This is a genomic window from Methanoculleus sediminis, assembly GCF_001017125.1.
Lineage (GTDB): Archaea > Halobacteriota > Methanomicrobia > Methanomicrobiales > Methanoculleaceae > Methanoculleus > Methanoculleus sediminis.
Window position 1 is genome coordinate 56,831 of record NZ_JXOJ01000003.1, and the last position, 54,919, is coordinate 111,749.

The 54,919-nt window shown below is 63.5% G+C and carries 61 protein-coding genes, 3 tRNA genes and 1 pseudogene (2 of these 65 cut by a window edge); 46 read left to right on the top strand and 19 right to left on the bottom strand.

Going from position 1 to position 54,919, the window contains the following annotated elements:
• From SZ63_RS07805 to SZ63_RS07820, 4 genes are all read right to left on the bottom strand, one after another.
• A protein-coding gene (locus tag SZ63_RS07805; RefSeq protein WP_048183962.1) for an alpha/beta fold hydrolase crosses the window boundary here: on the bottom strand, nt 1-144 show its start. It extends 828 nt beyond the left edge of the window; 144 of the gene's 972 nt are visible here — the first part of the coding sequence; its start codon is at nt 142-144; its stop codon lies off the left edge, out of view.
• Between the two features lie 31 nt (nt 145-175).
• Nucleotides 176-688 carry an SRPBCC family protein gene (locus SZ63_RS07810; protein ID WP_048183965.1) on the bottom strand — a complete coding sequence of 171 codons (513 nt, stop codon included), beginning with the start codon at nt 686-688 and terminating at the stop codon, nt 176-178.
• Nucleotides 689-859: 171 nt separating this feature from the next.
• Nucleotides 860-1,351 (bottom strand): SRPBCC family protein, encoded by a 492-nt coding sequence (locus tag SZ63_RS07815; RefSeq protein WP_048183968.1) that lies wholly within the window; start codon nt 1,349-1,351, stop codon nt 860-862.
• 185 nt (nt 1,352-1,536) lie between these two features.
• A complete protein-coding gene (locus tag SZ63_RS07820; RefSeq protein WP_048183971.1) occupies nt 1,537-2,496 on the bottom strand; it encodes a nucleoside recognition protein in 960 nt (319 codons plus the stop codon).
• Between the two features lie 395 nt (nt 2,497-2,891).
• On the opposite strand from SZ63_RS07820, the gene SZ63_RS13235 reads away from it, so the two are divergent.
• Nucleotides 2,892-3,020: a symporter small accessory protein gene (locus SZ63_RS13235; RefSeq protein WP_277619446.1), complete on the top strand. Its 129-nt coding sequence runs from the start codon at nt 2,892-2,894 to the stop codon at nt 3,018-3,020.
• A complete protein-coding gene (locus SZ63_RS07825; RefSeq protein ID WP_048183973.1) occupies nt 3,010-4,593 on the top strand; it encodes a sodium:solute symporter family protein in 1,584 nt (527 codons plus the stop codon). Before SZ63_RS13235 ends, SZ63_RS07825 begins: the two co-directional genes overlap by 11 nt.
• A 36-nt stretch (nt 4,594-4,629) precedes the next feature.
• On the opposite strand, the gene SZ63_RS07830 is transcribed toward SZ63_RS07825, so the two are convergent.
• The 3 genes from SZ63_RS07830 to SZ63_RS07840 form a co-directional block, all read right to left on the bottom strand.
• Nucleotides 4,630-5,367, bottom strand: a complete 738-nt coding sequence (locus SZ63_RS07830) for a flavodoxin family protein (RefSeq protein WP_052959103.1) — start codon at nt 5,365-5,367, stop codon at nt 4,630-4,632.
• Between the two features lie 66 nt (nt 5,368-5,433).
• Nucleotides 5,434-6,378 (bottom strand): PhzF family phenazine biosynthesis protein, encoded by a 945-nt coding sequence (locus SZ63_RS07835; protein WP_052959104.1) that lies wholly within the window; start codon nt 6,376-6,378, stop codon nt 5,434-5,436.
• A 109-nt stretch (nt 6,379-6,487) separates the two neighbouring features.
• Entirely contained in the window at nt 6,488-7,165 is a 678-nt protein-coding gene (locus SZ63_RS07840; RefSeq protein WP_048184215.1) for a hypothetical protein, read from the bottom strand.
• Between the two features lie 337 nt (nt 7,166-7,502).
• On the opposite strand from SZ63_RS07840, the gene SZ63_RS07845 reads away from it, so the two are divergent.
• The 4 genes from SZ63_RS07845 (at nt 7,503) to SZ63_RS12445 (ending at nt 13,498) form a co-directional block, all read left to right on the top strand.
• A complete protein-coding gene (locus tag SZ63_RS07845; RefSeq protein WP_048183975.1) occupies nt 7,503-9,329 on the top strand; it encodes a PAS domain-containing sensor histidine kinase in 1,827 nt (608 codons plus the stop codon).
• A gap of 134 nt (nt 9,330-9,463) precedes the next feature.
• The gene (locus SZ63_RS07850; protein ID WP_048183979.1) at nt 9,464-10,987 is read left to right on the top strand and encodes a transglutaminase-like domain-containing protein; all 1,524 of its coding nucleotides are present in this window, start codon (nt 9,464-9,466) and stop codon (nt 10,985-10,987) included.
• A gap of 245 nt (nt 10,988-11,232) precedes the next feature.
• Nucleotides 11,233-12,372 carry an alcohol dehydrogenase-like regulatory protein ErcA gene (ercA, locus tag SZ63_RS07855; RefSeq protein ID WP_048183982.1) on the top strand — a complete coding sequence of 380 codons (1,140 nt, stop codon included), beginning with the start codon at nt 11,233-11,235 and terminating at the stop codon, nt 12,370-12,372.
• On the top strand, nt 12,362-13,498 hold the full coding sequence (locus tag SZ63_RS12445) for a PAS domain S-box protein (protein ID WP_162199200.1): 1,137 nt from the start codon (nt 12,362-12,364) through the stop codon (nt 13,496-13,498). The genes ercA and SZ63_RS12445 overlap by 11 nt, the downstream gene beginning before the upstream one ends.
• A 126-nt stretch (nt 13,499-13,624) precedes the next feature.
• On the opposite strand, the gene SZ63_RS07865 is transcribed toward SZ63_RS12445, so the two are convergent.
• Together SZ63_RS07865 and hypD are read right to left on the bottom strand one after the other, a co-directional pair.
• Nucleotides 13,625-13,696 (bottom strand) — tRNA-Arg (locus SZ63_RS07865).
• Nucleotides 13,697-13,748: 52 nt separating this feature from the next.
• Nucleotides 13,749-14,780 carry a hydrogenase formation protein HypD gene (hypD, locus tag SZ63_RS07870; RefSeq protein ID WP_048183985.1) on the bottom strand — a complete coding sequence of 344 codons (1,032 nt, stop codon included), beginning with the start codon at nt 14,778-14,780 and terminating at the stop codon, nt 13,749-13,751.
• 46 nt (nt 14,781-14,826) lie between these two features.
• On the opposite strand from hypD, the gene SZ63_RS13240 reads away from it, so the two are divergent.
• On the top strand, nt 14,827-15,561 hold the full coding sequence (locus SZ63_RS13240) for a mechanosensitive ion channel domain-containing protein (RefSeq protein ID WP_268872784.1): 735 nt from the start codon (nt 14,827-14,829) through the stop codon (nt 15,559-15,561).
• Complete coding sequence (locus tag SZ63_RS13245) at nt 15,489-15,863, top strand: mechanosensitive ion channel family protein (protein WP_268872783.1); 375 nt, start codon at nt 15,489-15,491, stop codon at nt 15,861-15,863. The genes SZ63_RS13240 and SZ63_RS13245 overlap by 73 nt, the downstream gene beginning before the upstream one ends.
• On the opposite strand, the gene SZ63_RS07880 is transcribed toward SZ63_RS13245, so the two are convergent.
• Entirely contained in the window at nt 15,864-16,790 is a 927-nt protein-coding gene (locus tag SZ63_RS07880) for a radical SAM protein (RefSeq protein ID WP_048183988.1), read from the bottom strand.
• 144 nt (nt 16,791-16,934) lie between these two features.
• On the opposite strand from SZ63_RS07880, the gene SZ63_RS07885 reads away from it, so the two are divergent.
• The 6 genes from SZ63_RS07885 (at nt 16,935) to SZ63_RS07910 (ending at nt 21,713) form a co-directional block, all read left to right on the top strand.
• Nucleotides 16,935-17,666, top strand: a complete 732-nt coding sequence (locus SZ63_RS07885; protein ID WP_048183991.1) for a sugar phosphate isomerase/epimerase family protein — start codon at nt 16,935-16,937, stop codon at nt 17,664-17,666.
• An 80-nt stretch (nt 17,667-17,746) separates the two neighbouring features.
• Nucleotides 17,747-17,819: transfer RNA gene (locus tag SZ63_RS07890), tRNA-Thr, on the top strand.
• A 218-nt stretch (nt 17,820-18,037) separates the two neighbouring features.
• Nucleotides 18,038-18,454 (top strand): class I SAM-dependent methyltransferase, encoded by a 417-nt coding sequence (locus SZ63_RS07895; protein ID WP_048184221.1) that lies wholly within the window; start codon nt 18,038-18,040, stop codon nt 18,452-18,454.
• 162 nt (nt 18,455-18,616) lie between these two features.
• Nucleotides 18,617-19,300 carry a hypothetical protein gene (locus tag SZ63_RS07900; RefSeq protein WP_156168443.1) on the top strand — a complete coding sequence of 228 codons (684 nt, stop codon included), beginning with the start codon at nt 18,617-18,619 and terminating at the stop codon, nt 19,298-19,300.
• Between the two features lie 149 nt (nt 19,301-19,449).
• The gene (locus tag SZ63_RS07905) at nt 19,450-19,887 is read left to right on the top strand and encodes an FKBP-type peptidyl-prolyl cis-trans isomerase (RefSeq protein ID WP_048183997.1); all 438 of its coding nucleotides are present in this window, start codon (nt 19,450-19,452) and stop codon (nt 19,885-19,887) included.
• A 143-nt stretch (nt 19,888-20,030) separates the two neighbouring features.
• Entirely contained in the window at nt 20,031-21,713 is a 1,683-nt protein-coding gene (locus SZ63_RS07910; protein WP_048184000.1) for a bifunctional metallophosphatase/5'-nucleotidase, read from the top strand.
• Between the two features lie 139 nt (nt 21,714-21,852).
• Here the strand turns inward: SZ63_RS07910 and SZ63_RS07915 are convergent, their stop codons facing one another.
• Nucleotides 21,853-22,884 carry a methyltransferase domain-containing protein gene (locus SZ63_RS07915; RefSeq protein ID WP_052959106.1) on the bottom strand — a complete coding sequence of 344 codons (1,032 nt, stop codon included), beginning with the start codon at nt 22,882-22,884 and terminating at the stop codon, nt 21,853-21,855.
• Between the two features lie 151 nt (nt 22,885-23,035).
• Here SZ63_RS07915 and SZ63_RS07920 point away from each other — a divergent pair, with 151 nt between their 5' ends.
• On the top strand, nt 23,036-23,350 hold the full coding sequence (locus tag SZ63_RS07920; protein ID WP_048184003.1) for a ferritin family protein: 315 nt from the start codon (nt 23,036-23,038) through the stop codon (nt 23,348-23,350).
• A gap of 12 nt (nt 23,351-23,362) precedes the next feature.
• Here SZ63_RS07920 and SZ63_RS13070 read toward each other — a convergent pair whose 3' ends face one another.
• The gene (locus SZ63_RS13070; RefSeq protein ID WP_169746317.1) at nt 23,363-23,539 is read right to left on the bottom strand and encodes a hypothetical protein; all 177 of its coding nucleotides are present in this window, start codon (nt 23,537-23,539) and stop codon (nt 23,363-23,365) included.
• Nucleotides 23,540-23,571: 32 nt separating this feature from the next.
• Nucleotides 23,572-24,420: an SDR family NAD(P)-dependent oxidoreductase gene (locus tag SZ63_RS07930; protein ID WP_048184009.1), complete on the bottom strand. Its 849-nt coding sequence runs from the start codon at nt 24,418-24,420 to the stop codon at nt 23,572-23,574.
• Nucleotides 24,421-24,587: 167 nt separating this feature from the next.
• Between SZ63_RS07930 and SZ63_RS07935 the strand changes: the two genes are divergently transcribed.
• On the top strand, nt 24,588-26,426 hold the full coding sequence (locus SZ63_RS07935; protein ID WP_156168445.1) for an AMP-binding protein: 1,839 nt from the start codon (nt 24,588-24,590) through the stop codon (nt 26,424-26,426).
• A gap of 590 nt (nt 26,427-27,016) precedes the next feature.
• On the opposite strand, the gene hisH is transcribed toward SZ63_RS07935, so the two are convergent.
• Nucleotides 27,017-27,625: an imidazole glycerol phosphate synthase subunit HisH gene (gene hisH, locus SZ63_RS07940; protein WP_048184226.1), complete on the bottom strand. Its 609-nt coding sequence runs from the start codon at nt 27,623-27,625 to the stop codon at nt 27,017-27,019.
• Entirely contained in the window at nt 27,600-29,009 is a 1,410-nt protein-coding gene (locus SZ63_RS07945) for a phosphoadenosine phosphosulfate reductase domain-containing protein (RefSeq protein ID WP_048184013.1), read from the bottom strand. Before SZ63_RS07945 ends, hisH begins: the two co-directional genes overlap by 26 nt.
• Before the next feature lie 437 nt (nt 29,010-29,446).
• Here SZ63_RS07945 and SZ63_RS07950 point away from each other — a divergent pair, with 437 nt between their 5' ends.
• Complete coding sequence (locus SZ63_RS07950; RefSeq protein WP_156168447.1) at nt 29,447-29,743, top strand: hypothetical protein; 297 nt, start codon at nt 29,447-29,449, stop codon at nt 29,741-29,743.
• A 228-nt stretch (nt 29,744-29,971) separates the two neighbouring features.
• Here SZ63_RS07950 and SZ63_RS07955 read toward each other — a convergent pair whose 3' ends face one another.
• The gene (locus SZ63_RS07955; protein ID WP_052959107.1) at nt 29,972-31,204 is read right to left on the bottom strand and encodes a glycosyltransferase; all 1,233 of its coding nucleotides are present in this window, start codon (nt 31,202-31,204) and stop codon (nt 29,972-29,974) included.
• A 394-nt stretch (nt 31,205-31,598) separates the two neighbouring features.
• Here SZ63_RS07955 and SZ63_RS07960 point away from each other — a divergent pair, with 394 nt between their 5' ends.
• From SZ63_RS07960 to SZ63_RS07985, 6 genes are read left to right on the top strand one after another with little or no spacing between them, the layout of a single operon-like run.
• On the top strand, nt 31,599-32,771 hold the full coding sequence (locus SZ63_RS07960) for a carboxylate--amine ligase (protein ID WP_156168449.1): 1,173 nt from the start codon (nt 31,599-31,601) through the stop codon (nt 32,769-32,771).
• Between the two features lie 2 nt (nt 32,772-32,773).
• Nucleotides 32,774-33,793, top strand: a complete 1,020-nt coding sequence (locus SZ63_RS07965) for a polysaccharide deacetylase family protein (RefSeq protein ID WP_052959108.1) — start codon at nt 32,774-32,776, stop codon at nt 33,791-33,793.
• 39 nt (nt 33,794-33,832) lie between these two features.
• Nucleotides 33,833-34,822: a GDP-mannose 4,6-dehydratase gene (locus SZ63_RS07970; protein WP_048184021.1), complete on the top strand. Its 990-nt coding sequence runs from the start codon at nt 33,833-33,835 to the stop codon at nt 34,820-34,822.
• A 1-nt stretch (nt 34,823) separates the two neighbouring features.
• Nucleotides 34,824-35,540, top strand: a complete 717-nt coding sequence (locus SZ63_RS07975) for a sugar phosphate nucleotidyltransferase (protein ID WP_048184023.1) — start codon at nt 34,824-34,826, stop codon at nt 35,538-35,540.
• A gap of 1 nt (nt 35,541) precedes the next feature.
• On the top strand, nt 35,542-36,684 hold the full coding sequence (locus SZ63_RS07980) for a DegT/DnrJ/EryC1/StrS family aminotransferase (protein ID WP_048184025.1): 1,143 nt from the start codon (nt 35,542-35,544) through the stop codon (nt 36,682-36,684).
• A gap of 9 nt (nt 36,685-36,693) precedes the next feature.
• Nucleotides 36,694-37,347, top strand: coding sequence for a PHP domain-containing protein (locus SZ63_RS07985; protein ID WP_048184027.1), 654 nt, complete (start codon nt 36,694-36,696; stop codon nt 37,345-37,347).
• Here SZ63_RS07985 and SZ63_RS07990 read toward each other — a convergent pair.
• Both SZ63_RS07990 and SZ63_RS07995 read right to left on the bottom strand, forming a co-directional pair.
• Nucleotides 37,334-38,818, bottom strand: coding sequence for a flippase (locus SZ63_RS07990; RefSeq protein WP_156168451.1), 1,485 nt, complete (start codon nt 38,816-38,818; stop codon nt 37,334-37,336). The two genes, SZ63_RS07985 and SZ63_RS07990, sit on opposite strands and share 14 nt — an antisense overlap.
• 93 nt (nt 38,819-38,911) lie before the next feature.
• Complete coding sequence (locus SZ63_RS07995) at nt 38,912-40,423, bottom strand: TrkH family potassium uptake protein (RefSeq protein ID WP_052959109.1); 1,512 nt, start codon at nt 40,421-40,423, stop codon at nt 38,912-38,914.
• 351 nt (nt 40,424-40,774) lie between these two features.
• On the opposite strand from SZ63_RS07995, the gene SZ63_RS12450 reads away from it, so the two are divergent.
• From SZ63_RS12450 to SZ63_RS12740, 6 genes and pseudogenes are all read left to right on the top strand, one after another.
• Complete coding sequence (locus tag SZ63_RS12450) at nt 40,775-43,033, top strand: PAS domain-containing protein (RefSeq protein WP_162199201.1); 2,259 nt, start codon at nt 40,775-40,777, stop codon at nt 43,031-43,033.
• A gap of 312 nt (nt 43,034-43,345) precedes the next feature.
• A pseudogene (locus tag SZ63_RS08005) lies at nt 43,346-43,528 on the top strand (nucleotidyltransferase family protein); the annotation flags it as partial.
• Nucleotides 43,512-43,664 carry a HepT-like ribonuclease domain-containing protein gene (locus tag SZ63_RS12735; protein WP_241481288.1) on the top strand — a complete coding sequence of 51 codons (153 nt, stop codon included), beginning with the start codon at nt 43,512-43,514 and terminating at the stop codon, nt 43,662-43,664. The pseudogene SZ63_RS08005 and the gene SZ63_RS12735, both read left to right, overlap by 17 nt.
• A gap of 153 nt (nt 43,665-43,817) precedes the next feature.
• Nucleotides 43,818-44,015, top strand: coding sequence for a hypothetical protein (locus SZ63_RS08010; protein WP_048184030.1), 198 nt, complete (start codon nt 43,818-43,820; stop codon nt 44,013-44,015).
• Nucleotides 44,000-44,335 carry a type II toxin-antitoxin system PemK/MazF family toxin gene (locus SZ63_RS08015; RefSeq protein ID WP_048184032.1) on the top strand — a complete coding sequence of 112 codons (336 nt, stop codon included), beginning with the start codon at nt 44,000-44,002 and terminating at the stop codon, nt 44,333-44,335. Before SZ63_RS08010 ends, SZ63_RS08015 begins: the two co-directional genes overlap by 16 nt.
• 223 nt (nt 44,336-44,558) lie before the next feature.
• Nucleotides 44,559-44,723, top strand: coding sequence for a nucleotidyltransferase family protein (locus SZ63_RS12740; protein ID WP_241481296.1), 165 nt, complete (start codon nt 44,559-44,561; stop codon nt 44,721-44,723).
• A 296-nt stretch (nt 44,724-45,019) separates the two neighbouring features.
• Here SZ63_RS12740 and SZ63_RS08025 read toward each other — a convergent pair.
• Nucleotides 45,020-45,104: transfer RNA gene (locus tag SZ63_RS08025), tRNA-Leu, on the bottom strand.
• A 342-nt stretch (nt 45,105-45,446) separates the two neighbouring features.
• Here SZ63_RS08025 and SZ63_RS08030 point away from each other — a divergent pair.
• The 17 genes in view from SZ63_RS08030 to SZ63_RS08110 are tightly spaced (at most 6 nt apart) and all read left to right on the top strand, a layout consistent with a single transcriptional unit that may run on beyond the window.
• Nucleotides 45,447-45,932: a hypothetical protein gene (locus tag SZ63_RS08030; RefSeq protein WP_174435774.1), complete on the top strand. Its 486-nt coding sequence runs from the start codon at nt 45,447-45,449 to the stop codon at nt 45,930-45,932.
• Complete coding sequence (locus tag SZ63_RS08035; RefSeq protein ID WP_048184240.1) at nt 45,929-46,171, top strand: DUF2109 family protein; 243 nt, start codon at nt 45,929-45,931, stop codon at nt 46,169-46,171. Before SZ63_RS08030 ends, SZ63_RS08035 begins: the two co-directional genes overlap by 4 nt.
• Nucleotides 46,164-46,400 carry a DUF2108 domain-containing protein gene (locus SZ63_RS08040; RefSeq protein WP_082122711.1) on the top strand — a complete coding sequence of 79 codons (237 nt, stop codon included), beginning with the start codon at nt 46,164-46,166 and terminating at the stop codon, nt 46,398-46,400. Before SZ63_RS08035 ends, SZ63_RS08040 begins: the two co-directional genes overlap by 8 nt.
• Entirely contained in the window at nt 46,384-46,629 is a 246-nt protein-coding gene (locus SZ63_RS08045; RefSeq protein ID WP_048184037.1) for an EhaE family protein, read from the top strand. Before SZ63_RS08040 ends, SZ63_RS08045 begins: the two co-directional genes overlap by 17 nt.
• A complete protein-coding gene (locus SZ63_RS08050; RefSeq protein ID WP_048184039.1) occupies nt 46,626-47,090 on the top strand; it encodes a DUF2106 family protein in 465 nt (154 codons plus the stop codon). Before SZ63_RS08045 ends, SZ63_RS08050 begins: the two co-directional genes overlap by 4 nt.
• Nucleotides 47,090-47,692: an EhaG family protein gene (locus SZ63_RS08055; RefSeq protein ID WP_048184041.1), complete on the top strand. Its 603-nt coding sequence runs from the start codon at nt 47,090-47,092 to the stop codon at nt 47,690-47,692. Before SZ63_RS08050 ends, SZ63_RS08055 begins: the two co-directional genes overlap by 1 nt.
• A complete protein-coding gene (locus tag SZ63_RS08060) occupies nt 47,685-48,353 on the top strand; it encodes a membrane protein (protein ID WP_048184043.1) in 669 nt (222 codons plus the stop codon). The genes SZ63_RS08055 and SZ63_RS08060 overlap by 8 nt, the downstream gene beginning before the upstream one ends.
• Nucleotides 48,354-48,359: 6 nt before the next feature.
• On the top strand, nt 48,360-48,563 hold the full coding sequence (locus tag SZ63_RS08065; RefSeq protein ID WP_048184045.1) for a hypothetical protein: 204 nt from the start codon (nt 48,360-48,362) through the stop codon (nt 48,561-48,563).
• A gap of 1 nt (nt 48,564) precedes the next feature.
• On the top strand, nt 48,565-49,410 hold the full coding sequence (locus SZ63_RS08070) for a respiratory chain complex I subunit 1 family protein (RefSeq protein WP_048184047.1): 846 nt from the start codon (nt 48,565-48,567) through the stop codon (nt 49,408-49,410).
• On the top strand, nt 49,407-49,658 hold the full coding sequence (locus SZ63_RS08075) for a hypothetical protein (protein WP_048184050.1): 252 nt from the start codon (nt 49,407-49,409) through the stop codon (nt 49,656-49,658). The genes SZ63_RS08070 and SZ63_RS08075 overlap by 4 nt, the downstream gene beginning before the upstream one ends.
• Nucleotides 49,655-50,038 (top strand): DUF1959 family protein, encoded by a 384-nt coding sequence (locus SZ63_RS08080; RefSeq protein WP_048184052.1) that lies wholly within the window; start codon nt 49,655-49,657, stop codon nt 50,036-50,038. Before SZ63_RS08075 ends, SZ63_RS08080 begins: the two co-directional genes overlap by 4 nt.
• On the top strand, nt 50,035-50,490 hold the full coding sequence (locus tag SZ63_RS08085) for an NADH-quinone oxidoreductase subunit B family protein (protein ID WP_011844025.1): 456 nt from the start codon (nt 50,035-50,037) through the stop codon (nt 50,488-50,490). The genes SZ63_RS08080 and SZ63_RS08085 overlap by 4 nt, the downstream gene beginning before the upstream one ends.
• Nucleotides 50,487-51,575, top strand: coding sequence for a hydrogenase large subunit (locus SZ63_RS08090; protein ID WP_048184057.1), 1,089 nt, complete (start codon nt 50,487-50,489; stop codon nt 51,573-51,575). Before SZ63_RS08085 ends, SZ63_RS08090 begins: the two co-directional genes overlap by 4 nt.
• 4 nt (nt 51,576-51,579) lie before the next feature.
• Nucleotides 51,580-52,188: a 4Fe-4S dicluster domain-containing protein gene (locus SZ63_RS08095; protein ID WP_048184059.1), complete on the top strand. Its 609-nt coding sequence runs from the start codon at nt 51,580-51,582 to the stop codon at nt 52,186-52,188.
• On the top strand, nt 52,185-52,574 hold the full coding sequence (locus SZ63_RS08100) for a molybdopterin dinucleotide binding domain-containing protein (protein ID WP_048184062.1): 390 nt from the start codon (nt 52,185-52,187) through the stop codon (nt 52,572-52,574). The genes SZ63_RS08095 and SZ63_RS08100 overlap by 4 nt, the downstream gene beginning before the upstream one ends.
• Nucleotides 52,564-53,853: a formylmethanofuran dehydrogenase subunit B gene (locus SZ63_RS08105; protein WP_048184064.1), complete on the top strand. Its 1,290-nt coding sequence runs from the start codon at nt 52,564-52,566 to the stop codon at nt 53,851-53,853. Before SZ63_RS08100 ends, SZ63_RS08105 begins: the two co-directional genes overlap by 11 nt.
• Nucleotides 53,850-54,919: the 5' portion of a formylmethanofuran dehydrogenase subunit A gene (locus SZ63_RS08110; RefSeq protein WP_048184066.1), read on the top strand. The gene runs 631 nt beyond the window's last position; 1,070 of the gene's 1,701 nt are visible here — the first part of the coding sequence; its start codon is at nt 53,850-53,852; its stop codon lies off the right edge, out of view. The genes SZ63_RS08105 and SZ63_RS08110 overlap by 4 nt, the downstream gene beginning before the upstream one ends.

Below are 54,919 nucleotides of genomic sequence, written 5' to 3' on the forward strand. Positions count from 1 at the left end.
TCCGTAGTCCGTCCGGGCCACCCGGCTCCCCGACCTCTCGATACGTTCCCGGGCGGCACGCATAACGCTCCGGTAGCGCACCGCGACCGCCGCCCCCGCGACGGCGATACCGAGCAGGACGAGAACGATCAGGACGTCGGCCATGGGAATAACCGCTACCGGCCACGCCGGGTCTTCAGGCGCCGATGTTTCCCCTCGAACGTTCCTTCAGGACTTCTGCAAGCTTGTCGAGGGACTCGTTCCAACCGACTACGGCCATATCGCGGTCCTCGTCCGCCGGGACGCCGGGCTCCCGTATGGTCAGTTTTGTCCCGCCGTCGGCGTCCTCGAACGTCACCGTCGCCACCAGTTCCAGCGGCCAGTCCCCGGTCATCCCGTAGTACGAGGCCGGGACCACGTTGCCTTCCGCGTCCGAGAACGAGTCGGTGAAGACGAGCCGTTCCGCGGGGGCGATCTCGCGGTACTCACCCGTGCTCCAGAAATCCCGGCCTTCGGGCGATCGCATGCCAAACAGGTACCTGCCTCCCACGCGGAGGTCGATCCTGACGACCGGCTCGGTGAAGCCCTTCGCCCCCCACCAGCGCCTGACATACCCGGGCTCTGTCCATGCCTTCCAGACGAGTTCGCGCGGAGCGTCGAAGACGCGCTCGATGAGGATCTCCGGCCTGATCTGCTCTGCTTCTTCCATGGTTACTCACCCTGCAGGCGCCCCTATGACGGCCGGGTGGTTATTAACCCATCGGCGAATACCCCGGCGGGGTTGCCGGAGATCCCCTCCCCGGGCGGCCGCCCGGCAGCGGAGTCCTGCGGCAGGACCCCCGCGTGAAAATCCGTCTGGCTGAGACCGGCTGCTCCGCACTTATCGCGCCGGCGCCTCCTGTTTCAGCGACTGCAGGAGTCCGGCAAGGCGTTCCATGGGGTCGAGCATCTCTTCCTGCGATCCCGCCTCGAGCATCCCGTCGCGGTCCTCGACCGACTGGAAGATCAGGTGGTCGGTCAGCCTCGTCCTGCCGCCGCCGAGGTCTTCGAGCGTCTGCGTCTCGAGCAGGACGTGGCCCGGCATGGCCTCGTACTCGAAGGTGTCGACGATCCGTTCGGGCGTAACCTCGTGGTAGACGCCGTGGAAGGCATACTCGTTTCCTTCGGCATCGCGCTGGGTGACGCGCCACATCCCGCCGGGCCTCGCGTCCATCTTCTCGACCGTGGTCGTGACGCTCTCCGGCCCCCACCACTGCGATACCAGCTCCGGGTCCGTGCATGCCCTGAACACGAGGTCCCGCGGGGCATCGAACTCCCGCGAGATGACGACATCCTGTTTTCCCGCTTCAGCGGTGAGACTTGTTTCTGCCATTGTATCTCCCTCCGATGGTTCCCGGGCTTCATGCCTTCTTCATGAAAAATTTTCCCCTCACGGGTACGCCGGTGAAAACAACGACGAAGGCGGCAAAACCGGAATATCCGCCCGGGATGCGGCACTTCCGCGGTATGCCCCGGGTGCGGGCGGAGGCTCCCGTCCGGGGACGTGCCTCCTCTCTCTCACCAGAACCAGGCCAGCAGGAAGATCGCCGCCAGCAGGAGGCCGTCCTGGAGAACGACGGAGAGGATCATGATCCTGGCGCCCAGTTTCGGGCCGAAGATCGCGGCGTAGAACGACCCGAGCCATCGCAGGTAGGTGACGACGCTGGTGAGCAGGTTCGCCACGAGCAGCGTGATGACGATATCCCTGCCCGACAGCTCGCCCGCTGCGAGGAGGCCGGACGCGAGGCTTGCCGCGGCGACGTACGATCCGAACTTCGCGGCGACGATGGCGAGCCCTTCGGGGGGTATGGGGAAGAGCCGGCTTGCGCCCTCCAGGTACGCGGCGACGGCGTCGAAGACGCCCGCCTCGACCAGAAACGCCACGACGACGATCGTCGGGATCATGATGCCGAGGATACGGCGGAGGGTCTTCACGGTCGGCCCGAGAGAGGCTCGCACGGCCTCGCGAACGGGCGGGGTCGGCCCGGGAGGTTTCTCCGGCGGCCCGGACGCCGGAACCCCGGGAAGGAACACTCTCCCGGCCACCATGACGATCCCGGTCTTGAGAAACCCGATCCCCATCAGGATGCCGAAGTAGATCAGGCCGAAGACCCCGAGCAGCGGCACATAGACCGGGATGAGGTAGCGCCAGTGCATCACGACGGACGGAAAGGAGTTGATGAGCGCCGCGACGACGAGCTCGCTCCTCCCGATCATCCCCCTGTGGTGGTAGTCGACGAGCATCGCGTCCGCCGCCTGCGGCGAGACGAACGCCAGGAGAAAACTCGCTCCGCACTCCCGGGGGAGGTGAGAGAACGTCGTGACCGGGTAAGCGACGCTCGCGATCCGGTCGGTGATCCGGAGAGCAATCAGGATTTCGGCGATCAGGACGCCGGCGACGACGATCGGGACCGTCCGGACCAGGAGTTCGAACGAGAGGCCCAGTGCCGCTGAAACGATCTCCGCCGTGCCGTCCATGGTTCACCTCGCCTTACGGCTTTCGTCCAGAAACAACATCCGGTACGCCGTCCGTGCATATCACCGTTCTGGATGGCCGCGATGGGATCCTGCCGCTGCTGTTGTGGCCGGTATTGCAATCGGGGCTCTGTTATGGGAGAAACCCGGCAACGATGCGGTCTCCCACCGGTTGAGAGGGCAGAAAATCGGATGGTTTAAATACAATGGATCGAGAACGTGTTTAGGTACTCGATGATTGGCAACGATTTAGAGTCCTATCGCACGGCAGTGCAGAACTGTCCGAACGTGCAGTGCACGTTTGCGCAGAACGCATTCTTCTTTAGATAGGGAACCGGCCTTTTTGCTGAGTTCCCGTGTAATGTAACGGTTTTTCCGTTACCGCCAGGTGGTTTGTTATGTTCGGCATCACTGATCCCGCGATCTGGGTTGGGTATCTGCTTGCGCTCGTCTTTACGCTCGCATGCTTAGTGTACGGCCTCTTGAACTGGAACAACGGCGTGGAGGGAGAGCAGGATGGCAGTTGATACGGGGCTCTTCGTCGCGATGACGCTGGTATACCTCGTCCTCATCATCGGCCTCGGCTACCTCGGCTACCGCCGGACAAAAGAGAACGACGACTACATGGTCGCCGGGAGGAAGATCCATCCCGTGGTTCTCGCCCTCTCCTACGGCGCGACCTTCATCAGCACCTCCGCCATCGTCGGGTTCGGGGGGGTTGCGGCGCAGCTCGGCATGGGGATGATCTGGCTGACCGTTCTCAACATCGGGCTCGGGATCTTCATCGCGTTCGTCTTCTTCGGAAAACGGACGCGCCGGATCGGGCACAGACTCCGTGCCGTGACCTTCCCCGACCTGATGGGGAAGTGCTACGGGTCGCCGTTCATGCAGTATGCCGCGGGAATCGTCATCGTCCTCGGCATGCCGCTCTACACGGCGGCGATCCTGATCGGCGGCGCCCAGTTCATCACGAGCACGCTGCAGATCCCCTACACCACCGCGCTCCTCGGCTTCGCGGCGATCGTCGCCCTCTACGTGGTGCTCGGGGGGCTCATCGCCGTCATGTACACCGACGCGCTGCAGGGCGGGATCATGCTCGTCGGGATGACCATCCTCCTCGTGCTCACCTACGTCCAGCTCGGCGGGATCGTCGAGGCGCATACCGCCCTTGCCGGGATGTCCGCCCTCGTCCCGGAGGCGCTCGCCGCCGGGGGGATGACCGGGTGGGCGTCCATGCCGGCGTTCGGATCGTCCATCTGGCTCACGCTGGTGACGACGCTCGTTCTCGGGGTAGGCATCGGGGTGCTGGCGCAGCCCCAGCTGGTCGTCCGGTTCATGACCGTCAGGGACAGCCGGGCGCTGAACCGTGCGGTCCTCGTCGGCGGGCCGTTCATCCTGATGATGACCGGGGTCGCCTTCACGGTCGGGGCGCTCACGAACGTCTACTTCTACCGGGACCAGGGCGTGATCGCGCTCGCGGCGGCCACCGGCGGCAACGTCGACACGATCATACCGAACTTCATCAACGCGTCGATGCCGGACCTCTTCATCGTCATCTTCATGCTGGCGCTCCTTGCCGCAGCGATGTCCACGCTCAGTTCTCTCTTCCACACGATGGGAACGTCGCTCGGGTTCGACGTCATACGGCGCACCGGAACAGAGAGGGCGACGATGAGGCCGATCCGGCTGGCGACCGTCGCCATGATCGCCGTGAGCATCGTTCTCGCCTTCATCATGCCCGGCAGCATCATCGCCCGGGCGACGGCGATGTTCATGGGCCTCTGCGCATCGGCGTTCCTGCCGGCCTACGCCCACGCCATGTACAGCAGCAGGCCGTCGCTAAAGGCGGCAAAGATGAGTCTCGTCACCGGAACGGTCGCCTGGTTCGCGTGGACGGCCTTCGTCCACGTCAAGGAGTCGGCGGCGCTCGGGCTCTCCAACCTCCTCTTCGGGGTGCCGGCGGTTCTCTCCGCCCCGTGGCAGGACGTGGATCCGCTCGTCATCGCCCTCCCCCTCTCGACGGCCGCGCTGCTGGTCGGGTGGGTGCTCGATCGCCACGAGGTGACCGCGGATACGGAGGAGTCGGCCGGGGCGGCCTGAAGGCCCCATCCTGTTTTTCAAGACGTCCGTCGGGAATCAACCGGGAAGCCGCTTCCTCTTCTCCAGCACGTCCGCGAAACAGGAGCACTCGAGGTAGCCGGCCTGCGTCCAGTAATCGAGATCCCCTGCAAGGACGCCCTCTCCGGCAGCCTCGATCTTCTGCTTCATGATACCGAAGACCTCTTCCAGGTACTCGTCGGTGGTAACGGCACGCTCCCCCGTCACGTAGGAATAGATCGCATCGGCCAGAGCGCGGGCGTCGTTTCGTGCCCCGTCGGGGTCGTAGAGGTGCCCGGGAAGCGACCCGTACGACCCGAGCGTTCCGACGGTCTTGACCCCGAGCGAGGCCATCATCATTCCGAGGTAGTTCTGCACCTCGGGAAGGCCGCTCCCCGCCGTGGTCGCAACGGTCACGCCGGCTTTCCCGGCGAGCCGCATCGTGTGGAGCCAGGCCGGCAGGCGGTCGAAGAACGTCTTCATCTGGCCGGAGACGTTGATCGCATACACCGGCGACCCGAGGACGATGAACGAGGCGTTCTCCATCCGCTCTCTGAGCATCGCCATATCGTCGTGCTCATCCTGCGGGCAGAACCCTTTTGTCATGCACGTCCAGCAGCCCCTGCAGTAGCGCACGGCCGTCTCGGCAGGGGTGAATATCTCGCACCGGACTGCGTCGTCCTTCTCCGCCAGGCGGTCGAGCATCATCTTCGCCAGTGCGTACGTGTTGGAGCGGCTGCCGTGGGGACTGCCGATATACGCAAACACCGTTGGCATGCAGAAAAACTGCGGTTGATGGGATTTAATGCATGCGATTCGATCCGGTAGAGGCCGGCGGCAGGGTTATTCCGGTTGCCCGGGGCGAACTCCCGTAGAGAGGACATACTCCCCGTCGATCCGCACCTCTCCCCGCCCGCCGAACATGAGCCCCCCGTCGTCGGGGCGGAGCAGGCGGACGATGTTCGGGTTCTCCCGGTCCGGCCCCTGCTCGATGACGAGCGTCCGGTTTGTCCAGAGGTTCTCCCGGATGAGGAAGTTGCCGAGGGCGGCGTTCCCCGAACCGGTCGCCGGGTCTTCCAGGTACCCGAACGTCGGGGCGAAGACCCGGGTGTGCAGGTCGTGCCCCCGAAACGCCGTCTCGCGGGTGTAGACGACGACCACGTCGACGGCATGGGCAAGAGCGAACGCACGGAGCGTCGCGTAGTCGGGAGAGCACCGGATGCAGGCGTCGAGCGAGGCGAGGGGGACGAGCAGGGTTTCGAGGCCGGCGTTCACGACGCCGGGGGGTATCGCGGGATCGATCTCCCGGACGCCGAGTGCGAGGGCGGCAGCGGTCTCTGCGATGTTGGGGCATGCGCCGGAGAAGACCGGTTCGGGTGCCCGGATGTAGACCATGCCGTCCTCGCCCGTCCGGTTCAGGACGGTGACGACACCTCTGTTCGTCCGGAGGAGGAGGCTCTCCCGGCCGCGGAACCGGTCTTCGCTATGCACCACGTCGTCCATGATGGCTATCGTCGCGTGGCCGCAGAAGTCGACTTCCCGCTCGCAGGAGAAGTAGCGGATCGAGAGGTCGCACTCGCCCGGCGTCCCCTCGCGGAGAAAACCGACCTCCGAGACGAAACCCTTCAGTTCGCGGGCGATCCGCTGCATCTCGTGGTCGGCGATCTCCTCCCCGGGAGCAAGGCGGACGTATCCCGCGGGGTTTCCTGCCGATCCGGCTGCTGCAAAGGCGTCGATCTTCTTGAACCGGTAGCGTTTCATGACTCCACCCGCGTGTTCATCGAGCATCTGTCCTCCTCCGGAAGGGAAAGAATTTGTTATCTGTTCCGGCACGATGACGGCGGCAGAATGCTCCGCTGTAAGGACGACGGGTGGAAGTTCCGAAAAAAGAGTAGGGTTAGTTCTTTCTCCAGGTAACCAGCACCAGCCCGGCGATCAGCAGGGCGGCGCCGGCAAGGGCCGGCGAGAGGGGCGCCTGCTGCGTGGGGGGCGCGGTGTTCAGGTTCACGTGGAGGTCGACGGTCTCACCCTTGCCGGGGTACTGGTCGACGGCCGCCGTGTAGGGGAGATACCCTTCTTTGGTCACGGTGTAGGTCTTGTACGGGGTTCCGGTCACGTAGACCTGCACGGTGAGGACTCCCTGGCTGGTGGTGCCCTTGATCTCGTTGTCGAACTGGACGGTTGCCCCGTCAACGTTGACGTGGACGGCGTACCAGCCGACGTCGCCGCCGATCGGGGCGGGAGGCGCTGCGGGGTTCAGGGTCGCGTAGAGGTCGAAGACCTCTCCTTTGCCCGGAACCGAGGTTACGTCCCCGTAGTGGGTCGCGTATCCGTCCTTCTCGACACGGAACGTCTGGTAGGGTGCGCCGGTGGTGTAGACCGGGACATACAGCACGCCGGCCTCGATCGTGCCCTTGTATTCGTCGTCGAAGTAGACGTCGGCTCCATTCACGTTACAGTTGACCGCATACCATCCGTTGTCCCCGCCTACGGGCGGTTGAGCACTCGAAGGAAGGACAATGAGGAAGCAGGCGATGAGAGAAAAGACCAGAAGATTGCGTACAGTGCTCTGCATAAAAGCCTCCGCTTTCATTAGTAAATTCTCTTCTGATGGATATATCTTTCTCTATTTTATCGGCCGAATCGAGAATTAAAAGAGATTTACAAAAAATCCGGCGTCTCCCCGTTCAATCGCGGCCGTCCTCGCCGGGATCGCGCCCGTGTGCGTCCCTTCGGCAGGCTGTTCACCTCACGGCCGAACCGGGGCGGCAGGAGATCCGGAAAGCCCGAACGCATCCTTCAGGGATTTCCGAACCGGAAATCGTCCGGGGAAACACCGTATCGCTCCGGAGCGCGGTGACTTTTATCCGGGAGTAATTATAAAATCTGGCCCGCAAGGAGGAAGTCCCGCCATGGCACCACTGCCCGAGACCATCCGCATATTCATCGTCGGCATCCTGATCGGCGTGTCGGTCGTCCTGACCTACTACTTCCATGCGGTTCTCTCGGTAGGAGCGGTCTTCTCCCACTTCTTCTACATACCCATCATCCTCGCCGCCCTCTGGTGGGGGAGAAGGGGCATCAGCGTAGCCTTCTTCCTCGGCGGACTGGTCCTGATCAGCCACTTCCTCCTCAGGACCGACGTCGGAACCGTCAACGACTACGGGCGTGCGGTGATGTTCGTCGTGGTCGCATTGGTCATCGCCTGGCTCTCCGAACGGCTGAAGAGGCAGCAGAAGGACACCGAGCGGGAGCGCGACCGGGCGCAGGGCTACCTGGACGTGGCCGCCGTCCTGCTGGTCGTCGTCAATGCGGACCAGACCATCGGGCTCGTCAACCGCCGCGGCTGCGAGCTCCTGGGATACCGGGAGGACGAACTCATCGGGAGGAACTGGTTCGACGTGGCCATCCCGGAGCGCAACCGGGAGGATGCCCGGCGGGCATTCGCCCGTATGGTATCCGGGGTCGCCACCGCATCGCCGACGGAAGAGAACGTCATCGTGACGAAGAACGGCGACGAGCGCATCCTCATCTGGAAAGAGGCTGTCCTGCGGGGCACCAACGGCCGCATCACCGGGACCCTCGGGTCGGGGAAGGACATCACCGAACGGATCCGGGCACAGGAGGCGCTCCGGAACCGCGAGGCCCAGCTCCGCACGATCGTCGAGAACCTGAACGAAGGGCTGGGCGTCTTCGATCTCGACGGCAACCCGCTTCAGTGGAACCGTGCCGCAAGAGAGTTCTTCGGGCTGTTCGGCCTTGAGAACCCCCCCGGGAACGTGAGCGACTTCGACGATCTCTTCGAGTTTACAACGACGGACGGCACCGTCCTTCCGCCGGAAGAGTGGCCGCTCTCCCGCGTTCTGCGCGGGGAGCAGATCCGGGATGTGGAGGTGCGCACCCGGCGCATCGGAACCGACCTGGAGCGCGTATTCAACTACGGCGGCACCCTCGTTCGCGACGCGGGCGGCAGCCCGTTTATGGCGGTGGTCACGTTCACGGACATCACCGGCCGTAAAGGAGCTGAAGAGGCCCTCCTCTCGGCGAACGAGGTGGCGAACCTGTATCTCGACATCATGGTTCACGACATCAACAACGCCAACGCTATAGCGCTCGGGTACAGCGACATTCTCGCCGAAGACCTGGAAGGCACGAACCGGGGGATGATACAGAAGATCCGGTCGGCCGTCAGCCAGAGCATCGAGATCATCCAGAACGTCTCGACGATCCGGCGTCTTCGCTCGCCGACCCCGCCCCTGAAGCCCGTCGACCTCGACGCGGTGATCCGGGCCGAGATCCGGCAGCACCGCGAGACCGATATCCGGTACGACGGGAGACCGGTCACGGTCCTCGCAGACGACCTCCTCCCCGAGGTCTTCACGAACCTCGTCGGCAACAGCATCAAGTTCGGGGAGCCCGATGTCGTGATCGCGATCCGGGTCGAGGACCAGGACGGCGGGGTGCTGGTCTCGGTCGAGGACACGGGCCCCGGCATACCCGACGAGGTAAAGCCCACCCTCTTCTCGCGGTTCCGGAAGGGGAAGAGTTCGAAGAGCGGCAAGGGTCTCGGGCTTTACATCGTGCGGATGCTTGTCACCCGCTACGGGGGGAGCATCCGGGTGGAAGACCGTGTGCCGGGCGCTCCGGATGCGGGGGCGGCGTTCCGGTTCACGCTCAAAAAGGCGGCGCGGGAGGAGCCGGAGGCGCCGGCCATCCCGGAGGTCCCGCTGCCGGTGTAGGAGGGCTGTAGCGGCCATCCCGGCTTCCGGAATCTCCGAGCAACCTCCCGTAAAACACTAAAATTGCCGGAACTACCTGGAAAATGTTTTGAGAAAAGAAAAGATTTTTCTACAATTCGCATGTTCTCTCTTCTATGAGATCCACCGTGATCATTGTTTCCGCGGCTGTGTTCGCCCTTCTTTTCATCTTTGCGGCAGGATGCACTGCCGCAACGGAGGAAAAGACCGGTTCCGCCGCTCCGTCGCCGGCCGACGAGGCCTACGCCCGGGGGCTCGCCGAATATGGAGCCGCCAACTACCGGACAGCCGAGGAACGCTTCGCGGAGGCCTGTGCCCTCTATGCCGGTGCCGGTGATCCGGACAGGGCAAGAACCGCAAGGAATGCGATGTTCCGGGCGAACAGGACGTATGCGGAGTACACGTTCGACACTGCGGCCGCAGAGGCGGCGTTGCGGGAGAAGGTTCCCGGCATCACCGATGTCGCGATAACCGACTGGCTGGAGAACCGCGCGCAGAAGATCGTCTCGGAGAACGAGACGCTGTACTTCTACGACATTGCCGGCAACTACCTCTACGCGCACCCCGACGAGATGCAAAAACTGAATGGGGGGAATCTCGACTTCGACTACATCGCCCGGTACGCCTGGTCGGTGAACCGTTCGGAGAGCGGGCCGTACGTGAACCCGGTGCGCTACGAGGGCGTCGAGCGGCTCGAGATCCCGTTCGAGGCGCTTCCGTCGACAGGTATCTTAAAGATCTGGCTCCCGCTCCCGGTCGAGACGGATGCGCAGAGGAACGTCACCGTCACGAACCTCTCGTGCCCCGACTTCATCGTCGCCGGCCCGGTCACCACCGGCTCTATCGGCTACGTCTACTACGAGATCCCGGCCGGGGCGGTCAACGGGAACCTCGTCATCTCGGCGGATATCGCGTTCACCTCCTACGAGCAGGTCTTTGACGATATCGACCCGGAAAAGGTCGGGGAGTATAACACGAGCGATCCTGAATACCTGCTCTACACGAAGTCCGAGAGGAACATCGAACTCACGGACGCGGTCCGGGAGAAGGCGCAGGAGATCGTCGGCAACGAGACGAACCCGCACCTTCAGGCGCAGATGATCTACCGCCACATCATAAAGACCTATCCCTACAGCCACGTCCCGCACGGCTCGCTCGATGCCCGGGAGCCCAAGGCCGCCGAGTCGACCTACATGTTCGAGACCGGTCACGGCGACTGCGGCACCCAGAGCATGCTCTTTGCCGCGTTCTGCCGGTCGCTCGGGATCCCCGCCCGCGCCGTCGGCGGCTACCAGATGCTCCTCTCCGAGACGCCCGGCACCCACTTCTGGGCGGAATACTACCTGCCCGGCTACGGCTGGGTCCCGAACGACGTGACGGTCGCCGAGGTGGCCGACTGGGTCGCCATCCCCGAAGAGAAAGGAGCGGCGTTCAAGGACTACTACGCCGCGAACCTTGATCCCACACGTTTCGTCATCCAGAAGAACGTCGACGCCCCGATGGATCCGTCCCTCCCCGGCGATGCCGTCGTCTTCAGGGTCGTCCGGCAGTACCCGGCGATCGTCTGCGATACGGCAGAGGACGACCTGGATCTCGTCGGCATGGAGTGTTTCGGCATCAGCCTTGAAGCCGTAGCCTGATCCCGACCACCCTTTTTCCCGCAGGTCCGCCCGGGAAATGCGTTGCCATGCCGGCGGGAAAGGTGCCGCGGGTTCCTTATCAAACGTCTTTTTTGTGCCAAACTTAATGAATAAGATGGGAACAATACCTAAATATCGCAACGCACTCTTCAACCACGGCCGGTTCGCCAGGATATATCCCTGCGGTTCCGTTTTACTGACCGGAACTCTCCTATCGATTGCCGGACTTACCATCGTGCCGAACCATGATCCAGAGAAGCCAGCTCGACCTGAGAAAGTTCGTGGCTCCCGAATTTATCTGCGGATACGGGGCACTGCACCTTGCGGGGCGGTATGCCCGCAACTTCGGGATGAAGCAGGTGCTCCTCGTCACCGATCCTGGCGTCCGGGCCGCAGGCTGGGCGGGGGCCGTCGGGGAGAGCCTGGCCGAAGCGGGGGTGTCGTTCACCGTCTTCGATTCCATCTCTGCAAATCCCCGTTCCCGGCAGGTGATGGCGGGTACGGAAGCATACCTCGCCGAGGAGTGCAACGGCATCGTCGCCGTCGGAGGGGGCAGCCCGATGGACTGCGCCAAGGGGATCGGGATAGCGTCCTCCAGCATGCGCGATATCCTCACGTTCGAGGGCGTCGACCGGGTGCCGGTGCCTGCCCCGCCGCTCATCTGCATCCCGACGACCGCCGGAAGTTCCGCCGACGTCTCCCAGTTCGCCATCATCACGGACGAAGGGAGGAAGCGAAAGATCGCCATCGTTTCTAAAACGCTCGTCCCCGACATCTCTCTGCTCGATCCCGAACCCCTGACGACGATGCCGCGGGAACTGACCGCGGATACCGGCATGGACACCCTCAGCCACGCGATCGAGGCCTACGTCTCGAACGCCAGTTCCCCGATGACCGACGTGCATGCCCTCGAGGCGATGCGGCTCGCCGTGAGCGCACTGCCTGCGGCCATGGCCGAGCCGGAAGACCTGAACCTGCGGTTCTCGACCCTCCTTGCCAGCCTTCACGCCGGACTCGCGTTCTCGAACGCCAGCCTCGGGGCGGTCCACGCGATGGCGCACAGTCTCGGAGGGGCCTACGATCTTGCGCACGGACGGTGCAACGCGCTCCTCCTCGAGCACGTGATGGCGGCCAACTACGAGGCGGCATCCGACCGGTACGACCGGATCGGGGCGATCCTCGGGCAGGGACGGGCGACCCCGGCGGAGGGGGCGGCCGCGTTTCGGAAAACGCTCGGGATCACCGGGACCCTCGCCGGAGTCGGCGTCCGGGAGGATGCGCTCCCCGCCCTTGCGGCGGCGGCGCACGCCGATCCCTGCATGGTAACGAACCCGCGCAGCCTCGCCTGCGAAGACATTGAACGGATCTATGGGCATGCACTCTGAACCTCCCGGTGAGCGGGACGCGCTCCGCGAGAAGATCATCGGCCTCGGGGAGACGTCCCTGCACAAGAGTTACTATCCCGAACTGCAGAGACGGCTTGCGGAGCTCGAACGGTTCAGGGCGCTGCTCGACCAGACGCACGACGCGATATTCCTGATCCGTGCGGAAACCGGGAGACTTGCGGACGTCAACGCATCCGCAAAGGCGTATCTCGGCTACTCGAAGAAGGAGCTGCTCGCGATGCCGTTCACCGACCTGATCTCCCCGCAGCAGAAGGCCCGGTTTGTCGAATTCGTCCATAAGATCAGCGTTCTGCCGTCCGAGTCCCGGCAGACCTGGACCGCGCCGCTCGTATCGCGGAGTGGAACGGAGATCCCGATGGAGATCACCGTCCGTTCGGTCACCTTCGGCGGCGAGCAGTACGTCGTCGCGATTGCGCGGGACATCACCGAGCGGATCCGCATCGAACGGGAGATCAGGATAAAGGAGAGCGCTCTCGAATCGTCGACGAACGGCATCCTCATCGCCGATCTCACCGGGGCGGTCATGTATGCCAACCGGAGTTTTGCTGCGATGTTCGGCTACGAGCGGGAGGGCACGATCGCGGGGAGAAACCTGGAGGCGTTCTTTGCGGACCCCACCGTCGGGGAGAAGGTTACGGCCCATCTCCTCGACAACCCTGCGATCGTGCAGGAGACGGTCGGGCTGCGGAGCAACGGCTCTCCGTTTCACATCCAGATCTCGGGCAGCGTCGTCCAGAACGATGCCGGGCAGCCGCTCTGCATCATGCTGATCGTGATGGATATCACCGAACGCATCCTCACCGAGCAGATGAAGCGGGAGACCTACACCCAGCTCGGGAAGAACATCGAGCAGTTCGCTATCCTCGGGGACCATATCAGGAATCCCCTGCAGGTGATCGTCGGGTATGCGGAGATGATCGACGATCCGTTTGCAGCAAAGATCCTCGAGCAGTCGCGCCGGATTGACGACCTCGTCACCCGGCTCGACCGGGGATGGGTCGAGTCGGCGAACGTCAGACAGTTTCTGCGGCGGCACGGGGACGGTGCAAAGCCCCCCGGGGAGACGTTTTTCCGGTTTTCGAACCTGAAGGAAGAAGATCGCTGATGCACGGATTTTTAGTGTGCGCGGGTTCCGGCGATTTCGAAGGATACCGTCACCTTCCCGGTACACGAAGATATCCGCTGCGCTGCGACCATAAATTTGACGGGAATTGAGTTCGAAAAGATAAAACGCCCCGGCCGGGATTCGAACCCGGGTCGAAAGCTCCGGAGGCTTTCAGGATATCCACTACCCTACCGAGACTGCCATATTATGTTGTTGTGTAAGGTATAAAAGGCCAGCGGAGGGGGCGGGTTCACGCCCTCCGCGATTCGTAGAGATGCCAGATCTTGCAGGCTCCTTCGTGGCTGACCATGCAGGGGCCCACAGGGGTGCGCGGGGTGCAGACCTTCCCGAAGAGTTTGCAGTCGGACGGCCGGGCGATGCCGCGCAGCACCTTGTCGCAGATACAGGCGGAGTGCTTGTCCACGTGCCGGATCTCGATATCGTACTTCTTCTGCGCGTCGTAGCCCTCGAACTCCGGTTTCAGGCGGAGGCCGGAGGCCGGGATCACCGGGAATCCGCGCCACTCGACGTCATACGGCTCGAAGACCTCGTACATCAGGCGTTTCGCCTTGACGTTCCCTTCCCGGGTGACCACGCGCGGGTAGGCGTTCTCCACCCGGTGCGCCCCCTCGCGGACCTGCTGTACCGCCATCAGGAGACCGAGGAGGATATCCTCGGGCTCGAACCCCGCGACGACCTGCGGGACGGGGAACCGCTCGTACTCCTCGTAGCCCATCACCGCGCAGACGTGCCCCGGGAGGAGGAACCCGTCGAGCGACGCCTCCCCCTGGCCGAGGAGCCATGCCATCGCGGGCGGGACGAGCCGGTGGCACGAGAGGATAGAGAAGTTCTCCGGCGGGCGGGAGAGGATCGTGGCGGCGACCGTCGGTGCGGTCGTCTCGAACCCGACCGATATGAAGACGACCTCCCGGTCGGGTTCCCTCCGGGCGATCTCCGCCGCCTTGTGGATGCCCTGCACCACCCGGACGTCCCCGCCGCTCGACTCGAGCGATCCCTTCGTCCCGGGAACCCGCAGCAGGTCGCCGTAGGTGGCGATGGTGCAGTCGCGCTCCACCAGGTCGAGCGCAGCGTCGATCTCGCCCTGGGGCGTGATGCAGACCGGGCATCCCGGCCCCATCACGATCTTGAGCCGCTCGGGAAGGACGCTCCTGAGCCCGGCGCGGGCTATTGCCGCCTCGTGGGTGCCGCAGATGTGCATGAGCGTGATATCCCTGTCCACGAGAGCGTGAAGCGTATCCAGGATCTCCTTACCTACCGCCATGAATTATCACACTTATATTCCACTGACAGCACATATTAGTACCGGAATGAACAGCATCATGTACGGAAGCGCGGTCGTCCTCTGCGGAATCATCGCAGCGTTCATCGTTCACGAGGTCTTCCGGTGGCTGCAAAAGCGGGCCGACCTCACGGAATCAAAACTCGACGACATCGTGCTCTATTCGCTCGACAAACCCCTGGCCATTGCCATAATCGCGGGTTCCGTCTGGATCTCCGTAACGTTCATCATCGACCCCGCGGCCCTTCTCGGGGAGTACGCATGGCTCGTTTCGGAGAAATACTTCGCCGCGGCGGCGATACTCATCGCGGCGTGGGTGATCTCTTCGTTCATCTACAACTTCATCAACCTCTACGGCAGGTGGATGGCGTCGCAGACCGAGACCGACCTCGACGACCGGATCATCCGGGTGCTCGAGGTCTCGGCACGCTACATCATCTGGTTCATCGCCATCCTCATGGTGCTCCAGATGCTCGAGGTGAACATCACGCCGCTCGTCGCCGGTGCCGGGCTCGCCGGCCTGGCGGTGGCGCTCGCTGCCCAGGACATCGTCTCCAACTTCTTCGGGGGCGCGGTCATCCTGGTGGACAAGCCGTTCGCCGTCGGCGACCGGATCAAGATCGACGAGTTCCTCGGAGACGTGATCAGCATCGGCCCCGGAGCACCAGGATCAAGACGCTGGACTACCAGATGGTCACCCTTCCGAACTCGAAGGTATCGAGCAGCGTCATCGTCAACTACGCCCTGCCGGACGTCAAGTTGAAGATCAAGATCCCGATCTCGGCTGCCTACGGCAGCGATATCAAGCGCGTGAAAGAGATCCTCATCGATATCGGGTGCGAGGCCGCGGCACGGTCGGAGTACGTCCTCTCCGACCCTGCGCCGTCCGCCTACTTCCTCGAGTTCGGAGCATCGAGCCTGGACTTCATGCTCGTCCTCTGGGCAAAAGCCTTCAACCTGACCTGGGACGTCCAGGACTACGTGAACACACGCGTCTACGAGCGGTTTGCGGAAGAAGGGATCGAGATACCGTTCCCGCAGATGGACGTTCACCTGCGGGGCTGATCAGGTCGCCCGGTAAAATACCCCTCTTTTTTCCTGCACCGGCTCGATCTGCCCGCCGGACTCGAGAACCCTGAGGTGTTTCGCGACCTCGGCCGGTCTGATGCCGAGGAGTGCCGCGAGATCTGTGGGCGTGCAGGGCCTCCGCCGGATGGTCGCGAGGATCGTCTCTGCGACATCCTCGCTCTCCGGCGGCAGCGCTCTCTCCGTGCAGGCCGCCCCGATCACCTCCCCGCCGAGCATCGCTGCGATCCGCTCGAGCGCCCCGATGGAGGCCGGCCTCACCCGGATATCGGTGCCGGGGCGGTCGAGGGTGTTTATCTGGACGCGGTCGGGACGGATTGCCGCGACGGCTTCCTGGAGGAGCCGGAGTTCTTCCTCGGTGTCGTTGATGTCCGGGACAATGAAGATCTCGAGCCGGATCTCGCCGGGATACCCGGGGACGAATTCGAGCAGCCCCTCGAGCACCTGCTCTGCGGTTAGCCCCCGGCAGGGACGGTTGATCCTCAAGAAGACCTCCTCGGAGACGGCGTCGAGCGACGGCACCACGAGGTCCGCGGGCATGAGGGCGTTGCGGACATCCGGGTCGGTGAGGAGCGCGCTGTTGGTCAGCACCGCGACCCGGTAGCGGGGGTAGCGGTCTTTGATGAAGGAGATGATCTCGCCGATCCCGGTGTGAAGCGTCGGCTCCCCGGAACCGGCGAACGTGATGTAATCGAGATCCGGCCCTTTCGCGAGAAAATCGTCGAGTTCCGCGATGACCAGTTCGGTCGGGACGTACTCGCGCCGCTCGCAGGTAAGATCGGTCGTCCGCCCGCATTCGCAGTAGACGCAGTCGAAGGTGCAGGTCTTGTGCGGCACCAGGTCGATCCCGAGCGAGATGCCCAGCCGCCGGGAGGGGACCGGGCCGAAGAGGTGACGGTATGCCATGGGGTTGTCCGGAGTAGTATCCGGCGCGAGGACTCATCAGGATTTACCTCCCTGCAACGGCCCGGCCGGCAAACTTCACGGGTCGCGATCCACCGGGAGGTGCGTATTCCGAACCTATTTATCGTCCCGCCCGGAACATTCTGTATGTTCGGCGTCTCCACCTACTGCCTTCACCACGAGCCGCTCTCTCTCGCGCTTGAGAAACTTGCTCCCATCACCGATTGCGTGGAGGTGATGGACGACGGGCTGCACTACCTGAAGAGTGCGGAACCGCTCGAGAGTTATTCGTACCGGTATTTCATTCACGCGCCGGCCCGGGGGGTCAATATCGCAAGCCTCCTTGAGCCGATCCGCCGGGCGAGCGTCGAGGTTCTGACGCAGACCTTCGGCGTCGCCGCCGAGGCCGGGGCGGACGTGGTCATCCACCCGGGCTACTATGCGTGGAGCGAGGAGCGCGATCGGGCGACGGAGCGGTTCCGTCAGTCGCTCTCCGAGCTGACTCTGGCGGCCGAAGACCTCTCGGTCACGTTCTTTGTCGAGAACATGGGGAACTGGGAGTATTTCTTCCTGCGCACCTGCGACGATCTGCCGCTCATCGACGGGATCGGGCTCGCGCTCGACGTCGGCCACGCGAACCTGAACGGGTGCCTGGACTGTTTCCTCGCCCACCCGGCGGCGCACTTCCACCTGCACGACAACGACGGCACCGAGGACACGCATTCGCCGGTCGGGGACGGGACGATCGACTTTTCGGCCGTGATGAAGGCCGTGCGGCGGAGCGGTGCCGTCCCCATCGTCGAGGTGGAGACCTTCGAGGGGGTGACCGCCAGCATATCCGCGCTGGAGGGGATCGCCGCCGCCCAACCGGGCGAATAAGAGCGGTCCCGCCCGGTTTTTTCCCCGGTTTCGGCCGTAACCTTTTATAGGGTAAACCTCCAACATAATTGGTGCGTCACGCCTCAGTGGCTCAGCCGGTAGAGCGCGTCCTTGGTAAGGACGAGGTCGCGAGTTCGAATCTCGCCTGAGGCTTTCTGTTTTGGATTACTGCACTTATCGAAGGCCCGGCCATTGATATATCCCGTTCGTTATGCGCTGGTTCTCGTCTCATGCCGCGAACGTATAGAACCCGGTGCATATATGGTGTGACGCCGTATTGCTGTCTGCCGGCCGCTTTGATGAGATCCTCGACGTTGTCATGGAGTGGGCCGGCAGGACGATCTTGAGATGCTGCACAAGCGGTGGTTTACATGCCAGGGCTCGTCTCGGAAAAAATGGGTATTAAAGAAGGAATGAGGGCATTCTTCCTGGATGCGCCACCGGAGGCAGTGGCGGCAATGCATCTGCCCCCGCTTATTGTAGCCGACAAGCTGGAGGGTTCGTTCGACTATATACACTACTTCGTAAAAAGCCGGGCGGAACTTGATACGCACTTTGCGGAACTGAAAGCGCACCTCGCCCCCGGCGGCAGGTTATGGGTATCGTGGCCGAGGGGCGGACGGTTGGGCACGGATCTCGACATTAAATCGGTGATCGCAATCGGGTACAACCACGGACTGGTCGAGAGCGTCAACCTGCGTATCGACGACGTATGGACCGGACTTAAGTTCACCCGGCCCAGGCCCGGCAAGATCTATAAAAATAGGCACGGACGACTGCCCGATTAGCCGGCTCACTCCGTGCCTGTAATTATTGAGCGGTGCGACAGGGTCATGCCGCAGCCGGTACTGCCCGGATCCAGAGATGATATTTGTAGATAGCGGTTGAGCCGCCGTTGACTGCGATGCCCGTCCCGCCTCCCCAGCTCTGTCGAGCCATACCTTTATATTGTGACAATCCTCTGGGGTTCTAATTCCAGAACGCTGGAATTTGGGGGGATGGAAGTGAGAAAAATTGCGATTCTCGTAATTTTAATGTCGCTTCTCGTTGGCTGCGTGCCGGCCCAGGATGTGGCAACTCCGGAGACGCCAACAGTCACGGAAGAGACGGTGACGCCAACCACTGAAGAGACGGTGACGGCAGACACGGAAACGCCGGCTCCTTCTGAAGTTGGCGGTATAGACTGGTTGATGTTTCTCGTCCTGTTAGTTATCGGCACTCTGATCGTGTTTCCCTGGCTCGTCATAACCTACTCGAATATCCACATACGCAACAGGATCATGGCCGATATCCACGATGTCCAGAATGAGAAACTGAAGAAGGAATACTACGAGATGCTTCTCGCTCAGATTCCCGAGCGCAAAGGACTGTCCCGGTTCTCGCTGATGCTGGCGGTGACGTTGATCATCGGGACGGCCGTCCTGTACCTTGTCATTAAAGAGCCGGGGAGCGAACTGCTGGAGACTATCATCGGTGTCCTGACGGGTGCGCTTGCATCCATCATCGGGTTCTTCTTTGGAGGCCGTGCCGCGGAGAGCGCGAGTGAAGGGCCAAACCTGGAACTGGTGCAGGAAACCGCTAAAGAAACCGCCAAGAAGACCATCAAGGAAACTTCCGGGAAACCCGGTGGGTAAAACGGCGGGAGAGGCAGACCGTTCCGGGTAAGCGAGGTGGAACAGGGCTGCGGGGAGCTCGTCTGCGTGTAAGCCTTCCGGGAGCGGTGCCGGAGATTCACGGTATTCCCAATACTTAAACCACTGCCCGACAAACCGATCAGGCACCCATGGCACCCGCAACAGACGGCGACACCCTCCTCCTGCACTTCACCAGCACCCGCCCCGACGGCGAGATCTTCGAGGATACCCGCTCGGGCGAGCCGGTCCGGGCCACCCTCGGGGCGAACCGGATCAATCCCCTCTTTGAGGAGGCGCTGATCGGAAGAGAGCCGGGCGAGACGGTTACGGTGGCGCTGCCCCCGGAGAAGGCCTACGGGAAGTTTAATCGGAAGCTCGTGGTCACGGTGAAACGCACGAAACTGAAACTCGACCACGAACCGGTCGTCGGCGAGTTCGTCCACGTCGAGGTGCTGGGGAAGCCCTGCCTGGTGACCGTTCTCGACGTGGACGCAAAAAGGATCACCGTCGACGCCAACCATCCGCTCGCGGGAGAGACGATCACCTACACGATCACCATCGAGGCGATCCTCCCCCGGGACGGCTGAGCGGCCGCCCCGGAACAACCGGGATAGACCCCGCCGCGCCGGACCGGATGTTATCCCTTCCGGCGACATAAACGCCCTGTTCCTTCGTTTCCGCCCGGATCCATTCCGGCTGGTATTTATGCCGCCGGAAAAGACCTCTTTTCATGACAGCCGGTTCGTCCACAGGCGGCAGATCGCCCCGCCGGCAGGCGGTCGCCGGCTTACTGGTTCTCCTGATCGTCGTTGCTCCCATCGCACTCTCGGGCTGCTTCTCCCCGGACCCCGAACCGGTGCATGTTCGGATCCTCGCGGTCAACGACTTCCACGGGCAGCTCCCCGACGGGCAGAAACTCGACGGAGAACCGGCCGGGAGCGCGCCGGTGCTTGCGTCGTATCTCAAATGCGCGACGGCCGGTGCCGGCGGGGCGGCCACGTTCATCGCGCTCCCGGGAGACGTCGTCGGGGCGTCGCCGCCCGTGTCCGGGCTGCTGCTGGACGAACCCGCCGTGCTCTTCTTCAACGGCCTCGCGGACGGCTGCCCGGAGATGGTGATCGCGACCTTCGGCAACCACGAGTTCGACCGGGGCACGGACGAACTGCTGCGGATGGTCCGTGGCGGGAACGGCGCGGCGCCCCTCCCCCGCCCGGTAGACCCCTACCCTGGCGCGGCAGCGGAGTACGTCTCCTCGAACGTGGTCTGGAAGACGAACGGCACCCTCCTTGCCGCCCCCTACACCATCCGCGACGCCGGCGGTGCAAAGATCGCGTTCATCGGTGCCACGACGATCGAGACGCCCTCGATAGTGAAGGCGATCAACATCGAGGGAGTCGCCTTCGAGAACGAGACCGAGTCGATCAACCGCTACGTCCCGGAGATCCAGCAGCAGGGGGTGCACGCGATCGTCGTCCTCCTTCACGAGGGCGGCTCGCAGGATCCCTACGACGGCCCGACCCGGGAGGGGGAGAACGTCACCGGCAGGGTCGCCGCGATCGTCGCCGGCCTTGACGGAGACGTGGACGTCGTTCTCTCGGGCCACACCCATGCGTTCACCAACGCCTACCTGGAGAACTCCGGCGGGAACCGGGTGCTGACGACGCAGGCGTACAGTTACAGCAGAGCGTTTGCCGACATCGATATCGTCATCGACCCCCTCACCGGCGAGGTCGTCCACGCGTCGGCACGGATCGTCCCGGCATACGGAAACGCCACCACTCCCGACCCGGAGGCCCAATCACTGCTCGAGATCTGCGAGGAGGCGGTCGGGCCGATGACCGGCCGGATCATAACGACAGCATCTGCGGAGATCACGCGGCTGCAGACCGACGCCGGCGAATCCGCGCTCGGCAACCTCGTCGCCGACGGCCAGCGGGCGGCGATGGGAGCCGATATCGCGTTCGTCACCACCGGCTCGCTCCGGGCGGAGATAGCGAAGGGGAGCGTCACCTGGGGAGACCTTTATGCGGTGCAGCCGTTCTCTTCGACCGTCCTCTCGATGACCCTGACGGGAGAACAGGTCAGGGACGTGCTGGAACGGCAGTGGGAGGTTCCGGTACCGCCCCATAACCTCGCCGTATCCGGGCTGTCGTACACCTTCGACGAGAGAAAGCCTGCCGGCGATAGGATCGTCGAAGTCCGGGTGAACGGCACCCCGCTCGACCCGGACGGGAAGTACACGGCAGCGATGGTCGATTTCCTCGCGACCGGCGGCGACCGGTATACCGTCTTTCGGGAAGGCGCGGATATCGTCAACGGCCCGGTCGACGTCGATGCGCTGGTCGCGTATATGGAGTCCCTTCCGGACCCGGCGGACGTGAAGCCGGATGGAAGGATCGCAAAAGTCGCGTGAAGACCGGGAACCCGGACCATTTCACCCTCTCTTCCGGTGCCGGCCTGATAGTTGTGAAACGGCGGCGGCTCTTCTTTCGGATGCCGGCCCCGTTCTTGTTCCCCCGGATCGTCGTGCCGTGCGCAGCCGGCTGCGGACGTTATTCGACCGATATCGACCATGTCTCCCTTCTGGTAGGGACGTCCATTGTAAACTTGAACGAGATAGTCTCGCCTTGAGCATAGCGTTTCCTCGCGGTTCTGAAGAACGGGTGGTCCCAGTGAGTACGCGGAGATAAGGGGGACGTATCGAAATTGATCTCATCGTCAAATATCACCCTGAAATAGAGGCACAGGCCGTCCATCGAGCCGGATCGGACTACTTTCTTCGATATCTCTATAGATTTGGGAATTTCGCCCGGATCGTGCATCGTGTTCAGGTCGAAGGACAGGATCGGCTCCGGCTCGCAGAGAAGATAATCGACGGATGAATGCTCGATCTTAAGTTTGGGCGGCCGCGAGTGATCGTTATACTCGCTGCAATCCCTCAGGCAGTTGAAATCTATGCCGTATATGTTGTTCTCCCACAGGTGGGGAATCCTGTATTCCTCCTTTAAGCAGATCGGTTCGAGGAAGAGTTCGAATTTACCGGGTAGAATTCTTCCCGTGTTTTTGAGTATCCGTTTTTTGAGATCTAAAATATTCTCTATCATATTTTCGTCGACAAGGTTGGAACCCATCTGTTCGTGAAGAATGACGTCCACCTTTTCATCCGGCTCGAAAAAGCGGCTGTTTTGCGGCAAGAACACCACGTTGTTTATGCCGTTGCCGTCGGCAATTTTTTGAGCGACCGCTATCATAAATTCGGAATGGTCAACGGCATAAATCTTCTTCGGATTTTTCTGTGCCGCGAAGAACGAGAGAACTCCGGTTCCCGTTCCCAGATCGACAACGATGTCGTCCGGGTTAATATGGCGGTTGATGGCATCGTAGTACCTTTTCATCCGCACGGTATCTGCAATCATCATCTCGTGGCACGAGACGTCCTCGAACGTTCCCCTGTTTTCGATGTCGTAGAGCAATGTTCGGCCGAACTCCCTGGATTGAAGTAGATCCACGGCAGTTCTGCGAAGTACTGTCGTCATGTGAAGCATGAAGCTCAAAGGCCGCAGGATCAGAGGCCGCACTACCATGCTGCCACATGCCTGTTTCTAACGTATAATATTTTTCCGCATTCGTTCCTGAATGCGGACAGGCCCGTTCCTACAGTCATGGACCCCCGGCAGCAACCGGCCCAACCTATAAATAACGCCTCTCCCCATGACCCCCCGGAGGTCATCCGAGATGCCCGAATTTGCACAACCGTTCTCCGGGAACCGCATGGAGCGCAAACTGGACCGGGGAGAACTCATCAGGACGATCCGGTTCTCGATCGCCGCCGAGTACGAGGCGATCCAGTTCTACAACCAGATCGCCGAGTCGACCGACGAACCGCTGGTCCGGAAGGTGATGCGCGATATCGCGGACGAGGAGAAAGAGCATGCGGGAGAGTTCCTGCGGCTTCTCCGGGAGATCGAGCCCGCCGAAGAAGAGTTCTACCAGCACGGCTACGAAGAAGTCGAGGAGATGATCGAGGAGTTGAAGAAAGGCGGGAAGTGATTGCCCTTCCCGTCACCTGATCCTGCAGGACTCGTCGTAGGATTTCTTGCAGTCGGGGCAGAGCGTCCGCGCCTTCTCGAGGTCCGGGTAGTTCTCTTCGGTGATCTCGTCGCAGGCCGCCCCGCAGATCTCGCACCAGTATTCCTTTGTCTCTGCTTTCTCTTCGCCTTTCAGCTCGCGTCTGGTCATGCTGATCTCCCTCCGGGCGGTGCCGTTCCACCTCATCGTGCATATGCTTTCGGGTCGGCCCACCGCACCGCCCCGGTGAGACCGCTTCCCATCTCCCAGAACCGTTCCTGGACTTCCGGGTCGGCGGCGAGGGACGACGGCTGGGTCCACCGGGTCTCCTCGAAGTAGCCGCCGTTCACCGTCCCGGCTTCGGGAGAGGTTGCGAGATACGTCTCCACCTCCGCCCCCTGCTCCGGCGGGGCGCCTTCGTTCCCGCCGTGGATGTAGGCCCGGAGGAGCTTCGTGTCGATCACCCCCGGGTGGAGGCTGTTTGCCGTCACTCCCGTCCCCTCGAGGGGCCGGGCGAGCCGGGCGGTGAAGGCGATGAGCCCTACCTTCGATATGGCGTAGGCCTCGTAGGGCTCATACCTCGAAAAGCCCGGGAGGTTTCCCCATTCGATCGACCCCACGCTCCTGTGGGCGATCGACGCGACGTTGACGATCCGTGCCGGAGCGCTTCTCTCAAGGAGCGGGAGGAGCTCGTGGGTGAGAAGGACCTGTGCAAGGAAGTTCACGGCGAACGTCATCTCGATCCCGCCGGGTGCAACCTCCCGCTCCGGCATGAAGACCCCGGCGTTGTTGACGAGGACGTCGAGCCGGTCGTACGTCTCGCCGATCTCCTCCGCAAGGCCCCTGACCTGCTCCTGCACCGAAAAGTCGGCGATGAAGAGATCGAGCCGGTCGGAGCCGGTGGCCGCCTCCAGTTCCGCGAGGACCTTTCGGCCCTTCCCGGAATCTCTGCCGTGGAGCAGCACGCGGTGGCCCTGCCGGGAGAGCGCGTGTGCGGTCGCTTTTCCGATACCGTCCGTCGAGCCCGTGACGAGGATGGTCTGCTCCGCCATAATGCGGCCCGGGTGTATATTCTCTCTATATGAACGTGGCGGTGCGCAAGATCGGTGCGCTCCACGGCACGTGCCCTGCGGTGGTGCACCGAAAGATGGCCTGTTTCCCTGGTGGCGGTGCGGGAAGAATCAAAAAGGTGATATGCTGCACCACAAACCTGTACTATATGGTGCGATACTCGGTCACGATGGATGACGACCTCGTGAAAGCGATCGACAGGATACGCGAATACCGGGGCATGTCCCGGTCGGAATGGCTCAACGACCTCTGCACGAAGTATCTGGACGGTGCATCCGCGAAAGGCGTGCAGACCGCGGTTCCTGCGGGGATACAGCCTGCAAACGTCCGGGAGCCGAACATGACCGATTACGAGGCCGCCTGTGCCAACTTCATGATCGACGTCCCCGAACAGTTCAACTTCGGTTACGACGTGATCGACCGGTGGGCCGAGACCGACCGGAACAAACTGGCGATGATCTGGGTCGACCAGGAGGGAAACGAGAGAAAGTACACCTTCCGCGACCTGCGGTATCTCTCCAACGGTGCCGCGAACATCCTCCTCAAGTACGGCATCAAGAAGGGCGACCGGGTCATGCTGATGCTCCCGCGGATCCCGGAATGGTGGATCTTTGTTGTCGCGCTCATCAAACTCGGCGCGGTCTTCTGCCCCTGCCCGACGATGCTGACGCCGAAGGACATCAAATACCGCGTGCAGGCCGGGAAGTTCCGGATGATCATCACGAACTTGGAGAACGCCGAGAAGGTCGACGAGGTCGCCGATGCCTGCCCGCTGCTCGACACCCTCTTCCTGGCGGACGGGGAGCGGGAGGGCTGGGCGAGTTACCCGCACGAGCTCGAGTACCCTGCACCGGTATCGCACCACAAGGTCAGCATGCCGGTCGCGAAGAAGACGAGATCGACCGACCCGATGATGATCTACTTCACCTCGGGCACCACCGGCGAGGCCAAGATGGTGCTGCACAACCAGAGTTACCCGCTCGGGCACATCATCACCGCCTCGCTCTGGCAGGACGTTACGGAGAACGACCTGCACCTGACGTTCTCCGATACCGGATGGGCGAAGTGCGCCTGGGGCAAGATATTCGGCCAGTGGATCGCGGGAGCCTGCATCTTCGTCTACGATATCCGGGGGAAGTTCGGCGCGACCGAGCTCCTTCCGCTGATCGAGAAGTACGAAGTGACCACGTTCTGCGCACCGCCGACGGTCTACCGGATGCTGATCCTCGCCGACCTCGACAAGTTCGACTTCCGCGATCTGCGGCACTGCTGCAGCGCCGGGGAGCCGCTCAACCCCGAGGTGATCCGCGTCTGGGAGGACGGCACCGGGCAGCCCATCTACGAAGGCTACGGCCAGACGGAGACGGTCTGCTGTATCGCCACGTTCCCCTGCATGCAGCATAAGCCCGGCTCCATGGGAAAACCCGCGCCGGGCTGGCAGATCGAGCTCCACGACGACGACGGCAACCTGGCCGGCCCCGGTGAAGAAGGGCGGATCGCGGTCAAACTCGATCCCCGGCCCGTCGGGCTCTTCGTGGAGTACCTTGACAACCCCGAGGCGAACCGGGAGTCGTTCCAGAACGGCTACTACTACACCGGCGACAAGGCACGCATGGACGAGGACGGCTACTACTGGTTCATCGGAAGGAGCGACGACGTCATCAAGTCGTCCGGCTACCGGATCGGGCCGTTCGAGGTCGAGAGCGCCCTGATGGAGCACCCGGCCGTCCAGGAATCGGCGGTCGTCGGGTCACCCGACCTGATCCGCGGGATGGTCGTCAAGGCCTTCATCGTCTTAAAGGCCGGCTACCAGCCGTCCGAATCGCTGGTCAAGGAGCTCCAGGCCCACGTCCGGAACACCACCGCTCCGTACAAGTACCCGCGGCTGATCGAGTTCGTCCAGGAACTCCCGAAGACGATATCCGGCAAGATCCAGAGGAACGTCCTGCGGGACCAGGAACTGCGGATGAGCAACAACGGGAACTGAACCGCCCGTTCACTTTTTTACCTGGGCGATGCCCACAAAAATTGAGGCACGGCTTTCCCTTTGATATCGCCATGACTGCCCCCGCCCCGAGGGGCGGGGGAGGAGCGCGAAGCGCGGGTGGGGTGGGGGTTAGAAGTGTCCTTTTGTGCAGAGACAGGGGAGGGGGAGACCCCCGCCCCGCGTGGCGATAGCCACCACGGTCACGGTCCACTGCACGGTGTTTGCTCCTCGTTCGGGCCGTTTTGTCTGTTGCACTCCAGAAACTCGTATCGCACCTCGCGGCGCCCGAACTCTCTTGAGGCGATCCTAAGCGTAAATCTGATAACCATCAACCCCGCCGCGACCTCGTGCACCAAAAAAGAATACCGCCCTCATCGGCGGCAAAAAACCGGCGGCCCGCTCGAAGAACGAAGTTCTTTTCGAACTCCGTTCCTGGCGGAACGTCGCAACTCGAAAACGCTTCGCGTTTTCTCAAGCTCCTTCCCTTCGCACCTGCGGTGCTCGTGCTCCCGCCCCGCACCTGACGGTGCTCCAGCTCCGTTCCGTTGGAACGTCGCACCCTTCGGCCGGTCGCGCTCGGGAAGTCGCCTTCAACAAACCCGCTCGATAAAGTTCTCAAGGATCTTCAGCCCCACCGCACCGCTCTTTTCCGGGTGGAACTGGACGCCGTAGGTGAGCCCGTTATTGACCGCCGAGGCGAAGGGGCGGATGTAGGTGGTGCTCGCGATGGTGTTCGCCGGTGCGGCAGCCGCGTAGTAGGAGTGGACGAAGTAGACGTACTCCTCCTCGTGGAGCCCGTCAAAGAGCGGGGTTCCGGGGTCGATATGGATGGTGTTCCACCCCATGTGGGGGACCTTCTCCCCGGCGGCCGGGACGAACCGCTTTACGTCGCCCGGCACGAGGCCGAGGCCCCGGTGGATCCCGTGCTCTTCGCTTCTGTCCATGAGCATCTGCATCCCGAGGCAGATCCCGAGGAGCGGCGTCTCGTTCGCGGCGGCAAGAACGGTATCCGCGAGTCCGCCGAGCATCTCCATCCCGTCCCGGAACGCCCCCACCCCCGGGAGGACGATCCCGTCGGCGGACGCTATCGCCTCCGGGTCGGCCGTGATCGCCGGTGCCGCTCCCGCCCGCTCGAGGCCCCGCAGCACGCTTCGCAGGTTGCCGAGGCCGTAATCAATTATAACTATCTTCTTCTTCATCCGCATCTCCCCGTTTCCGCCACAGTCCGCGCTCGATCCAGTCTTCGGGGAGGCCGCACCTCTCCTGCCACCGGGCGAGCCTCCCGTCCCACGCCTTGAGGAGTTCGGGGTGGGATTCCCCGATGATTGCAAACGTCGCAAGGTCGCTTGAAGGGCACATGAAACACCCGATACGGTCGAGCCCCCGCCCGTAGAGGGGGTTGTAGGGCGCCTTCTCGCGGAAGATGTAGAGCCAGACGTGCATCGCCGTCCACTGCTGGATCGGGGCCGCCGAGAGCTGCTGCGGGACGCGGGGGTTCTTCCAGACCCGCCTGCTCTGCATCCGCCGCACCGATTCGTACTTCCGCTGCCCGATGAACGAGAGGCATTCTCCCCAGTTCTCGTCGATCAGGCGGCCGACCGGGTCGAGTTTGCAGACCCGGCAGCACCAGCGGCTGTCGACGGCCGGCGGGCCGCTCTCCTCGAACGCCTTCCAGAACGCCTCTTCTTCGCAGACCCTGAAGACCTCGAGCCCGTAACGCTCCGCCACCGCGTCCACGTTCTCGCAGGTCTCGGGGAACTCGAGCCCCGTGTCCGCAAAGAGGAGCGGCACCGGCCCGAGCGCTTTTAAGACGACGAGCAGGGTCGCGAGGCTGTCCTTGCCGCCGGAGTAGGAGACCGTGGGCTGTCTGGGGTTCTGCTCCGCGACCTCGCGGACGAACCGGATGCTTTTCGCCTCATAGTCCGCGAGGACCGGTTCGTTTGCCCTGACGGCGTCGTCCCACGTCGCCTCTCCGGGGACGCAGATCGACCGGACGTTCTTTCGCGTCCTGACGACGACCCCGCGCTCCATCGTCCCGGCGGTTGCGGCATCGACCTTCGCTCTCCCGACGCCGACGCACTCGCCGGCCTTCGTCAGGATGAAGACCTCGTCGCCTTCGGCGACGGCGGGGTCGATCGAGACGAGGCCCGGCGCGAGGACGCTCGCACCGGACTCGAGGATGGACGGGATCGCGCCGTCGTCGACGACAACGTATCGCTTCGTCGGCTTCAGGTAATTCGCGGCGGCCGGGCGCGGGAGGGGCTCCCAGCGGTGCTCGTCCGGGAAGTAGCGGATCGCGCCCACGACCGCCCCGCCGAGGACGATCTCGTCCATCCGGTCGTCGGCAGGAACCTTGTTCAGGAGCGCGATATGGCCCTCCGGGATCAGCGCCGCTCCGAAATGCTCGCGGAATATACGGTTGACCCGCTCGATGTCGTCCGGGAACGCCGGACGTGCGTCTCCCGGCGGCGTGACGGCTACCGGGCGGGTGGGGGCGCCGCAGGCGCAGACCCCGGAGAGCACGGGGGCATGGCATGCGTCGCACCAGCGAAGCTGGATCTTGCCGAGGTAGATGCGGGCCATTCTTATATTCGTTGGGGCGAAACGAATAAAAATCTTGGTGTATTCTACACCTTTCCCGCAGTACTCTCCCCGCCGGCGGTTTTGCCCGGCGGGAGGGTTCCCTCTCGCCGCCGGCGATTCGCCCCGCCTTACCGGCCGCCGGAACCCGGGTTGGGTATCCCGGGTCGCGGGAATCAGGCTCTTTGGGCGTGGTGGAGGGCGTGAAGCAAACTATTAAATACAACTACTGTCTCATAGTATTGTCATGTTCAATCATGTAGAATTGTGCCCGCCGGCTGTCTGCCGGCGCGTCGGCAATTCTACGCCGGCTACCGGGGAGAAACCCGATCAACCGGACTCTCCGATAACAGCAATCGATGATACGCCCCTGTCCGGAGCCATAACCGCCGGGCGGGGGATGCGGGGTGATAACGATGCATGAGAGCAGGGGTGCAAAGATGGCGTCGATGCGAGTTGCAGGAAAATCGTTACGGAAGACCGAGATACTCGGGCTGTTCATCTTCATACTCATGGCGGTCGTCATGCTTGCGGTCGGCGCAGCGCTCTTCTGCGACTGGCTCGCCGAGCCGGGCTCGGCACCTGCAGGGACACCCGCCGATATCGGCCCGATACCCGGAGGATTCGCGGTTGCCGGCGCGATCCCGGTCATCCCCCTCGTGATAGGTGTCGAGGTGGTGGGGGCGCTCACGCTCGTCATACTCTACACCCTTTCCGGCGCCGGGCGTGGAGCATAGGGCGCTCCGATGCGACCCTCTCTCCCGCTATAGCCGGGATGCCGGAAAAAACTCCCTTATTTTGCCTCGATTCAGCGTAACGCGGCGGACTGTCCGTAAAATTTATATCCCGGCCGGATGACATCAGATCTATCCCACCTCGGGAGGGAGGTGTGTCATCCATGGCAAAGGACAAGAAGCCCCAGGATAAGAAGCAGGAGAAGAAGACGGAGAAGGTTCAGGACAAGGCTAAGAAGAACTGAGCCTCCAATTCATCACTCCCTCTTTTTCCGGCTCGATATGCCGATCTCTCTCCCTCCGGACGGCCTCGCGAAAGACCCGGTCGTAGGCCGCGGCGCTCTTCTCCCACGTAAAGAGTTCTCGCACCCTCTCCGGCCCGTTATGAGCCATCCGCCGGTACAGGTCCCGGTCGCCGAGCACCTTTATGGCGGCGGCGGCAAGCCCCGCGGCGTCTCCCGGCGGGACAAGGAGGCCGGTCGCCCCGTCTTCCACGGCATAGGGTATTCCGCCGATCTCCGTCCCGATGACCGGCGTGCCGCACGCCTGTGCCTCGATCAGCACCATGCCGAACCCCTCCGCACGGTCGCAGCTCGGCAGGACGAGGAGGTCGGCGCTGTTGAAATAGAGGGGCATCTCGTCCTCGGGGACAAAACCGGCAAAGATGACGTCCTCTAGGACGCCCTCGCCGGCGGCAAGCTCCCTGTAGTGGTCGATGTAGTTTCCCCGGCCGGCGAGGATGAGTTTGGCGCCCATGGACGCCCGGACGGTCTTCATCGCCCGGATCAGGTAATGAACGCCCTTATGCCGGCTCTCCCTGTCCAGGTGGCCGACGTAGAGGAGGATCTTCTCGCCGTCCAGGCGGTATTTCCGGCGCAGGAAGTCCGAGCGGTCTCCCCCGAACCGCTCGAGGTCGACGCCGGGGGCGGCGTAGCGCAGTTTCCGGCGATGCTTCGAGAGGTGCGGCGACCGCCCGGCGTAGTACTCCGACGTGGCGACGATGATATCGGCGAGGCGGAGCGTCTGCGAACCGAGAAGCGGGTAGTAGCACCGCCCGAACACCCGCGTCAGGAGATCCGAGCCGGTCAGGTCGTTGTGGTAGGTCAGGACATACGGCACCCGCATCCCGGCCGATGCCCGGGCGGCCGCGTCCGCGATGAACGGAACCGGCATATGAGCGTTGACGACGTCCGGGCGCACCGAACCGATGATCTGTTGCAGGGCCCTCTTCCACGCGAGGTTGACGGGGGTGCTCGAGACCTTGAACCGGTAGGGCAGCCGGATCACCGTAAGGCCGTCGATCCGGTCGGTTCTCACGGCGTTCTCCTCCCGGCTCCAGTTGGAGCAGACGACGGTCACGTCGTGCCCGAACTGCCGCTGCAGCCTGGTGCCGATCTCGTAGACGTACTTCTGGACTCCGCCCATGTGCGGGTAAAAGTACGGCGTCACCACCATGACCTTCATGCTTGCGCTCCGGTAACGGGGTGAAGGTGCACGATAACCCCTATAAATGTATCTGTGGGACCCGGGTGCCCGGCGGTTATCCTGAACGTCCAACGGGGTGCGGAGGCGGGACACCTGCCCCCTCCGCCGGTCGCATATCCGTCGATTCCGGCCTAACCCGGCCGGCACGTTAACGTTACCCTTCGAATATCCACGGAATTTACCTCCGGTCAATTCCCCGCATACTTGATCTCCGCAGTTTGATGTTCTGGAGGAGAGACCAATCCATCCTGCTCGTTCATCAGGTGTTTCTCACGGTTCCGTTACCGGATAGGAGGCTCCTGGATCGAGGGCAGGTATAAATATTAGAAGCGCTACCTATCGCCCATCAAGGTTCGTCCAGGGGGGGGAAGGATTGAGTCGAGGAGCCGTCTTCGTAACCGACGCACAGATGCGGAGCTCTCTTGCGGTCATCAGGTCGCTCGGGAAGCAGGGGCTGGAGGTGACCGCCGGCGAGGAGACGAGGTGTGCGACGGGCGCTTTTTCGCGGTACTGCAGCCGCCGTCAGGTATACCCCTCGCCGGTACGGGAGGAGGAGAAGTTCGTACGGCACCTTCTCGCTCTCCTGAAGGCAAAGGAATACGACGCGATCTTCCCGGTCGCCGACGCCTGTTTAAAACCCATCATCGACCATGAAGAGGAGATCTCCCGGTATACCCGGATCGCCCTGCCGCCCCGCGACGTCTTCATGAAGGGCTACGACAAGGGAACGACCCTCCGCATCGCTCTCGAGAACGCCATCCCCTGTCCGAAAACCTTCTTTCCGGAGAGCGCCGCCGAATCGGCGGAGATTGCCGGGGCAATCGATTACCCGGCCGTCGTCAAACCCCGGGTGAGTTCGGGCAGGCGGGGTGTCCGGGTCTGCAGCGGTCCTGACGACCTCCTCCGGGCGTATGAAGCGATCGTGCCGGCGTTCGGTCCGGTGGTGATCCAGGAGTTCATACCCGGCGGCGGGGAGCTCGGGGTCTACACCCTCACGAACGGCCGGTCCGAACCGCGTGCCGTGACCGTCCAGAGGAGACTCCGCTCCTACCCGGTCTCCGGCGGCGCGAGCACGCTCCGGGAGACCGTCAAAGACGAGTTTGCCCGGGAAGCCGCGGCGCTCGCCCTCCGTCTCCTGAAGGCGATGGGGTGGTCGGGTGTCGCGATGGTGGAGTTCCGCATCGACGCCCGCGACGGCACGCTCAAACTCATGGAGGTGAACCCGCGTTTCTGGGGGTCGCTTCACCTCTCCATCCTGAGCGGCGTGGACTTCCCCTACCTCCTCTACCGGATGATCATGGACGGGGACGTCGAGACGGTCGCGGATTACCGGGAAGGGGTTCGGTGCCGCTGGCTGCTCCCGGGAGACATCCTCTGGTACCTGAGCGCCCCGAAGACCTGGCAGAACTTTCGGGAGTTTCTCCGGTTCGGCACGCCCGACGATATCCTTTCGCTGCACGATCCGGGCCCCACGATGGGGTTCGTGCTCGCCACGGCGCGTTACGCGCTTGATCCGGAGATGTGGCGTTTTGTCCTGAGGCGATAACAATGAACGTCAACGCGCTCAGCATCGATCTCGAGTTCTGGTGGTGCAACGAATTCCTGACGAACTACCTGCCCCATGACCGGGAAGACGGGTTTCGGGATTCGCTGAGACCGATCTTTGCAGTACTCGATGCATTCGACGTCAAGGCGACGTTCTTCGTCCTCGGTTCCGTCGCGGAGAAGTATCCCGAGGTCGTCAGCGAGATCCACCGGGACGGGCACGAGATCGCGTGCCACGCCTACTCCCATAAGCCGCTCTACGCGATGAGCCGGAGCGAGTTCGAGGACGAACTGAAGAAGTCCCTCGAACTGCTCGACGACTACAACCCGGTCGGGTTCCGGGCGCCGTCGTTCTCCCTGAACAACGGGACGAGGTGGGCGATCGGGGTCCTGGAGAAGTACGGGTTCCGGTACGACTCGAGCATCTTCCCGGTGAGGACCCAGCTCTACGGCGTGCCGGACGCGCCCGTCGGCATCTACCGGCCCTCGCGGGAGGACGTCACCGTCCACGACCCCGACGGCCCGATCGTCGAGTTTCCGCTCTCGGTTCTCCGGATCGGCACGAACATCCCCGTCTCCGGCGGGTTCTATCTCCGGGCCCTCCCGAAGCGGTTTCTCTCCTGGGGCGTCGGCAGGATTGCCGCGAGGAGGCCGGCCAACATCTACGTCCATCCCCACGACATCTACCCGGGGCCTCCCCTGCTGAAGGTGCCGTTCATGTCCCGTCTCGTCACCTACCACGGCGTCCGGACGTCGCTTGAGAAACTCATCATGCTGATGGCGCGGTTCCCGTTCATGCCGATGGGGGCGCTTCTCGACAGGATGGCGCTGCTGCCCCCCGATGCCCCGGTTCCGGCGGCGCCCGCCGCTCCCCTGCGGCTGGTGGGGAGAGACGATCCGACCCTCCCCCCGTTCTCCTCACCCGGGCTCCGGCGGCAGCCCCTCGATGCCGTCGCGCACCGGTATACGGGCCGCACGCGAAAACAGGTCTGCGAAACAGGTGATCCCGATGAAGTATGGTAACTATGCAAAGCCCGCCGGGGTGCAGAGGAGTGGTCCGTGATGGACTGGACTGACAGGAAGGTGCTGGTGACCGGAGCCGGGGGCTTCGTCGGCAGCCACCTGACGGAGCACCTCGCCGGCCTTGGGGCGGACGTGCGTGCGTTCGTCCGCTACAACTCGAGGAACGATCCCGGCCTCCTGCGGCTGCTCCCGAACGAGCGGCGGGAGCGGGTGCAGGTCGTCATGGGCGACCTCAAAGACGCGGACGCAGTCAGAAGCGCCGTCCGGGACGTCGACGTCGTCTTCCACCTGGGTTCGCTCATCGCGATCCCCTACTCCTACATCCATCCCCGCGAGACGGTGGAGACGAACGTCCTCGGCGCGCTCAACGTCTTCGAGGCCGCACGGGATGCCGGCGTCGGGAAGGTCGTCCATACCTCGACGAGCGAGGTCTACGGGACGGCGCGCTACGTCCCGATCGACGAGAACCATCCCTTACAGGGGCAGTCGCCCTACTCCGCGAGCAAGATCGGAGCGGACAAAGTGGCCGAGAGTTTCTACCGGTCGTTCGACGTCCCGATCGCTACGATACGGCCGTTCAACACCTACGGCCCCCGCCAGTCCGCCCGGGCGGTGATACCGACGATCATCGTGCAGGCGTTGACGCAGGAGAAGGTCGTCCTCGGCGCGACGCACACCACGCGGGACTACACCTTCGTCGACGACCTGGTGCGTGCGTTCGTCCTCGTCGCCGAATCGCCGCGGACGGTCGGGGAGACGGTGAACGTCGGGTCGAACTACGAGATCTCCATCGGTGCCGTCGCGGAGACGGTCGCGTCTCTCATCGGCAAGGAGATCAAGGTCGTCACCGACAGCGGCCGCCTGCGGCCGGAGAAGAGCGAGGTGGAGCGGTTGTGGTGCGACAACGCCCGCGCCCGGGACCTCCTCGGGTGGTCTCCGGCTGTGCCCCTCAACGATGGCCTCTCGCGGACGATTGCATGGTTTAGAGAACACCTGGACCTATACGGTCCCGGACATTACGTGACCTGATATGAAAGCGGTTATTCTTGCCGGCGGCAAGGGGAGGAGGCTCGAACCCTACACGACCATCATCCCCAAGCCGCTTATGCCGATCGGGGACAAGTCGATCCTCGAGATCATCCTCCACCAGCTCCGGGAGCACGGCATCCGCGACGTGACGATAGCGGTGGGGCACCTGGCCGAACTGATCATGGCGTTCTGCGGCGACGGGAGCCGGTTCGGGCTCTCGATCACCTACTCGCGGGAGAACAAGCCGCTCGGAACCGCCGGATGCCTCGGGCTCATCAAGGATAAACTCTCCGAGCCGTTCCTGATGATGAACGGCGACGTCCTGACGACCCTGCCGTTCTCCGCGTTCATGGACTACCACAACAACAACGGGGCGATCGCGACGGTCGCCCTGAACAAACGAGATTACTTCGTCGATTTCGGTATCGTGGACACCGACGGCAACGGAGATATCGTCGGATACACCGAGAAACCGGGGTTCGAGCATTACGTGAGCATGGGGGTCTACGCGTTTAACCCGCGTGCCCTCGACTACATCACGCCGCACGAGTACATCGACTTCCCCGACCTGATCCGCGCCCTGCTCGCTGCGGGGGAGACCGTCAAGGCCTTCAAGTACGACGGCTACTGGCTGGACATCGGGCGGGTGGACGATTACCGGAAGGCAAACAGCGCATCATCCCCGTTCTACGGGGCGCCGGGCGTCGGAGGGGACTAGGATGACGTGGAAGATCCCGCTCTCCGACATCGCGATGGGCCGCGAGGAGGACGACGCGGTCCGTGACGTCCTGCGGTCGCGGTGGCTCTCGATGGGGCCGGTGACGGAGGAGTTCGAGGCGGCGTTCGCCCGGTATCTCGGGGTGAAACATGCGTTTGCCGTCTCGAACGGGACCGCGGCGCTGCACATCGCCCACGCGGTGCTCGGCATCGGTATGGGCGACGAGGTCATAACGCCGTCGCTCACGTTCGTCGCCACGGCGAACTCGATCCTCTACTGCGGTGCGAAGCCGGTCTTCGCCGATATCGGGGGCAGGGACGACCTGAACGTCTCGTGGGAAGAGATCGCGGCGAAGGTCACGGGGAGGACGCGGGCGATCACCGTCGTCCACTACGGAGGATACGCCTGCGACATGCGGCCGATCATGGAGATCGCCCGCGACCACGACCTCCGGGTCGTCGAGGACACGGCGCATGCGGTGGGCGCGGCATACGGGGGGCAAAAGTGCGGGACGATCGGGGATATCGGGTGCTTCAGCTTCTTTGCGAACAAGAACCTCTCGACCGGCGAAGGCGGCATGATCGTGACCGACGACGACCGTCTTGCCGAGAAGATCCGGACGATGCGCTCGCACGGCATGACCACGCTGACGTGGGACCGGCACCGGGGGCACGGCTACAGTTACGACGTCACCGATCTCGGTTACAACTACCGGACGAGCGAGGTCGCGTCCGCGCTCGGCATCGTCCAGCTCCGGCACCTGGAGCAGAACAACGAACGGAGGCGGCGCATCGTCGGCCGGTACAGGGGAGCGCTTGCCGGGATCGAGCAGATAGAGTGCCCGTTCCCCGGGAAGACCAACGGGGACTCCTCCTATCATATCTTCCCGGTCGTCCTCTCCGCGGATCTCCCGAGGGCCGGCTTTCAGGCGGCGCTGAAGGAGCGGGGAGTCCAGACGAGCATCCACTACCCGCCGGTTCACCTCTTCACCTACTATAAGAGGCTGCTCGGGGATACTCAAGGATCGCTTCCGAAGACCGAGTTCGTCGGGGAGCACGAGGTGACGCTGCCGCTCTACCCCGGGATGACCGACGACGACGTCGAGTACGTCTGCACCGCCGTCGAGGAGGCCGCCTCCGGGTAGGTGGAGAGGATGTTCGCCGATCTGCACATCCATACCCGGTGCTCCCGGGACTCGTTCATGGACCCCGCGAAGGTCGTCGGGGTTGCCCGGGAGCGGGGGCTCGCCGCCATAGCGGTGACGGATCACGACACCATCCGGGGAGGCCTTCTCGCCCGGAAGGCGAGCCGTGACGTTACGGTGATCGTCGGTGCCGAGGTTCGGACGGAGTGCGGCGACGTCCTCGGCCTTTTCCTCGAAGAGGAGATCACGGCGCGGAGGTTCGACGACGTGGTCTCCGAGATCCGCGCCCAGGGCGGTCTTGCGGTTCTGGCGCACCCCTACCGCGGGCATCCGTTCCCCGGGCGTCCGGCAGGGAAGGTGGATCTCATCGAGGGGTTCAACAGCAGGTCGCGGCCGGCGGCCAACGCCCGCTCGATGAGGCTTTCGCGCGTCTGCGGGAAGGGAACGGTCGGCGGGAGCGACGCACATGTGTATGCGGAGATCGGGAGGGGCGTGACGGTCTTTGCCGGGGAGGATATCGAGGAGGCGCTCCGGGCCGGGCTGACCGCCGGGAGCGGGCGGGAGTCGAACTACTACCTCGTGCACGCCCTGAGCTGCGGCATCGAGCGTCTGAAAGGGCTCTCCGGGGCCGGAGCGCCCCCATCTCCCGTCACCGCCCGTTGAGGCGCCGGAGAGCGAAGCGCCCGAACAGGGGCGTGATCGCGCCGAAGATCTCTATTTTATCCGACGGAGTCAGCACCGCCCGGTAGGCGTACGCCCCGTAGAGGCCGGTCAGGGCCGCCGCGAGCACGTACGGGTGCACCGTGTCCCGGAGCAGGAAGAAGGCGAGGAGGAATACGGTGACTGCCCCGAAGACTTTCACGATCTTCGCCGACTCCACTCGCACGGCAAAGACGCGGTGGAGGATATAGAGGATCAGCACCGCGAGCAGGGTGCACGATACGGCCGTGCCGGCGGCCGCACCGGTGATCCCGAAGAGCGGGATGAGCGCCAGGTCGAGGCAGACGTTTGCTCCCGCGACCAGGACGTTCACCTTCGAGGAGAGCCCCGGCCGGTTCATGGCGCTGAGGGATGGCCCGACGGAGGAGACCGCCCCGAAGACGATCATCCCGTAGACGAGGACGATGAAAGCGGGCACGGCCGGCAGGTAGGCGGGGCCGAAGAGGACCTCGATGATCGTTTCGGCAAGGCAGATGAGGAGGAGCCCCGCTATCGAGAGGAGGACGAGGCAGTACCGGATCGACCGGGATATCACCGCCTCGACGGCATCCGCAAGGCCCTTGCTGTAGTACTCCGAGATCGCCGGGTAGTTGACCGTGGAGATCGAGCCCGGGAGCGAGAGGAAGGCCACCCGGGCGATCGCGATTGCGACCGCGTACCGGCCGACGTCGGTCTCCGTCAGGAGGTAGCCGATGAGGAGGGTGTCGGTGTAGGTGTTCACCAGGTAGACCGCGCTCGCGATGAAGACCCTGCTCCCGAACGCGAGCATCTTCTTCGTCGTCTCCCGGTGGTTGAGGGCCGAGAGCCGGAAGTGCGGGCGGACGACCGCCGCGACGAAGGCGAGCGTCCCGATCTCGGTAAAGAGCAGCGCCGCCACCGCTCCCGCCGGGCCGAAGCCCGCGAAGATGAGGGCCGCCGCCAGCACGACCAGGAGGAGCGAGCGGATGATGAACCGGAACGAGTAGGAACGCATCTCCCGTAGCCCGTTCAGGAGGCCGAGGAGGGTCGTGTTCAGGATCGAGATAGGCACGGCAAGTGCGGCAAGCCGGACGAGGCCGGAGAGTTCCGGAATCGAGAAGAGCGCCGCGATCTCCCCGGCGAAGAGGAAGAGGACGAGTCCGGCCGAGGTTCCGAGCAGGAGCCCGTTGACGGCCCCGGCGGTGACGACGGCGTCCCGCCGCTCCCGGTCGGTCTTGTAGTCGGCGACGAACTTCACGACCGTCTCCGGGATGCCGAGGCCGGCAACCAGCGTGGAGATCGTGAAGATGGTCAGCGTCAGGGTATACAGCCCGAAGTCCCCCGGGCCGAGCCAGCGGCTCAGCAGGATATTCAGGAGGAACCCTGACCCGAGGGTGACGATCTGGCTGACGAACACCCAGCTGATGTCGAATGCGAACTTCGTAGACTCCTTCATGCCGATCAGGCCCGACGCAATGGCGATATGACGCACCGCCGGTATTTATACTGTTCTCCGGGCGTGCGCCGGTGCGAGAGGGTCCCGGAGGGTCTACAGCCTCCGCGCCGCCCCGAAGACCAGGACGAGGACCGGCACGATCTCGAGCCTTCCCGCCCACATGACGATGATAAAAAGCCATTTCGCCGTGGGGGAGAGTCCGGGGTTCACGAACCCGGTGCTGAGCCCGACGCTGGATGCGGCGGAGACGACCTCGAAGATGATGTCGGCGGAGTCGAATCCCCCCTGCGGCGCGAGGTGGAGCAGGAGAAGGGTGGCGACTGCGACCGTCAGGACGAAGAGGACGACGACGAGCATGCTCTTCGAGACCTCGTACTCCGGGAGGTGTTCGAGGATCGGCCGCCCGTCGTGCCGGAGCGGGGTGATCGCCCGCCAGCCGGTGTGCAGCCTCCTAAACCACCACCGGAGCATCTCGAGGCCGAGGATGACCCGGCCGAGTTTGATCCCGCCGGCGGTGCTCCCGGCCGATCCGCCGACGAACATCAGCGCGGCGAGAACCATCACCGTCGAGCCGTACCAGGTTTTGGGGTCGGCGTTCTGGAACCCGGTGCAGGTGATGCCGCTCACGGTCATGAAGATCCCCTCCCGGAGCGCCTCGGCGGGGGGGAGAGACGAGACGGTTGCGAGGTCGAGGGTGACGGCGGCGCACCCGGCAAGGATGAGCGCGAAGAGGAGGATCGCCTGCCGGTCGGAGAAGAACTGGAACCTCTTTTTGTAGTAGAGCAGGAAATAGAGTTTGAACGGCAGCGCCCCGGCGATCATGACCGGGACGACGAGCATCTCGAGCAGCGGGCTGTCGTAGTAGAGGATGCCGGCCGAATGCACCGCGAACCCGCCGGTCGATATCGCCGTCATGACGATGTTTACGGCGTCCCAGAGAGGTATCCCCGAGAGGAGGACGAGCCCGATGCCGAGGGCGGTGAGCACCAGGTATATCCGCCACATCTCGACGGCCGTGGTCACGACGCTCGGCATGAACGTCTCTGACCGGCCTTCCGAGCGGTAGAGCCGGAACCGGGTCAGGCCCGATCTGCCCGCGAGAGCGATGGTGAACGCGACGATCCCGAGGCCGCCCATCCACTGGGTCAGCGACCGCCAGAAGAGGATCGTCTTTGGGGTGGCGTCGACCGACGGGAGGAGGGAGAAACCCGTGCCCGTCCAGCCCGACATCGCTTCGAAGACGCTGTCAGTATAAGGGAGGTTGAGGCCGAACGTATACGGCAGAGCGCCGATCAGGGATGCGGCGAGCCAGATCAGCGCGACCGCCGAAAGGGCGACGGAGAGGCGTGCCTCTCCCTCGGCCTTCGGGATGCCGGCAAGCCAGATCCCGATGATGCCGAACCCCGCCGGCGCCGAGGCCATGGGGAGAAGGAGGCCGTCTTCGCCGTACCAGAGGGCGACCAGGAACGGGGAGCACGAAACCAGCGCGATGAAGAGGAAGATGAGTCCGATATCGGGCGCTATGATCGCGAACTGGCTGTGTGCCGCCGGCAGCGCCTTTCTGCCGGAAATCTCCGGGAAGAAGCGGTCTTTGCGATGGTGCATCTGTGCACCCGGGCCGGTGGATTCTCCGGCCGCACCATGGAGGTACGCGCATCGGTTATCTACGTTCCGGTCGTCTGCGCCCCACCTCCCTCAACCTCCGGTGAAGGATTACGGTGCCAACCCATTTTATCCTATCAAAATTATACTTATGTTTGCATTGATCGCCCCGGCGGGTGACGGTTCGACGGCTCGTACCCGCGCCGCGCCGATCAAACCGTCCGGGAGACGCCGCCAACCCGGCAAATCCGATGGAAAGGGCCTGCAGCCGTTTGGGATGTGGGGGTGCGCCTGCCGGGCGGGCACGAAATGCGGGAAGGTGTCCGGATGCCGGAACCGTTTCCGGGGGGAAATATGGAGAATCTGCAGGACGAATCCCCGGCCGACTTACTGGAGATACTGCAGGACGCTGCTCCCTGTCTCGACCGCCGGTCCCGGGAGAGGCTGGCGGCGGGCATCGGGGCCCTGATCGATGAGAACCGCGATCTCGCCGCCCGTGCCGCCCGCGCAGGACTGGAGCGGGACGCGCTTCTCGCCGCCGTCGGCAGGCAGGGGATCGTCTACGACGCCGACGGCGGGGTGATCGCGGCGGGCCCGGGCGACGGGGATCGGATAGCCCGGGCGCTCCTCGGGAGGGGGGACGTGTTGATCAGGTATCCCGGCGGCGAGCCGGTTCAGCCCGGCGACCTCCCCGGGTACCGGGCGCTCAGGGGAGAGAGGCTCGCGTCCTGCCGGTACACGGTCCACGACCCCGGCGGCGAGGATCTTCACGTCGTCGTATCCGCCTCGCCGATCATCACGGGCGGGGCCGTCTCCGGTGCCGCCGTCACCTGGCAGGACGTCACCGGAGAGGAGCAGAGCCGCCGCCGCCTCGCGGAGGCGAACACCCTGCTCGAAGGGCTCTTCGAGAACCTCGGCGATATTGTCGGCGTCCAGCTGCCGGACAGGACGATCCTGCGCTACAACCGCGCCGGCTACGAGATGCTCGGGATGACGCCGGAGGAGGTGAAGGGGCGGAAGTGCTACGACCTCATCGGGAGGACGACGCCCTGCCCGGTCTGCGCGACGGGGTTTGCGGTCGCGAGTAAAAAGCGGGAGGTCGTGGAGAAGTTCGTGCCCGAACTCGGGCGGTACATGGAGTGCCGTTCGAGCCCGATCCTCGACGAGAGGGGCGAGGTGGCGTTCATCGTCGAGCAGCTCTACGACATCACCGACCGGAAGCGCACCGAGTGCGCTCTCCGGGAGAGCGAGGCGACGGCCCGGGTTCTCCTCGACGCTCCCGAGGAGATGATCGTCCTCGTCGATGCGGGAGGCCGGATCATCGACGCCAATGAAACGGCGGCCCGGCTGTTTGCGCGGAGCCGGGAGGAGCTCGTCGGCATACGTTTGCAGGAGTTCTTCTCGCCGGAACAGGTAGAGGTCTACGCGGCCCGCCTCCGCGAGGTCGCCGGGACGGGCAGGGCCGCACGGTTCGAAGATACCGTGGAAGGACGGCTGTATGATGCCGTCCTCTATCCTGTGAGGGATGCACGCGGCGGCATCAGCCGGATCGCGGTGATCGCGAGGGATATCACCGAGCGGAAGCAGGCGGAGGACGCCCTGCGGAATCTGACGCGCGACCTGAACAACCGGGTGGACGAGCTCTCGACGCTGTATGCGGTATCCCGCATCATCGAGCGGCCGGGGATCGCGCTTGACGCGATCTTTCGCGAAGTCGTTCTGGCGCTTCCTTCGGGCTGGCAGTACCCGGAGGACACGGTCGCGAGGATCAGGGTGCTCGGGTGCGATTACAGGACGGAGGGGTTCCGGGAGACGCCCTGGCGGCAGATGTCCCCGATTGTCGTCCACGGCGAGAGGGTCGGTATGGTGGACGTCTGCTACCTCCGCGAGAGGCCCGGGGAGGACGAAGGCCCGTTCCTCGCCGAAGAGCGGGCGCTGATCGATATCGTAGCCGGACGGCTCGGAAACACGATGGAGCGGTTCCAGGCGCGTGAGTCCCTGGAAAAGAGCGAGTCGCAGTTCCGGGAGATCACGCAGCAGAGTTTCGACATGATCTACACCTGCTACCACGACAGCGGTATCGCCTACATCTCCCCGGCGGTGACCCGCGTCCTCGGCTACACCCCCGACGAACTCATCGGCAGCAAGTGCCGGGACTTCGTTGTCCCCTCGTCGCTCCCCGCCTGGGAGGAGGGGCGAAGGAAGATCTCCCGGGGCGAGCCGGTCGAGGGGCTCGAGACCGAGTTCCGCCGAAAGGACGGGTCGGTTGCCTACCTCGAACTGAACGAGTCGCCGATCATCCGCGACCGGTTGGTGATCGGGGTGCACGTGGTCGGCAGGGACATCACCGAACGGAAACAGAACGAGCAGCTCCGGCAGCAGGCGTTCGAGCAGATCGAACGGAACATCGAGCAGTTCGCGATCCTCGGCGACCATATCCGCCAGCCGCTCCAGGTGATCCTGGGCATGACCGAACTGATCGACGAAGAGGCGGCTACGGGGAGGATCCGGGAGCAGGTCGACCGGATCAACGGCTACGTCCGGGATCTCGACCGGGGCTGGATCGAGTCGAGGCAGGTCAGGGAGTTTCTGCGGAAGCACGAGCTGGCGTGAGGGAGAAGAGTAGCGGGGCGTGAGGAGAAGGGTATGCTTCCCGAGCCCCCCGGCCGTTGCGATATGTTTCAGTCGGACGGTGCCCTGCACCCTACCGGCACAACCCTGCGACCGGCAACCCGGGGAAAAACGTTATCCTGATGGGCGGGTAACAGGGGTATGATGGGGTATGCGCGATGGTCCGCCAGGAATGACGCTCCGCGGAGCGGAGTTCGAAACGACCGAAGGTCTTCGGAGACCGGAGCATGAGCACCGCAGGTGCGAAAGAGTGGAGTTTGAGAAACCCGAAGGTTTCGAGCAGAGCGCGAAGAGAGCGATATCGATATCCTCATCGAGTTTGAGGAAGGGGCCCGTTCCTTTGACACCTACATGGACCTCAAGTTCTTCCTCGAAGATCTCTTCGGGAGAAAAGTCGACCTCGTCGACCGCGATGCCATAAAGCCGGCTCTCGCAACGCATATCCTCCGGGGTGTTCGGTATGTCCCGGGAATATAACCTCTATCTCCACGATAACCTTGAGGCTGTCAGGAAAATTGACCGATACACCCGGGGAAAAGACTACGAGGAGTTCCTGGCAGACGACCTGGTGCAGGACGGAGTGATCCGGAACGCCGGCGAGCGCCTTCGTTGACGCCATGCCTGCACCGGAGTGCGAGGGAGACAGGAGCCCCCTCTCAATTTCCTCAGTGCCAGGGGATTGAACGCCCCGGTAAACACCCCCTCTTCAGGCAGAGATATGTAGATTGAAGCACCAGAGGATCATATTTGTAGAGGTGAAGTAACCATGAGCCCGGCAAAAGAGGAGATCATCAGCGAGCTCGAAGACCTTCCGCCCCGGACCTATAGCGAGGTGCTCGATTTCATCCGGTTCCTCAAGTTCCGGCGCCGGAAGGCCGTTCCGGACACCGCCCTTGCCAGCGAACCCGTGCTCCGGAAAGATTGGCTCCGACCCGAGGAGGATGAGGCGTGGAGCGACCTGTAAAGGGAGATGTCGTCGTTGTACCGTTCCCTTTCTCAGACCTTTCGACGGTGAAGCGGCGTCCCGCTCTCGTCGTTGCGACTCCCGGTGGGGACGATGTCATCCTCTGTCAGATCACGAGCCAGCAGGTCCGGGATCGTTACGCCGTCGGTATCACCGACATGGATTTTACGGAGGGGGCACTCCACAAACCAAGTAATGTCCGGCCAAACCGGCTCTTTTCCGCCAGTACCAACCTGATTCTTTACCGGGCAGGCCATCTTAATGACCCGGCCGTCACGTCGGTCATCGATCGGATCATCGAGATCCTGCAGGCGACGTAACCTCCTGTTCCGTTTTTCTACCGGGAATCTCCCGGCCCGGGTTGCGCCGGTCATCTGAGAGAAGCCTGCTGTCTCGCGCTCTGCTCACCAGAAAGAAAGCATATACCATGATCAGTACAGATCCGGTTTCAATGACTGCTGCAGAGAAGATCCCCGTCTCAAAAGAGGCCTATAACCAGATCCTGGGGGCAACGAGCATGAAGAGAGCGATATCGATATCCTCATCGAGTTCAAGGAAAGGGGGCGCTCTTTTGACACGTATATGGATCTCAAATTCTTCCTCGAAGATCTCTTCGGGAGAAAAGTCGACCTCGTCGACCGCGATGCCATAAAGCCGGCTCTCGCACCGCATATCCTCCGGGGTGTTCGGTATGTTCCGGGAGTATAACCAAACGGCTTGCCCCGCCGACGTCGCCCGCCGTGACCGCATGGTCGGCCTCGTGGAGAAGATGCTCGACCTGAACAGGCGCCTTGCGGTGGCGAAGGCCCCGCATGAGACGGAGGTGCTCGCCGGGATGATCGACGCGACCTGCCGCCAGATCGATAGGCTGGTGTATGATCTGTACGGGCTCGCGGAGGACGAGATCGCGATCGTGGAGGGGTCAACACATGAACGACCCCGTCCTTACCAAGGACGCGCTCCACCAAAGAAGTGCAGAAAAGAGATCCAACCCGAAGTCGGCATGCGGGGGAAGGGATTCGAACCCTTGAACTCCTTCGAGACTGGACCCTAAATCCAGCGCCTTTGACCTGGCTCGGCAACCCCCGCCTGCATATATTGTCGGCGCCGGGAGCATTATAATTGCTCCCCGCCGCCCATGCGCGGGCCTGCCGCCCGGGCGTACGATCTGCGGCACCATCCGTATCCGAACCCGATCCCGGGAACGCCTGCTCTTTCTTTGATCAGCAATCGGAGGTGCAAAAAGGTCCCGTATGGATTCGTGAAAAAATATATGCTATATAATATTCATTACACTCCATACAAAATTAACCGGAGGCTGTCATGCCGGAGGCGCGCCGGAGGCGCATTCGGGTCGAATAACGCCCGAAATGTTAACAACAAAACCTTTATTGAATAGATTGACCGTATTTTCCAGTAGTTGAAAGAACAATGCTGGGCGAACTCCTCCATATCCTGGCGGCAGCGATCATCAGCTGGATACTCTTCGTAACCGTCGATATCTTCTTCCGGTTGCCGGAAGCGGGGGGTGTCAGCGGAGCATCGGCCATCGCGCGGGATATCGAGGCAGGCGGCGGGGCTCTTGCCGGGGGGACCATGATGGGGAACATCGTCTGCTCACCCGACGCCTCGGCCGGGACGCTCCTTGCCGCCTGCGGCGTCTACGTCGCCGGCATTCCCGGTGGGCTCGTCGCGGCCGCGCTCGTCTTCATCGGCAACCGCATCTGCCACGACCCCGGCTACGCCGGAACCACCGGCGCGGTCCTCGCCACGTTCGTCGTCTACGGCTTCACCCTGGTCGGATTCGCCGCAACCGACTTCATCGCGGGCATGGTGATTGCCATCCTCACCATCCAGGGGCTCTCCCACGCCCATGCGAGCCGGCTTCTTGCACGGCTCTGGAGGGTTAGAGAGTGATCGCGCTCTACCTTGTGGCCGCACTGGCGGTCTTTGCCGCGATCAGGGCCGCCGTCGAGAAGAACACGGGGAGAAAGCTCCCCTACGTCAACGTCATGAACTTCGCCGTCGCCGGGGCGATCGTCCTGCTGCTCAACCACCCGCTCGCCCTCGTCGCGGCCGCGGCCTACTTCGTCGGCTCGACGCTCGAGGCGAACGCCATAGCGAGCACGTATGCGGGGGGTGAGCGGCGTGGATGACCTTCTCGTCGTCCTCTTCGCGGCCGTTGCGCTCATCGGGACGGTGAGCGCCCACCTCCAGCGGGACCGCTTCAACAAACTGATCGCCGTCGGGATCATCTTCGGCGGGATCGCGCCGTTCATCGCCGCCCGCGGCTACCTGGACGTCCTCATCGCCGTCAGCCTGATCGTTCCGATCACCACGATCATCATACTGCTGATCTGCAGGAGGGATGCCGGTGACGCCTGAGTTCGTCCTCGGCTGCATCATCCTCATCATCGGGGTGATCGCCGCCGGGTTCCCGCGCCCGACGACCTACCTCTCGCGGCTGATCAGCCTCGAGATTCCCGGGTTCGGCCTGCTCCTCATCATGCTCGCCTACGACGAGATGCTCGCCCTGCTGACGTTCGTCGGGGTTACGGCGATATCGACCTTCGTCCTCGTCCGGGCCATCGAACGAAAGGAGGCCGCGCCATGACGCCGGACCGGTCGATCATCACCCGGATATCCGCGACGATATCAAGGGTCGAGAACCTCACCGCGCTGTATGCGCTCCTCGCGATCATCGTCGTCGTGCTCGGCCTCGTCAGCCTGCCGTTCATCGCCTACCACGACGACCAGCTCTACGAAAAGACCCTCGACCCGGCAAGCGCCCTCCACCCCTACGACCGGGGCGGCGTGCCCTTCGGGACGACCCCGGTGAAGTCGCAGTACCCGGAAAACTCGCCCTACGCCGGCTACGTGACCGCTTACCTGACACCGTTCAGCCAGTGGCTCGCCGATACCACGCACCATATGGGGACGACGATCGTCGCCCACCCGGGCGGCATCATCGACGAGATCCTCTACAACACCCGGGGGCTGGATACCGTCGTCGAGACGAGCATCCTCTTCGTGGCGTTTGCAATCGCGAGTTACCTCTTCAGGAGGGATAGTTGATGGAGCTCGCCTACCCGGTCGGTCTCGTCGTCGTCGCGGCCTCGATCATCATCGGGTTTACCGCTCTCGTCCGGGAGAAGGACGACCTGCACCGGATCCTCCTCACCGACCTCGCCGAAGTCCTCGCCCTCGTCCTGATCGCGCTCGTCGCCACCGACCTCGCCGAGGCGCTCATCCTCCCGGGGCTCGTCGTCGGGATATCCGAACTGATGGCCGTCTCGGAGGTCTACATCGCGAAGGAAGGGCTCCGGGCGCCGGAGGGGCCGGCGTTCCGGATCGAGGTGATGGACAGCGCTCCGGGCATCCTCGCGCTGATCCTGGTCGCCTACGGCATCGTCCTCTCGGGATTCACCGGCGGAGCGATCGCCGCGGTCGGCGCGGTCTTCTACTTCATGTGCCGGGGGCACACCGAACAGTTCGAGCTGATCGAGACCGTGAGCGGCTACGCGTGGGCGTTCTGGATAGGAGCGTTCTTCATCTTCATGTTCCTCCCTGCGTACTGGTTCTTTGCGGTGATGATCGCCGGAGGGGCGATCCTCCTCAAAGTGATGGCGAAGATGTCCCTTGTGGGGACGATGCGGCGGGGTGGTCCGGATGTTTAACCTCCCGACGACGAACATCGGCGGGCCGGAGGTCTTCGTGCTGGAGTTCGGCGATATCGTCGCCTACTTCAGCCCCTATACCGCGGCGCTCTTCGTCTTCGCCCTCATCTTCACGGCTCTCGTCATCGTGAGCCGCCCTGAGCGGCAGGTGGATATCGCGTTCGGCGGCGACGCCTACTACACGAAGGAGGTCGACCCGAATCTTCTGCGGTTCCAGCGGTTCATGGCGATCGCCTGCGGGCTCGCCACGCTCGGGGCGGTGATGACCGGGGACGTCTTCAACTTCACCCTCTTCGCCTCGATGGTGGGGATCACGAACATCGGCATCGTCGCGGCCTACCGGAACCGGCACGTCCTGAACGCCGCGTTCCAGTACGGCATCGTCGCGATGCTCGCCACCGTCCCGCTCTTCGGGGGCGCGGCGATCGTCCTCGCCGGCACCGGCACGCTGAGCATGTGGGAACTCTTCGGCGGCGCGATGGCGGTTCCCCTCATCGCGAAGGCGTTCCTGGTTCTCGGCGTCATGGGGGAGGGGATGGCGCCGTTCTACATTGCAAAGGCGGAGATCACGAGGGCGCAGGGAGCGCCGTTCATCCTGATGGTGCACGTCAGTTCGCTCCTCCTCTTCCTGCGCGTAACGGAGATCGTCATATCGATGTGATTGGCCATGAAGAAACGGACTGCACTGATTGTCGGGGTTGCCGCGGGCGTGATCGCGGCGGCGGCCGGGCTCCTTGCCGCTCTCGGCTACCTCCCGGCCATTGCCGCGGAGCTCGTCGCGGTCGTCGCGTTCCCGGCTTTCGTCATCTTCATCGCACTGTGGTGGAACGCAAAATCCGGAGAAGAAGATATCCCGTTCATAGGATACTGACATGATCGAATACCTGCTCTTTGCCACCTTCGTCGGCCTGCTCTTCCACGGCATCCACCGGAAAGTCATCGCGAGAGTCCAGGGACGCCCCGGACCGCCGATCTGGCAGGAGATCCTGCATACCCTGAAGTTCTCCTTCAAGCAGACCTGGATCCCGAAGACGGCCAGCCAGACGCTCTTTGTCGGGATCGTCTTCGTCGCCATCGGCATCTGGAGCGGAGCCCTCTTCCTCCTCCTCTCGGGAGGGAGCATCCTGCTCCTCTTTGCGGTCTACCTCCTCCACAAGATCGTGGAGCACGGGATGGGGCTCTCGACGGGCTCGCCCTACACGAAGTTCGGGGCGATCCGGTCGGTCATATCGGCGGCGTCGGAGCTGCCGCTCCTCGTCACCGTCGTCGCGATCTACTTCTTCACCCGCTCGCTCTCGATCGCGGATATCGCGGCCTACCAGGAGGTGAACGGCCCGCTCCTCATCCTTGCGTTCCCGGCGGCCGTGGCGATGTACCTCGTGATCCTCTCCAAGATGCACTACGGCCCCTTCTCGATCATCGAGGCGAAGGAGATCGTGAGCGGGAACGTGACCGAGCACTTTGGGGTCTGGCGCGCCGGGATCGAGGTGGCGTACGCCCTCAAGACCTACGTGCTCCTCTATGCGTTCGTCCTCATCTTCATCGGGGCCCTGCCGCTCTGGCTGACGCTGCTCGTGATGCTCATCATCCTCGTATCGCTCTCGTTCGTCTGCGCCGTCACCCCCATGCTCTCGCCCTACGATACCGTGACGATACAGAGCCTGGTGACGGGCGCGCTCGTCATCTACATCGTCATCCTCGGGGTGGTGATGGGATGAACGCGCTGCGTCTCCTGATCACGGCGGGAGCGGCCTTCTACGCCGTGGTATTCCTCTTCCAGATCGCCCAAAACGCGAGCGTGACCGGCCAGGCGCTGGCGGGGGTCGTCCTGCTCGCCGTCGTTACGGGTCTCGCCTGGATGCGCGACGAACTTGCCCTGAAACGCTACGAGATAGCGCTGCTCTGGGTGATGGTGCTCGGGTTCCTCGCCTATGCGGCGGCACACGCTCCGGGGGTGCTCGCGTGAAGTTCCTCTACGAAAAGGACCTCCGGCAGATGAAGTACAACATCCTGACAAGCACAAAACACGACGAGACCGTCCGGGCGATCGCAGAGCGTCTCGGGATGAGCGATGCGAAACTCCGGATGGTGTTGATCCGGCGGTTCGACATGTCCCTGCTCGAGAACCTCGAATCCCGGTGGCAGATGGGGCAGCGGCACGCGGACGACGGCGACCCGGTCGCGGAAGAACTCGGCTACGAACTCTTCACCCGGTTCATACCCCTCATGGATACGGAAACGATGCAGACAATCTACGGTGACACGACAGCAATGACCAGAGAGATGCCCTTCGAAGAGGCGATCGCAAAAGGAAAAGAACGGATCCGGGAGGCGATCCGCTCATGAGCATCCTCCAGAAGATCAAGAACACCGTCCGATCGAGGTCGATCCACGTCAGTTACGTCGACGTCGGGTCGTGCAACGGCTGCGACATCGAGGTGCTCGCCTGCCTCGCGCCGCGCTACGACATCGAGCAGTACGGGATCTACGTCCACAACAACCCCAGGGAGGCCGACGTCCTCCTGGTTATCGGCTCGGTCACCCCGCAGTGGGTGGACAAACTCCGCGACATCTGGGACAAGATCCCGGAGCCGAAAGTGGCCGTTGCCATCGGCAACTGCCCCATCTCGGGGTGCGTCTATGCCCGGAGAGGTACCTTGACGAGCCCGCCCGTCGAGAAGTACATACCGATAGCCGCACAGGTGCCGGGCTGCCCGCCCCGCCCTACGGAGATATTGAACGCCATACTCTCGGTCGCGCCGCTGATATTCAAGGATTACGAGGAGAAACAGCCATGAAGAAGACCGTCGACGTCTCCATCCCGCTCGGCCCGATGCACCCCTGCTGGAAGGAGCCCGTCCGCCTCAAGTGCGAGACGGCGGGCGAGCGGGTGCTCCGCGCCGAGGTCGAACTCGGCTACATGAAGAAGGGAATCGAGCGGATCATGCAGGGCCGCCCCTGGCAGGAGGTGATGTTCCTTGCGGAACGGGTCTGCGGCATCTGCTCGGTCATCCACAACATGGTCTTCATCGAGACGATGGAGAAGATCAGCGATATCGAGGTTCCGCCGCGGGCGGCCTATCTCCGGGTCGTCGTGAACGAACTCGACCGGATAGCGAGTCACATCCTCGCGAACTTCTCCTACTGCTACACGATCGAGCATGAGACGCTCGCGATGTATCTCCTGAATACCCGGGAGACGGTGCTCGACAACCTGGAGCGGATCACGGGCTCGCGGATCAACACCGCATACATGATCCCGGGCGGCGTCCGGTTCGACCTCCAGCCGGGGGACGCCGCGGCGCTGCTCGCCGACCTCGCGAAGGTGGAGGAGGAGATGAAGCGGTATGTCCGGATCTTCGAGACCGGCCCGCTGATCGCGCTCAGGAGCAAGGGGATCGGGTACATGAGCCGGGAAGACGCGATCCGCGCCTATACCGTCGGCCCCACCGCCCGGGCGAGCGGTGTCGAGGACTCCGACCTCCGCCTCCGCCACCCGACCTACCGCGAGCTCGGGTTTACCCAGATAACCCGGACGGAGGGCGACAACTTCGCCCGGATCATGGTCCGGTTCCAGGAGGTCTTCCAGAGCATCGACCTGATCCGGAAGTGTGTGGACACCCTGCCCGAAGGGCCCATCCGGGGCGGCGGCCTCTGTAAGGCGGGCGAGGCCTCCTACAGCGGCGAGGCCCCCCGGGGCGAGCTCACCTACACGATCAGGACCGACGAATACGGCCGGGTGCTCGATATCGCCATCCGGACGCCGTCGATCATGAACATCGAGGCCTGCGCCCACTTCATGGTCGAGGACGCCACGTCGATCGCCGACGTGACGTCGACGTTCATCAGCAGCGACCCCTGTATCGCGTGCAACGAGAGGTGAAGAGATGCGATCGTTCGTCTACTACGTGCGGGAGTTCCTCCGGCCGGAATGGATCCGGAAGTTCTTCTTCGCCAGAACCGCGCCGCTCGAGACCCCCTCCTACTTCAAGGGCTACCCGACCCGGACGGAGAAGGAGTGCACGGGGTGCTTCTCCTGCATGATGATCTGTCCCGCACCCGGGGCGATTGCGGTCCTCCGCAAGAAGGACGAATGGGGGCCGGAGGTCTACCCCGGCCACTGCATCCGGTGCGGCCTCTGTGTCGAGGCGTGCCCTGAAGGGGTTCTCTCGAGCGGCCGGATCCTCGACGTCACCGATCGCGACAGGACGGCGTTCGCCTCGTGGTATCACCTGGAGGTCGACGACAACCTCTGCATGCGGTGCGGGAACTGCTGCGTCTCCTGCCCGGTCAACCGGCAGATCGACCCCCAGCTCGCGGGGACCGGGACGTCCGCGAGCGACGAGGTGATCATGCGGATCGAGGGCGGCCGGGTGCGGATCCTCCATATGGAGAAGTGCACGGGGTGCACGACCTGCGAGACCCAGTGCCCGAACCGGGCGATCCGGGTCGCCCGCATGGTGGAAGGGGTGCAACTACCGGAGGCGGAGGCATGACGTTTCTGATGATCACCGGGCGGACGGTGAACCAGGGCGTGACCGTCGAGAACAAGACGTCGCCCGAATACGCAGCAGAGACCTCGACCTGCTTCATGCACGAGTTCGATATGATGGAACTCGGGCTCGACGACGGGGATGCCGTCCGGGTGACCGGGCCGTGCGGCGAGGTCGTCATGCGGGCGGCGGCGTCGCCGGAGGTGGAGATGGGCACCGTCTTCGTCCCCTACGGGCCCTACGCAAACCACATCGTCGCCGCCGGCACCCGCTCTACCGGGATGCCGGACTTCAAGTCCCACGAGGTGGAGATCGAACCGGCCGACGAAGAGCCGAAACTGGTTCACGAGCTGATGGAAGACCTGGGAGGCCTTGCTTATGATCGTTAAGGACGCGGTCTGCCCATTCTGCGGATGCCTCTGCGACGACATCGAGGTGGAAGTCGAAGAGGGCAGGGTGGTCGCCGTGACGAATGCCTGCGAGCTCGGGACGACGAAGTTCATGGGCGAGAAGAGGATGAAGAACCCGATCCTGCGCGTTGGAGACGAGTGGAAGGATATCACTTACGACGAGGCCGTAAAGTACGCGGCCGACATGCTCCTTGCCGCCGAACGGCCGCTCCTCTACGGGTGGAGCGGCACCCACGGGGAGGCGCAGTGCGTGGGGGTGCATATGGCCGAACTCATCCATGGCGTCATCGACAACACCTCCTCGGTCTGCCACGGTCCCTCGATCCTCGCCATCCAGGAGGTCGGGCACCCGGGATGCACGCTCGGGGTGGTGAAGAACCGGGCGGATCTCGTCATCTACTGGGGATCGAACCCGATCGACGCCCATCCCCGCCACCTCTCGCGATACACGCGGTACGCGGAAGGGTTCTTCCTCGAAAACGCCTTCCGCGACCGGAAGGTGATCGTCGTCGACGTCAGGAAGACCGAGAGCGCGAACATCGCCGACGAGTTCATCAAGATCAGGCCCGGCGGGGACTATGCGGTTCTCTCGGCGCTCCGGGCGATCGTCCAGGGGAAGGCGGATACGATCCCGCGGACGGTCGCGGGCGTCACCCGCGAGCAGCTCGTCCGGGTGGCGAACCTCTGCAAATCCGCGAAGTTCGGAGCGGTCTACTTCGGGCTCGGGCTCACGATGACGCAGGGGAAGTACAAGAACATCAGGAACGCCATCGAACTCGTCTCGGAGCTGAGCCGGCACACGAAGTTCACCATCTCGGCGATGCGCGGCCACTACAACGTCTACGGTTCGAACGAAGTGAACACCTGGATGACCGGCTACCCCTTCGGGATCGACTTCTCGCGGGGGATCGCCTTCTATAACCCCGGGGAGACGACGGCGGTGGATATCCTGGCCCGGAAAGAGTGCGACGCGGCGCTGATCGTCGGGAGCGACCCGGCCGCCCACTTCCCGCGGAAGTGTCTGGAGCACCTCGCGGAGATCCCGGTCGTCCAGCTCGATCCCTACCCGAACGCCACAACCGCGTTCTGCAACGTCCAGATCCCGGTCGCGGTGACCGGGATCGACGCGGAAGGAACGGCCTACCGGATGGACGGGGTGCCGATCCGGACGAGGAGAGTCCTCTCCAGCGACTACCTCTCCGACGAAGAGGTCCTTGCCCGGATGTATGCCCTGATGCAGGAGGCGCGGGAACGATGACCGAACTCCTGGTGAAGAACGCCTGTGTCATCGATCCGCTCCGGGGGATCAACGGCGAAACGATGGATATCGCCATCCGTGACGGGAAGATCGTCGAGGAGGTGAGCGATGCTGCGGAGGTGATCGACGCCCGCGGCATGCTCACCCTGCCGGGCGGGGTCGATTCCCACACCCATATCTGCGGGACGAAGGTGAACTTCGGGCGCTACATGAGCCCGGAGGATATGCGGGCAGGGAGAACGCCCCGCCGCGGGGCGATGCACGCCACGTCCGGCTACAGCGTCCCGACCACCTACGGCAACAGCTACCGCTACAGCGTGATGGGCTACACCACCCTGCTCGAGGGCGCGATGGCGCCGCTCGAGGCCCGGCACACCCACGAGGAGTTCACCTACACGCCGTTGCAGGACACGATGGCGAACACCCTCTTCGACGGAAACTGGGCGATTCTCGAGGCGATTCGCGACGGCGACGTAAAACGGGTCGCCGCCATCATCGCCTGGACGCTCAAGGCCGTGAAGGGGTTCGGCGTCAAGCTCACGAACCCCGGCGGCACCGAGGCCTGGCAGTGGGGCAAGAACGTCTCCTGCATCCGCGATCCGGTGCCCTACTTCGAGGTGACGCCCGCGGAGATCATCCGGTCGATCGTGGAGGCGAACGAGCTCCTCCACCTCCCGCACTCGGTGCACCTCCACTGCAACAACCTGGGCACCCCGGGGAACTACTCCTGCACGCTCGGGTCGTTCGGCCTCATCCCCGACCTGAACGAAAAGCGGCAGACGCTGTATGCAACCCACGTCCAGTTCCACGCCTACGGCGGGTCGGAGTGGAAGGATTTTTGCTCGAAGAGCGAACCGATTGCTCGGTTCGTCGACATGCGGCCGCAGATCGTCATGGACATGGGGCAGGTGATGTTCGGCCGGACGACGACGATGACCGCCGACGGGCCGATGGAGTTCAACCTCTACCGCCTCCACCACGAGAAGTGGAGCAACCACGACGTGGAGCTCGAGACGGGGTCGGGGATCATCCCGGTCATCTACCGGCGCAAGAACCTGGTCAACTC

Coding starts and splice junctions, on each gene's coding strand:
- SZ63_RS07885 (WP_048183991.1), top strand. CDS start 16,935: ATGTTCGGCGTCTCCACCTACTGCCTTCACCACGAGCCGCTCTCTCTC.
- SZ63_RS12450 (WP_162199201.1), top strand. CDS start 40,775: ATGGAGAATCTGCAGGACGAATCCCCGGCCGACTTACTGGAGATACTG.
- SZ63_RS08065 (WP_048184045.1), top strand. CDS start 48,360: ATGAAGAAACGGACTGCACTGATTGTCGGGGTTGCCGCGGGCGTGATC.
- SZ63_RS07880 (WP_048183988.1), bottom strand. CDS start 16,790: ATGGCATACCGTCACCTCTTCGGCCCGGTCCCCTCCCGGCGGCTGGGC.
- SZ63_RS07915 (WP_052959106.1), bottom strand. CDS start 22,884: ATGGTAGTGCGGCCTCTGATCCTGCGGCCTTTGAGCTTCATGCTTCAC.
- SZ63_RS08075 (WP_048184050.1), top strand. CDS start 49,407: ATGAACGCGCTGCGTCTCCTGATCACGGCGGGAGCGGCCTTCTACGCC.
- SZ63_RS08070 (WP_048184047.1), top strand. CDS start 48,565: ATGATCGAATACCTGCTCTTTGCCACCTTCGTCGGCCTGCTCTTCCAC.
- SZ63_RS13070 (WP_169746317.1), bottom strand. CDS start 23,539: ATGACCAGACGCGAGCTGAAAGGCGAAGAGAAAGCAGAGACAAAGGAA.
- SZ63_RS08100 (WP_048184062.1), top strand. CDS start 52,185: ATGACGTTTCTGATGATCACCGGGCGGACGGTGAACCAGGGCGTGACC.
- SZ63_RS07810 (WP_048183965.1), bottom strand. CDS start 688: ATGGAAGAAGCAGAGCAGATCAGGCCGGAGATCCTCATCGAGCGCGTC.
- SZ63_RS07950 (WP_156168447.1), top strand. CDS start 29,447: ATGGCGTCGATGCGAGTTGCAGGAAAATCGTTACGGAAGACCGAGATA.
- SZ63_RS07850 (WP_048183979.1), top strand. CDS start 9,464: ATGAGATCCACCGTGATCATTGTTTCCGCGGCTGTGTTCGCCCTTCTT.
- SZ63_RS07945 (WP_048184013.1), bottom strand. CDS start 29,009: ATGGCCCGCATCTACCTCGGCAAGATCCAGCTTCGCTGGTGCGACGCA.
- hisH (WP_048184226.1), bottom strand. CDS start 27,625: ATGAAGAAGAAGATAGTTATAATTGATTACGGCCTCGGCAACCTGCGA.
- SZ63_RS07910 (WP_048184000.1), top strand. CDS start 20,031: ATGACAGCCGGTTCGTCCACAGGCGGCAGATCGCCCCGCCGGCAGGCG.
- SZ63_RS07935 (WP_156168445.1), top strand. CDS start 24,588: ATGGTGCGATACTCGGTCACGATGGATGACGACCTCGTGAAAGCGATC.
- SZ63_RS07985 (WP_048184027.1), top strand. CDS start 36,694: ATGTTCGCCGATCTGCACATCCATACCCGGTGCTCCCGGGACTCGTTC.
- SZ63_RS07930 (WP_048184009.1), bottom strand. CDS start 24,420: ATGGCGGAGCAGACCATCCTCGTCACGGGCTCGACGGACGGTATCGGA.
- SZ63_RS08045 (WP_048184037.1), top strand. CDS start 46,384: ATGCCGGTGACGCCTGAGTTCGTCCTCGGCTGCATCATCCTCATCATC.
- SZ63_RS08010 (WP_048184030.1), top strand. CDS start 43,818: ATGAGCCCGGCAAAAGAGGAGATCATCAGCGAGCTCGAAGACCTTCCG.
- SZ63_RS07955 (WP_052959107.1), bottom strand. CDS start 31,204: ATGAAGGTCATGGTGGTGACGCCGTACTTTTACCCGCACATGGGCGGA.
- SZ63_RS07970 (WP_048184021.1), top strand. CDS start 33,833: ATGGACTGGACTGACAGGAAGGTGCTGGTGACCGGAGCCGGGGGCTTC.
- hypD (WP_048183985.1), bottom strand. CDS start 14,780: ATGGCGGTAGGTAAGGAGATCCTGGATACGCTTCACGCTCTCGTGGAC.
- ercA (WP_048183982.1), top strand. CDS start 11,233: ATGATCCAGAGAAGCCAGCTCGACCTGAGAAAGTTCGTGGCTCCCGAA.
- SZ63_RS08085 (WP_011844025.1), top strand. CDS start 50,035: ATGAGCATCCTCCAGAAGATCAAGAACACCGTCCGATCGAGGTCGATC.
- SZ63_RS08060 (WP_048184043.1), top strand. CDS start 47,685: ATGTTTAACCTCCCGACGACGAACATCGGCGGGCCGGAGGTCTTCGTG.
- SZ63_RS08050 (WP_048184039.1), top strand. CDS start 46,626: ATGACGCCGGACCGGTCGATCATCACCCGGATATCCGCGACGATATCA.
- SZ63_RS08030 (WP_174435774.1), top strand. CDS start 45,447: ATGCTGGGCGAACTCCTCCATATCCTGGCGGCAGCGATCATCAGCTGG.
- SZ63_RS08090 (WP_048184057.1), top strand. CDS start 50,487: ATGAAGAAGACCGTCGACGTCTCCATCCCGCTCGGCCCGATGCACCCC.
- SZ63_RS07905 (WP_048183997.1), top strand. CDS start 19,450: ATGGCACCCGCAACAGACGGCGACACCCTCCTCCTGCACTTCACCAGC.
- SZ63_RS07990 (WP_156168451.1), bottom strand. CDS start 38,818: ATGAAGGAGTCTACGAAGTTCGCATTCGACATCAGCTGGGTGTTCGTC.
- SZ63_RS13240 (WP_268872784.1), top strand. CDS start 14,827: ATGAACAGCATCATGTACGGAAGCGCGGTCGTCCTCTGCGGAATCATC.
- SZ63_RS13245 (WP_268872783.1), top strand. CDS start 15,489: ATGGTCACCCTTCCGAACTCGAAGGTATCGAGCAGCGTCATCGTCAAC.
- SZ63_RS08055 (WP_048184041.1), top strand. CDS start 47,090: ATGGAGCTCGCCTACCCGGTCGGTCTCGTCGTCGTCGCGGCCTCGATC.
- SZ63_RS12735 (WP_241481288.1), top strand. CDS start 43,512: ATGTCCCGGGAATATAACCTCTATCTCCACGATAACCTTGAGGCTGTC.
- SZ63_RS07995 (WP_052959109.1), bottom strand. CDS start 40,423: ATGCACCATCGCAAAGACCGCTTCTTCCCGGAGATTTCCGGCAGAAAG.
- SZ63_RS07845 (WP_048183975.1), top strand. CDS start 7,503: ATGGCACCACTGCCCGAGACCATCCGCATATTCATCGTCGGCATCCTG.
- SZ63_RS07825 (WP_048183973.1), top strand. CDS start 3,010: ATGGCAGTTGATACGGGGCTCTTCGTCGCGATGACGCTGGTATACCTC.
- SZ63_RS07920 (WP_048184003.1), top strand. CDS start 23,036: ATGCCCGAATTTGCACAACCGTTCTCCGGGAACCGCATGGAGCGCAAA.
- SZ63_RS07975 (WP_048184023.1), top strand. CDS start 34,824: ATGAAAGCGGTTATTCTTGCCGGCGGCAAGGGGAGGAGGCTCGAACCC.
- SZ63_RS07815 (WP_048183968.1), bottom strand. CDS start 1,351: ATGGCAGAAACAAGTCTCACCGCTGAAGCGGGAAAACAGGATGTCGTC.
- SZ63_RS07835 (WP_052959104.1), bottom strand. CDS start 6,378: ATGCTCGATGAACACGCGGGTGGAGTCATGAAACGCTACCGGTTCAAG.
- SZ63_RS07820 (WP_048183971.1), bottom strand. CDS start 2,496: ATGGACGGCACGGCGGAGATCGTTTCAGCGGCACTGGGCCTCTCGTTC.
- SZ63_RS07895 (WP_048184221.1), top strand. CDS start 18,038: ATGCCAGGGCTCGTCTCGGAAAAAATGGGTATTAAAGAAGGAATGAGG.
- SZ63_RS07965 (WP_052959108.1), top strand. CDS start 32,774: ATGAACGTCAACGCGCTCAGCATCGATCTCGAGTTCTGGTGGTGCAAC.
- SZ63_RS08095 (WP_048184059.1), top strand. CDS start 51,580: ATGCGATCGTTCGTCTACTACGTGCGGGAGTTCCTCCGGCCGGAATGG.
- SZ63_RS07830 (WP_052959103.1), bottom strand. CDS start 5,367: ATGCCAACGGTGTTTGCGTATATCGGCAGTCCCCACGGCAGCCGCTCC.
- SZ63_RS13235 (WP_277619446.1), top strand. CDS start 2,892: ATGTTCGGCATCACTGATCCCGCGATCTGGGTTGGGTATCTGCTTGCG.
- SZ63_RS08105 (WP_048184064.1), top strand. CDS start 52,564: ATGATCGTTAAGGACGCGGTCTGCCCATTCTGCGGATGCCTCTGCGAC.
- SZ63_RS07980 (WP_048184025.1), top strand. CDS start 35,542: ATGACGTGGAAGATCCCGCTCTCCGACATCGCGATGGGCCGCGAGGAG.
- SZ63_RS12445 (WP_162199200.1), top strand. CDS start 12,362: ATGCACTCTGAACCTCCCGGTGAGCGGGACGCGCTCCGCGAGAAGATC.
- SZ63_RS07840 (WP_048184215.1), bottom strand. CDS start 7,165: ATGCAGAGCACTGTACGCAATCTTCTGGTCTTTTCTCTCATCGCCTGC.